At 45.1% G+C, this 57671-nt stretch carries 46 protein-coding genes (1 of these 46 cut by a window edge); 39 read left to right on the forward strand and 7 right to left on the reverse strand.

Going from position 1 to position 57671, the window contains the following annotated elements; genetic code table 11:
* The first annotated feature begins 201 nt into the window (after positions 1 to 201).
* From C1I60_RS13085 to C1I60_RS13240, 30 genes are all read left to right on the forward strand, one after another.
* Complete coding sequence (locus C1I60_RS13085; RefSeq protein WP_137062090.1) at positions 202 to 1437, forward strand: PTS transporter subunit EIIC; 1236 nt, start codon at positions 202 to 204, stop codon at positions 1435 to 1437.
* A gap of 324 nt (positions 1438 to 1761) precedes the next feature.
* Complete coding sequence (gene licT / locus C1I60_RS13090; RefSeq protein WP_044644666.1) at positions 1762 to 2595, forward strand: BglG family transcription antiterminator LicT; 834 nt, start codon at positions 1762 to 1764, stop codon at positions 2593 to 2595.
* Between the two features lie 165 nt (positions 2596 to 2760).
* Complete coding sequence (locus tag C1I60_RS13095) at positions 2761 to 4665, forward strand: beta-glucoside-specific PTS transporter subunit IIABC (protein WP_137062091.1); 1905 nt, start codon at positions 2761 to 2763, stop codon at positions 4663 to 4665.
* Between the two features lie 236 nt (positions 4666 to 4901).
* On the forward strand, positions 4902 to 6299 hold the full coding sequence (locus C1I60_RS13100) for an L-cystine transporter (protein ID WP_137062092.1): 1398 nt from the start codon (positions 4902 to 4904) through the stop codon (positions 6297 to 6299).
* Between the two features lie 239 nt (positions 6300 to 6538).
* Positions 6539 to 7237 carry a queuosine precursor transporter gene (locus C1I60_RS13105; RefSeq protein ID WP_137062093.1) on the forward strand — a complete coding sequence of 233 codons (699 nt, stop codon included), beginning with the start codon at positions 6539 to 6541 and terminating at the stop codon, positions 7235 to 7237.
* Positions 7238 to 7806: 569 nt separating this feature from the next.
* A complete protein-coding gene (locus C1I60_RS13115) occupies positions 7807 to 8859 on the forward strand; it encodes a YomU family phage tail tube protein (RefSeq protein ID WP_137062095.1) in 1053 nt (350 codons plus the stop codon).
* A gap of 22 nt (positions 8860 to 8881) precedes the next feature.
* On the forward strand, positions 8882 to 9316 hold the full coding sequence (locus C1I60_RS13120; RefSeq protein WP_137062096.1) for a DNA polymerase III subunit gamma/tau: 435 nt from the start codon (positions 8882 to 8884) through the stop codon (positions 9314 to 9316).
* A 125-nt stretch (positions 9317 to 9441) separates the two neighbouring features.
* Positions 9442 to 9660: a hypothetical protein gene (locus tag C1I60_RS13125; RefSeq protein WP_137062097.1), complete on the forward strand. Its 219-nt coding sequence runs from the start codon at positions 9442 to 9444 to the stop codon at positions 9658 to 9660.
* A 65-nt stretch (positions 9661 to 9725) separates the two neighbouring features.
* Positions 9726 to 10400 (forward strand): hypothetical protein, encoded by a 675-nt coding sequence (locus C1I60_RS13130; RefSeq protein WP_137062272.1) that lies wholly within the window; start codon positions 9726 to 9728, stop codon positions 10398 to 10400.
* A 56-nt stretch (positions 10401 to 10456) separates the two neighbouring features.
* Positions 10457 to 11074, forward strand: a complete 618-nt coding sequence (locus C1I60_RS13135) for an S-layer homology domain-containing protein (RefSeq protein ID WP_137062098.1) — start codon at positions 10457 to 10459, stop codon at positions 11072 to 11074.
* A 1-nt stretch (position 11075) separates the two neighbouring features.
* Entirely contained in the window at positions 11076 to 12125 is a 1050-nt protein-coding gene (locus C1I60_RS13140) for a hypothetical protein (RefSeq protein ID WP_137062099.1), read from the forward strand.
* Between the two features lie 10 nt (positions 12126 to 12135).
* Complete coding sequence (locus C1I60_RS13145; RefSeq protein ID WP_137062100.1) at positions 12136 to 15588, forward strand: peptidoglycan DD-metalloendopeptidase family protein; 3453 nt, start codon at positions 12136 to 12138, stop codon at positions 15586 to 15588.
* A gap of 107 nt (positions 15589 to 15695) precedes the next feature.
* Complete coding sequence (locus C1I60_RS13150; RefSeq protein ID WP_137062101.1) at positions 15696 to 16115, forward strand: hypothetical protein; 420 nt, start codon at positions 15696 to 15698, stop codon at positions 16113 to 16115.
* A gap of 3 nt (positions 16116 to 16118) precedes the next feature.
* Positions 16119 to 16505 (forward strand): DUF8551 domain-containing protein, encoded by a 387-nt coding sequence (locus C1I60_RS13155; protein WP_137062102.1) that lies wholly within the window; start codon positions 16119 to 16121, stop codon positions 16503 to 16505.
* Positions 16506 to 16522: 17 nt separating this feature from the next.
* Positions 16523 to 18841: a PKD domain-containing protein gene (locus C1I60_RS13160; protein ID WP_137062103.1), complete on the forward strand. Its 2319-nt coding sequence runs from the start codon at positions 16523 to 16525 to the stop codon at positions 18839 to 18841.
* 40 nt (positions 18842 to 18881) lie between these two features.
* Positions 18882 to 20306, forward strand: a complete 1425-nt coding sequence (locus C1I60_RS13165) for a hypothetical protein (protein WP_137062104.1) — start codon at positions 18882 to 18884, stop codon at positions 20304 to 20306.
* 37 nt (positions 20307 to 20343) lie between these two features.
* On the forward strand, positions 20344 to 22179 hold the full coding sequence (locus C1I60_RS13170) for a hypothetical protein (protein ID WP_137062105.1): 1836 nt from the start codon (positions 20344 to 20346) through the stop codon (positions 22177 to 22179).
* Between the two features lie 30 nt (positions 22180 to 22209).
* Complete coding sequence (locus C1I60_RS13175; protein ID WP_137062106.1) at positions 22210 to 25665, forward strand: hypothetical protein; 3456 nt, start codon at positions 22210 to 22212, stop codon at positions 25663 to 25665.
* 14 nt (positions 25666 to 25679) lie between these two features.
* Positions 25680 to 26765: a cell adhesion protein gene (locus tag C1I60_RS13180; RefSeq protein WP_170970808.1), complete on the forward strand. Its 1086-nt coding sequence runs from the start codon at positions 25680 to 25682 to the stop codon at positions 26763 to 26765.
* A 14-nt stretch (positions 26766 to 26779) separates the two neighbouring features.
* A complete protein-coding gene (locus C1I60_RS13185) occupies positions 26780 to 27613 on the forward strand; it encodes a hypothetical protein (protein WP_137062107.1) in 834 nt (277 codons plus the stop codon).
* 144 nt (positions 27614 to 27757) lie between these two features.
* On the forward strand, positions 27758 to 28978 hold the full coding sequence (locus tag C1I60_RS13190; protein ID WP_137062108.1) for a hypothetical protein: 1221 nt from the start codon (positions 27758 to 27760) through the stop codon (positions 28976 to 28978).
* Between the two features lie 209 nt (positions 28979 to 29187).
* On the forward strand, positions 29188 to 29682 hold the full coding sequence (locus tag C1I60_RS13195) for a hypothetical protein (protein WP_137062109.1): 495 nt from the start codon (positions 29188 to 29190) through the stop codon (positions 29680 to 29682).
* 36 nt (positions 29683 to 29718) lie between these two features.
* Positions 29719 to 30336, forward strand: coding sequence for a hypothetical protein (locus C1I60_RS13200; protein ID WP_137062110.1), 618 nt, complete (start codon positions 29719 to 29721; stop codon positions 30334 to 30336).
* Positions 30321 to 33101, forward strand: a complete 2781-nt coding sequence (locus tag C1I60_RS13205) for a filamentous hemagglutinin (protein WP_137062111.1) — start codon at positions 30321 to 30323, stop codon at positions 33099 to 33101. Before C1I60_RS13200 ends, C1I60_RS13205 begins: the two co-directional genes overlap by 16 nt.
* A 36-nt stretch (positions 33102 to 33137) precedes the next feature.
* Positions 33138 to 37127, forward strand: a complete 3990-nt coding sequence (locus C1I60_RS13210) for a DNRLRE domain-containing protein (RefSeq protein ID WP_137062112.1) — start codon at positions 33138 to 33140, stop codon at positions 37125 to 37127.
* A 917-nt stretch (positions 37128 to 38044) separates the two neighbouring features.
* A complete protein-coding gene (locus tag C1I60_RS13220; RefSeq protein WP_137062114.1) occupies positions 38045 to 38581 on the forward strand; it encodes a sigma-70 family RNA polymerase sigma factor in 537 nt (178 codons plus the stop codon).
* A gap of 161 nt (positions 38582 to 38742) precedes the next feature.
* Complete coding sequence (locus tag C1I60_RS13225) at positions 38743 to 39159, forward strand: DUF8551 domain-containing protein (RefSeq protein ID WP_137062115.1); 417 nt, start codon at positions 38743 to 38745, stop codon at positions 39157 to 39159.
* A 76-nt stretch (positions 39160 to 39235) separates the two neighbouring features.
* Positions 39236 to 39553: a hypothetical protein gene (locus tag C1I60_RS13230; RefSeq protein ID WP_137062116.1), complete on the forward strand. Its 318-nt coding sequence runs from the start codon at positions 39236 to 39238 to the stop codon at positions 39551 to 39553.
* 17 nt (positions 39554 to 39570) lie between these two features.
* On the forward strand, positions 39571 to 39918 hold the full coding sequence (locus tag C1I60_RS13235) for a hypothetical protein (RefSeq protein ID WP_137062117.1): 348 nt from the start codon (positions 39571 to 39573) through the stop codon (positions 39916 to 39918).
* A gap of 43 nt (positions 39919 to 39961) precedes the next feature.
* Positions 39962 to 40966: a sigma-70 family RNA polymerase sigma factor gene (locus C1I60_RS13240; protein WP_252361696.1), complete on the forward strand. Its 1005-nt coding sequence runs from the start codon at positions 39962 to 39964 to the stop codon at positions 40964 to 40966.
* A gap of 110 nt (positions 40967 to 41076) precedes the next feature.
* Here the strand turns inward: C1I60_RS13240 and C1I60_RS13245 are convergent, their stop codons facing one another.
* On the reverse strand, positions 41077 to 42165 hold the full coding sequence (locus C1I60_RS13245) for a M24 family metallopeptidase (RefSeq protein WP_137062118.1): 1089 nt from the start codon (positions 42163 to 42165) through the stop codon (positions 41077 to 41079).
* 458 nt (positions 42166 to 42623) lie between these two features.
* Between C1I60_RS13245 and C1I60_RS13250 the strand changes: the two genes are divergently transcribed.
* Together C1I60_RS13250 and C1I60_RS13255 are read left to right on the forward strand one after the other, a co-directional pair.
* Complete coding sequence (locus C1I60_RS13250; RefSeq protein ID WP_170970795.1) at positions 42624 to 43073, forward strand: PLAT/LH2 domain-containing protein; 450 nt, start codon at positions 42624 to 42626, stop codon at positions 43071 to 43073.
* 320 nt (positions 43074 to 43393) lie between these two features.
* Entirely contained in the window at positions 43394 to 43915 is a 522-nt protein-coding gene (locus C1I60_RS13255; RefSeq protein WP_137062120.1) for a GNAT family N-acetyltransferase, read from the forward strand.
* A 132-nt stretch (positions 43916 to 44047) separates the two neighbouring features.
* Here the strand turns inward: C1I60_RS13255 and C1I60_RS13260 are convergent, their stop codons facing one another.
* The 3 genes from C1I60_RS13260 to C1I60_RS13270 all read right to left on the reverse strand — a co-directional run bounded on the left by C1I60_RS13260 (position 44048) and on the right by C1I60_RS13270 (position 46218).
* Positions 44048 to 44482, reverse strand: coding sequence for a threonine/serine exporter family protein (locus tag C1I60_RS13260; protein ID WP_137062121.1), 435 nt, complete (start codon positions 44480 to 44482; stop codon positions 44048 to 44050).
* Between the two features lie 20 nt (positions 44483 to 44502).
* The gene (locus C1I60_RS13265) at positions 44503 to 45258 is read right to left on the reverse strand and encodes a threonine/serine exporter family protein (RefSeq protein WP_137062122.1); all 756 of its coding nucleotides are present in this window, start codon (positions 45256 to 45258) and stop codon (positions 44503 to 44505) included.
* Positions 45259 to 45369: 111 nt separating this feature from the next.
* Positions 45370 to 46218 (reverse strand): hypothetical protein, encoded by an 849-nt coding sequence (locus tag C1I60_RS13270; protein ID WP_137062123.1) that lies wholly within the window; start codon positions 46216 to 46218, stop codon positions 45370 to 45372.
* 374 nt (positions 46219 to 46592) lie between these two features.
* Here C1I60_RS13270 and C1I60_RS13275 point away from each other — a divergent pair, with 374 nt between their 5' ends.
* Together C1I60_RS13275 and C1I60_RS13280 are read left to right on the forward strand one after the other, a co-directional pair.
* Positions 46593 to 47327 carry an HAD family hydrolase gene (locus C1I60_RS13275; protein WP_137062124.1) on the forward strand — a complete coding sequence of 245 codons (735 nt, stop codon included), beginning with the start codon at positions 46593 to 46595 and terminating at the stop codon, positions 47325 to 47327.
* A 42-nt stretch (positions 47328 to 47369) separates the two neighbouring features.
* Positions 47370 to 48050 (forward strand): protein kinase family protein, encoded by a 681-nt coding sequence (locus tag C1I60_RS13280; RefSeq protein WP_137062125.1) that lies wholly within the window; start codon positions 47370 to 47372, stop codon positions 48048 to 48050.
* 93 nt (positions 48051 to 48143) lie between these two features.
* Here the strand turns inward: C1I60_RS13280 and C1I60_RS13285 are convergent, their stop codons facing one another.
* Positions 48144 to 49562, reverse strand: a complete 1419-nt coding sequence (locus C1I60_RS13285) for an NAD-dependent malic enzyme (RefSeq protein WP_137062126.1) — start codon at positions 49560 to 49562, stop codon at positions 48144 to 48146.
* A 581-nt stretch (positions 49563 to 50143) separates the two neighbouring features.
* Between C1I60_RS13285 and C1I60_RS13290 the strand changes: the two genes are divergently transcribed.
* Positions 50144 to 50380 carry a helix-turn-helix domain-containing protein gene (locus C1I60_RS13290; RefSeq protein ID WP_137062127.1) on the forward strand — a complete coding sequence of 79 codons (237 nt, stop codon included), beginning with the start codon at positions 50144 to 50146 and terminating at the stop codon, positions 50378 to 50380.
* A gap of 273 nt (positions 50381 to 50653) precedes the next feature.
* A complete protein-coding gene (locus C1I60_RS13295; RefSeq protein ID WP_137062128.1) occupies positions 50654 to 51502 on the forward strand; it encodes a hypothetical protein in 849 nt (282 codons plus the stop codon).
* An 88-nt stretch (positions 51503 to 51590) separates the two neighbouring features.
* On the opposite strand, the gene C1I60_RS13300 is transcribed toward C1I60_RS13295, so the two are convergent.
* Positions 51591 to 52637, reverse strand: a complete 1047-nt coding sequence (locus C1I60_RS13300) for an RluA family pseudouridine synthase (RefSeq protein ID WP_137062129.1) — start codon at positions 52635 to 52637, stop codon at positions 51591 to 51593.
* 248 nt (positions 52638 to 52885) lie between these two features.
* On the opposite strand from C1I60_RS13300, the gene recQ reads away from it, so the two are divergent.
* From recQ to C1I60_RS13315, 3 genes are all read left to right on the forward strand, one after another.
* On the forward strand, positions 52886 to 54784 hold the full coding sequence (gene recQ, locus C1I60_RS13305) for a DNA helicase RecQ (protein ID WP_137062130.1): 1899 nt from the start codon (positions 52886 to 52888) through the stop codon (positions 54782 to 54784).
* 50 nt (positions 54785 to 54834) lie between these two features.
* Positions 54835 to 56661, forward strand: coding sequence for a B12-binding domain-containing radical SAM protein (locus C1I60_RS13310; protein WP_137062131.1), 1827 nt, complete (start codon positions 54835 to 54837; stop codon positions 56659 to 56661).
* A gap of 99 nt (positions 56662 to 56760) precedes the next feature.
* Complete coding sequence (locus tag C1I60_RS13315; protein ID WP_137062275.1) at positions 56761 to 57231, forward strand: NUDIX hydrolase; 471 nt, start codon at positions 56761 to 56763, stop codon at positions 57229 to 57231.
* A 306-nt stretch (positions 57232 to 57537) separates the two neighbouring features.
* Here the strand turns inward: C1I60_RS13315 and C1I60_RS13320 are convergent, their stop codons facing one another.
* Positions 57538 to 57671 carry the end of a DedA family protein gene (locus tag C1I60_RS13320; protein WP_137062132.1) on the reverse strand. 472 nt of this gene lie beyond the right edge of the window, so the window shows 134 of its 606 coding nt (coding positions 473–606); its start codon lies beyond the right edge, outside the window; it ends in the stop codon at positions 57538 to 57540.

A 57671-nucleotide genomic window follows, 5' to 3' on the forward strand; every position in this document is an offset into this window, starting at 1 on the left:
CGTAGGCTATTAGATGTAAGCTTGATGTAAAATCATCAGAGCATGAAAATGAATATCTCATTCCTTCTTTTAAGACTATTGTAAAAAAGAAGGAATGAAAGTAGTATAAGGAATGTCGCTTTCCATGTACTTCCTAATAAGTTGTTTATATTAAGTACAAATGTGGCCTTCAATATACATAAAAAAGGGGAAAAGGCTTTTATGAATCAGGATTTACTTTCCAAAGAAATGAGTTCGCAGGCAGGAGGAGAAAACAAACAGGAGCTTGCTTCCGGCAATGGGAAAGCTGGCACAGCAAGGAATCCGATAAGTCGACTATTTGATTTTATTTCGGGCGTATTTACTTCAATCCTGCCCGCACTGATCGGGGCGGGAATCATTCAGGTGATTGCTTCTGTCTTGTTGTATCTGGATCTTCATTCTAATTTTAAAATTTTTACAATTGTAATGTACATTGGCGGATTAGTATTTTATCTTTTACCCATTTTGGTAGCTGTAAGTGCAGCCAAAAAGCTTGGCAGCAATATATTCATTGCAGCGGTCATCGGGGGCTGCTCATTTTTTCCCGGCCTTACAGAAATGCTGAAGTCCGCTAAAGAGATCAGCTCGACCAGTTTACCAGTGGCGGAGCCGAGGTATATTTCTTCCTTTATACTAATCCTGATTGCTGTTTGGCTTGCAGCGAAGATTGAGCAAGGGTTGGGCAAATTTAATCGCTATGCCATAAAGCTGATTATTGTCCCCACGTTGACGCTCATGATTATCATGCCGTTATTGCTGTTTGTTTTCGGTCCTCTATGGACTAAACTTGCTCATACGTTGTCGGAAGAGTTTTCTTCAATGTTTTTTTTCAATGGGGAAGTTGTTGCAGGTTTGCTGTTTGGAGGCACGTTACCTCTGCTTCAATTTACGGGCATGCAATATATGATGATAAACGATATGTTGGAATCCATTGCTGCGATGGGATATGATTATATTGCTCCTGTCATAGTGGCGGCGGTTATGGCTCAAGCGGGGGCGGCGTTCGGCGTATGTATTAAATCCAAAAATGCCAAAGTCAAGGTGCTGGCCGCCTCTACAGGCCTTCTGGCTTTGCTGGGAATCCTTGAACCGGCCATGTATGGTGTGAATGTACGTTTCAAAAAGCCGTTTTTTGCCGCATTGATCGGCGGGGCTATTGGTGGTGCGTTTATGTGTTTTTTTGAAACAGCGCTCACAGCTTTGTCAGGCTTATTCGGACTAATGACTTTACCGTTGTATACTGATTCCACCCTTGTGTACGCCGTTTTGGGAATAGTAATTTCGTTTGTGACGGCTGGTGTAATTACGTATTTTATGGGCTTTGCGGATGAACAAGAGGAACACTCCAAAGGAGCAACTGCATCTGGCATTAGCACAGCTTCGGACTTGGTTGTGGAAAAGAGTGCAAACAGTTAGGAGACTTCAATTAAACCGTCGCAGGATGTGTCATTCCACACATTGGGCAAACATGTTTTCTAACTTCAAAAGCGGATACGCGGCAGCACCATCATGCTGATTAACGTAAGTGATTTGGTGTTGTAGCTCGCCTAGGTACCTTATGAAAGTGTTTACAAAAAAAACTTGTCAGCTCAATTCTTATATGATATTATGATGGCAGTTATTCAAAACTGCACATTCGTGGGTTGTTACTGAACATATCAGGCAAAACCATAAGCAGGCACTAAGTGTCAGTTTTGGTATTGCCTTTTTTTACTACTCCAAGCGGCCTAAGGTGATGGAATGAAGATAGCAAAGGTGCTGAATAACAATGTCGTAACGGTCATTGATGAGCAGCAGAAAGAATTAGTCATTATGGGAAGAGGCATTGCTTTTAAAAAAAGTGCAGGCGATGAGATTGATGAAGGGCATATCGAGAAAATCTTTAAGCTTGAAAGCACCGAGGTTTCCCGCAAACTGATGACCCTGATGTCTGATATCCCTATTGAATATGTTGAAATTTCTGATGAGATTATTCAATATGCCAAAACGATACTCGGTGTGGAATTGCATGACAGCATCTATATTTCGCTGACGGATCATATCCATTTTGCCATAGAGCGTTATCGTTTGGGGATGGATATAAAAAACGCCCTTTTCTGGGAAATCAAACGAATGTACCGCAAGGAGTTTTCGATTGGGACCAAGGCACTGCACATGATTCAGGACAAGCTGGGAGTTACGCTTCCGGATGATGAAGGAGCCTTCATTGCTCTGCATCTGGTGAATGCTCAGCTCAACAGCGAAATGCGCGAAACGATAGCCCTGACTAATATCGTCAAGGATATCATGAACATTGTAAGCCGCTTTTTTGTAATGGAGCTGGATGAAGAGTCGTTAAGCTACTACCGCTTTATTACACATCTCAAATTTTTTGCTCAACGGGTAATGAATGGGACCCCTGTACAAAATGCAGATAATTCCCTTCATGATATGGTTAAGGTGCAGTACAAGAATGCCTATGCCTGTGCTGAAAAAATAAGAGATTATACGACTAAAATCTATGGTCGGAGCTTGTCCCAGGATGAGATGCTATATCTCACCATTCATATCGAGCGTATCATTAAAAATCAATGATTTCATGGATGATCAGGGATTTAGGATTGCTACTTCCAAACCAGAAGGCAAAACCTGAATGCTGAAAGAAGATTGGCTTTTTATAAAGCTGTCTGCTTTCTGTATTCAGGTTTTTTTATTGCCAATTTACGCATTTTATACCTTAAAAGAAAAGAGGAAACCCTCATGGATCGAAATCAATTATCCAAAGAGATACTTACACTGGTCGGTGGTGAAGAGAATGTTGAGCAGGTAGTTCACTGCATGACTCGTCTGCGCTTCAATCTTCATGATGATAAGAAAGCTCAGAAGGAGCAGCTGCAAAAAACGGATGGCGTTATGGGAGTGATGGAGAGTGGTGGTCAGTTTCAGGTTATTATCGGTAATGATGTAGCTAACGTGTACAAATCGTTGGTGAGCAACATGTCCAAGGTACCACAAAGTGAAACAGGCGTAAGCAATGCATCCAAGAAAAAACAAAACCCGATCAGCAGTCTGTTTGACTTTATAGCGGGTATGTTTACACCTATTTTGCCGGCGATCACCGGTGCAGGTATGATCAAAGGGATCATTGCTCTATTAGTGGCAATGAACTGGATGTCCGATAAGAGCCAAACCTATACGATTTTAGCGGCCATAGGTGACGGAGCATTCTACTTCCTGCCGATTATTCTGGCTGTGAGTGCTGCTAGAAAACTGGGAAGTAACATGTTTATCGCGGCTGCGATAGGTGCCTCTATTTTGCATCCGACGATTACGGCATTGCTGGCATCCAATGTGAAGGTCAGCTTTATCGGTCTTCCGGTGACGGCGGCCACTTATTCTTCGACCGTTATTCCAATCGTTATTGCGATCTGGGTGGCGTCCTATGTTGAAAAATTTATTGATAAGTATACGCATGCATCACTGAAGCTGCTTGTTGTTCCGACACTGACTCTGTTGATTATTGTACCTTTGACGTTGATTGCTGTAGGGCCGTTGGGCTCGATTATTGGTAATGGCTTGTCTGGCGGTATCTCTTGGTTGTTTGAAAATACAGGTGCCCTTGCAGGCTTGCTGCTTGGCGGTACTTTCTCCCTGATCATCATGACAGGTATGCACTACGCGTTGGTTCCGATCATGATCGGTTCTATTGCAACGTTGGGCTTTGACTATATGATTCCGATTATGGGAGCAGCCAACCTGGCTCAGGCTGGTGCTGCACTGGGGGTATTCTTAAAATCCAAAAATGACAAAGTCAAGACAGTGGCTTTCTCCACGAGCTTGACAGCTATTATGGGTGTAACCGAGCCTGCAATGTATGGTGTAAACATGCGTTTTAAAAAACCATTTACGGCAGCGCTGATCGGGGGAGCCATCGGCGGGGGCTTCATGAGCTTGTTTGGCACAAAAGCGTATGTCATAGGTGGATTGGTTGGTTTGCCTGGTCTGGCGATGTTTATTGGACCGACTTTCTTGTACGCAATCCTTGGTCTCGTGATTGCTTTTGTGGCTGCTACAGTGATTACCTATTTCATGGGCTTTGAAGATGTGAAGGAAGAAGAAGTACCACAAGCATCTGCAGTAGCTGGCGGAGATACCTCTTCTGGGGAAGTAGGTCAATCTGCTGTGACCTCACTGCCAAAAGGTGAGAAAATCCCGGTATACAGCCCGATTATGGGTGAGGTTAAGCCGCTTAGTGAAGTCAATGACCCTGCTTTTTCTCAGGAAATCATGGGTAGAGGATGGGCTATTGAGCCATCTGAAGGTCGAGTTGTTTCTCCAGTTGTAGGTACCGTATTCTCCATTTCCAAAAGTGGACATGCCGTAGGTTTGGTGAGTGATGCCGGGCTTGAAATGCTCATACACGTTGGGATGGATACGGTTAAGCTGAAAGGCCTCTATTTTACCCCTCATGTGAAAGCAGGGGATCGAGTAAAGGTAGGCGATCTCTTGCTGGAGTTTGATCTGGCGGAAATTCGCAAGGCTGGTTACGAAACGATTACACCTGTTATTGTTACAAACGTAGCTCAGTTTAGTGAGCTGGAGCCTGCTGGAAATGAGCATAAAGTGGTTAAGGAACAGGAGCTTTTTTATACAGTAATCGTCTAACGACAATAAAAGATTTTACGTATAATCTAACATCAATCGTTGGATTCTAACCAAAGGCAAGTCTTCGAAACAGGAAGACTTGCCTTTTTGCGTTTTCAATGTAATCCCCCAAAGCTAAGCGGGCTTCAACCCATTTATTAAAACAAAACCTACAAAAATAGTTGGTATTGTGATATAGTAATTAACGGATTAAAGGGTCATTTTATAAAATATCATCTATCTGGAGGAGATAACATATGGATACCTTGTTTATTATTTTAAATGTGCTTGTGCTGCTTGCACTGCTCGGCGTGTTGGTCTGGATGCAGAAAAAGCACATTTCCTTTACAAAAAGGGTATTTGCCGGACTGGGCTTCGGGCTGATTTACGGGGCTATTCTTCAATACGCCTATGGTGCGGGCTCAGAGGTCATTACGAAATCAGTCGATTGGTTCAACCTCGCAGGCAATGGTTATGTTCGTTTGCTGCAAATGGTAGTTATCCCGCTCATCATGGTGTCGATTATTTCAGCCATTATGAATTTGAAGGGAAGGCAGAACCTTGGCAAAATAAGCGTGTCCATCATTGCTGTACTGCTGATTACAACGGCTATTGCCGCTTCGGTCAGTATTGTGACCAGCTTGTCGTTCGATCTTAAAGCGATTGAGATTCAAAATGGGGAGAAGGAACAAGCACAGGGCTTGAAGATGGAGGAGCGTCTTGGAACAGTTCAGGATATGACGATTCCACAGCAGGTGCTGGAATTTATTCCATCCAATCCTTTTGAGGATATGACGGGAGCTCGTCGTACTTCGACGCTGGCAGTAGTGATTTTCTCGGCTTTTATCGGGGTGGCCGTGCTTGGACTGGATCGTAAAAAGCCAGAGCAGGCGCAAACCTTCCGTAAAGTAATTGATGCCGTGTACGCTGTAGTGATGCGGATTGTGACGCTGGTGCTGAGATTGACGCCTTACGGTATTTTGGCGCTGATTACTAAAGTTGTAGCCACGACGAATCCGGATGAAATCTTGAAGCTGATCAAGTTTGTGCTCGCTTCTTATGTGGCCCTGTTGGTCATGTTCGTCATTCATCTTATTTTGCTGGCTCTGTTCGGCTATAACCCGGTAACGTATGTGAAAAAAGTATTGCCTACGCTGGTTTTTGCCTTTACATCCCGTTCCAGTGCGGCTACGATTCCGCTGAATGTTGAAACGCAAACGAAAAAGCTGGGTGTATCGGACGGCATCGCGAATCTGTCTGCCACCTTGGGAGCGACCATTGGACAAAACGGCTGTGCAGGTATATATCCGGCCATGCTGGCGGTCATGATTGCGCCAACCGTGGGCATAAATCCCACGAGCTGGGATTTTATCCTCACGCTCATTCTAGTCGTTACGGTCAGCTCCTTCGGCGTGGCGGGTGTAGGCGGTGGTGCCACCTTCGCTTCCTTGATCGTGCTTTCGACCATGAACTTGCCCGTAGCCTTGGCGGGATTGCTTATTTCGGTTGAGCCACTAATCGATATGGGACGCACAGCGCTGAATGTCAATGATTCCATTACAGCAGGACTCATTTCAGGCAAGGTGCTCAAGGAGAATGATCAGGACGTGTTCAACGACCACGGCATGGATTTGGATGCGGCGGCACGCTCCTGATTGGGATGATAGAAACTCTCCACGTAGTCTAGGGGCAGGTTTTAGAGGGAGAAGTATCTGCGTGCATATTAATGCTCAGAGTCGGCCATCAGGCCGGCTCTTTGTTTGGTTTCATCGCAATGTAATTATAGCTGTTCACAAATCCTGATCTGTGATACATTAAAATAATGTTTTTCCGGCTTACTCCGGATGAACCGCGGTTCGCAACCATCCCGCGCTATCAAAACTAGGAGGCTTTCATGTTTAATTTGCTATGGGGGGCAGTCTTTGTCCTCGTCAATTTTATGTTCTTTTTGTTATGTTATCGTTTGTTCGGTAAAAAAGGGCTGTACGCCTGGATTGGTGTGGCTACCGTACTTGCCAACATTCAGGTCACCAAAACCATTGATTTGCTCGGCATTACGACGACATTGGGAAATACAATGTATGTCTCTATGTATATGGCCAGCGATTTACTGAATGAGAAATACGGGCCTAAAGAGGCGCGTAAAGCGGTGTGGTTCGGATTTTTCACCTTAATCATGACGACGTTAACGATGCAGATGGCGCTGGTGTTTCAGCCTAATGCAACCGATTTTGCCCAGGCGCCCATGCAGCAATTATTCGGACTATTACCAAGACTTGCACTTGCCAGCCTGACGGCCTATGCGGTTAGCCAATTGCTGGACGTTCGTCTATACTCATGGATTCGCAAGTTTTTCCCGGAACGTCACCAACTCTGGATTCGCGGCAATGGCAGTACGATGATTAGCTCGTTTATGGATACGCTCATTTTTTGCAGCATCGCCTTTTACGGCTATGAATGGGGAATATGGCTGGAGCTACTGTTCACCACCTATATTTTAAAATTTGTACTAACTGCGGCGGGTACACCGATATTGTACATCGCACGCAACTTCCGCTTTGCAGAAGAGGAGGGGCAGACGCTCAAGCCGTAATTTGGCTTGGGGTTGCTCCTCCTTTTTTTGTATAACTAATGTAATTGTTCAATGAAGCTTACAGTTGCTTATATTGAAGTATAGAGATCGTCAGATGAAATGTAAGATTGGAGACTATGTAAGGAAAAAAACAAACCTTGTACTATAAAGGAGGCTACAGGAATGATGCAGTTTATCCCATGTATCCGGTGTAAAATTCGTTATGTGACACAAAGGGCTAGAGAAAATTTTATGGCAGAGAAAATGGTAGGAGAACCCTTGCTATGCCTGCATTGTATTAACGAACTCACAGGTAAAATAATAAATCAGTCCAGGAGCCTTGTTTATCCACATGAGGTTGAACAGTCTAATCGGCAGCAGCATATTCCGAGGTCGTCTATTGAGGGGTGTAGACCCTGTATGAAGAAACAAGGACGATGAAGAGATCAAGTACGTCGCTACAGTTAAAACATCCAATGCTTCACTTATATTGATATCGTCAGGAAGGTGGTTTGCTCCAAGGTCAAGTTGTCACGGATTCAAATCGCCATAATCGTTGGAATGGAATAATAAACTGGAGGTTTTTAAGAATGGGAATAACGAAAAACAAAAAAATGTTGATTAAAGGTGCGGGCAAGTTTATGGCTAAAATTCCGAATAGTGATGAACTCATCACGATTGGAACACTGAACAACATGCTTTTGGACATCCAACTGGATATGCAGGATATCGAGGGTGGAGATTCCAGTGTGCCCTTGGATGCATTGCTTCGTAAAAAAACGATTGATATTACAGCTCAAGATGCCAAATTTGACTTAAATCTGGTCCGTCTCGTCCTCGGTTCCAAGCTTCGTGAAGGTGTTAGCGGAGCGTCTTACCGACTGACAACGGAAACCGTGACGGTTCCAGGGGAATCCCCATACCAGGTGCTGCTCACAGAAGCCGCAGCGACAAGTCCTGCTATGAAGGCTTACGAGGATGTAATTACAGGCACAGATGTAACCACAGAAGTTACCGTGACAGGTAATAAGGTGGTGTTCGATGCAGCGTTGGCCGGGAAAAAAGTAGTGATTGTCTATCCTGTCGCTTTGAGTGAAATTCAGCAGGATGATGATGGATTTGTGTGGGAGCTGGAAGAGAAGCACGTTATTCAGGAAGTAAACGGGAAGTGTGAGGCAGAGCTTGCCTTTGGTACCTCGCTGCATACCACGCCTGAAATTTCGGTGCGTACGCTAACAGGAAACAAGCTGCTTAAACGGCTGCTCACTGGAACCCCTACAGAGGAGCAATTCCTTGTTGAAGGAGGCAAGCTGATTTTCAATGCAGCGTTGAAGGATGTAGCCATTTATGTAAACTACAAACGCAATGAAGTGGTGGATGTTCTGGATATTTCGAGCAGGGATTTACCGTTGACGGTTCACCTGGTTCATGATGGCCGTTTTGAGCAAAAGGACGGTTCTGTGCAAGGATACCAAACGGAATTGTATCAATGTCGTGTGAAATCCAATTTCACCATTGATGCTCAGCGCCAGCAGGCGTCTACGCATAGTGTAACCTTGACAGTCATTGACCCGGAACGCTTTGATCACAAGCTCGGCACGATCAAGCGTTATGAGATTGCAACAACATCTGCTAACAACTGATATGTAAGGATGTGTTTTCGGAATGAATGAAAGAGAGTTCACCGTTCCATCTAAAAATGAGCCTTCCAAGTCAGATACGGTGGTAGAAAGTACAAAGAAGGTTTTGACAGAAGAGGAAGCACAGATCAAAGAAAAAGCTTTCTTTGAAGAAGATGAAAAGGTGCGTCTCCGTGACGGTAAAACGTATTATTTGCCTCCGCTTGGGTTAAAGGATGCGCGTAAGCTGATTAAAAAGCTGAACGCTATTGATTCCGGCATTATTATTGCAAATCTGATTCCAGATGACCCGGAAGGTGCGGATCGTTATCATGAGCTGTTGGATGTGCTGATGATGGGCTTTAAACCTTACTATAGCTGGATGACTCCCGAGCACCTGGAAGAGTATGTTGATCTGGAAACGGCCAAGCAAATTATTGATGCCATGATTGGTCTGAATGGAATAAAAAAGTCCATGTAGCCACTGAGGATGAGGAACTGGAGTATGACCGGCAAGCTCCCATTGATTGGGCGAACGTCTTTTTTAAGCTGGCTCATTATTGTCACCTGGATAAGCATCAGGTTTGGGATCTTACGCTCCCCCAGTTGGGCTACTATCTGGAGCAGTGCCATGATCATATCGAATTTACCATTAAAGTTTCCTCTATGTCTGCCAGTGAATTATGGAGTGGGACTGGTGGAAAGGATCGTCCGGAGATCCGCCGTACAGACCGTAAACAAGTCGGGGAAGACGGATCATATATGAGCGGCTATAAAATAGCGGACGAAGAAGATATGGTATTTCTGGCTAATATGCTTGGATGAACAACACTCCTGCTCTGCTCCGTAAGGAGGAGCGGGAGTTTCATTTTATAAAAGGCGGTGAATGTATGGGCAATATAGAGGTTGATGTGCTTGTGGAGCTACAGGCATTTATTCAGACACTAAGGCAATCTTCTAATGTAGAGAAGCAGGGGCTGGTTTTACGCTTCGGGTGTTTGGAGGAACACAAGCACACATTAAGCACCTTATTGAATTGTAGGACAAGGTCCGAAGTAAACCAGCAAAAACCAGATCAGCTATCCGCAGATGAGAGTCAAAGTCTGCAACATGATATGAATGGTAAAACGAAGTCGCTGACCTTCCCCATGAATGAATATATGAGAAAGGTGCAGAGGGATCAAAGCAGGAAGACGCTAAACGCTGAAATAGCAGATATACGAACAGGCTCTATGGAGTATATCCGTATGCGCAAGCACCAAGCTCAGGACTTGCAAGGTGTACTCCGTCATCAGCGTACATTTCATATGCCAGAAGGCGTAACGGAGCTAACCAGAAATGAATATCTGACACGTGCAAACATGCATCCATCGTACACGATCAACTCCGGTGACGTCATCGTCCATATGACATTGCCTAAGGTCACGAATGACGTAAGTCCGACCCAACTGGAAGCGATCGGTAACAGACTGGGAAGAGGTCTTAAAAACGGTAGAGCCGGAAGCTTACGGGATCAGCTTCTTATGAATCCGACCACTGCTTATCGTAGTAGTACGTCATATTAATCCTTACTCTGTCGCACCGGAGCAAACATCATTTTTAATGACAGGAGGTATACATTTTGACTCAGCAAAGTTCCCATAAATCAGAAGATGTGTTCTACAAAAAGCGACTATTTTACGATAACGGAATTCGTTTTGTCGAGGTTAAGGCCAAACTAATCAGCGAATACAAGCCACCGGCTCCCCATCTGAAATCTCATGTTCATGAGACGTTTTCCTACTCAGCAGGCTTGGTCAACCGTGGAACCTCACATTATACAGCGAGCCTAACGCTGCTATTCTACAGTAAAAAGGAATACGCGGACTGGCTGTCTTTTATAGGCTCAGAGCACAAATACTATGATGAAAAAGGCACGATTTATCTGGGGATTGTGACAGGTAGACCGGATATTCAAACGGCAGAGCTGGAGACTAAATATATCATCCAAGTCCAAATGTCACTTATTCGCAAACAAGGTGATGAATACCGCTGTAAAAATCAATTCATCGACCTCAAGGGCCATTGGGCATCCAGCTATATTGAGGAAATGGATCAGCGTGGTATGGTTGCCGCCACAGCAGATGAAGGCGAGGTCAGCCCTTATTTTAGACCGGACGAGGGCTGTACTCGGGCAGAGGGAATCACCTTTTTGATGAGGTCCTACAGGTATGTGGACCGGATTCTAAGGGGGTATTGAGATGAAGCGCTGGATTGATATAGATCCGCTGGATAGGTTTTATCGAGATATGTTAGATATGGCACGTTTGGGTCTGGATGCCCACAACGAGCACAGCTTTATCGAGGGGATGCCCTACGACACTTTTGAACCAGGACATGAACGCATAATCAAGCGCTTTGTAACGTTCGATGGTCAGCAGGAATTTGCCATTCCCGGCTATCAAATGCATATTGAAAACCCGGTTTCTGTTTTCGTCGCTGGAGTTCAGGTACAGCCTGAAAGAGTGGAAAACGAAAAAATAACGATGTCCCATCCTTTATCCAGTGGACTTGAGGTGGTATGTATCGCTTATGGCAGACCCGCTTATCAGGAGGATGGCTGTGTTCATAGGCCTTATGTTGAGACGGATGAAAGTGCGATTTCCCTTCCTTCTGCGACCTTGTCCATGGCGGCTGATGATCAGGGCCAAACGAAAAATCAGCCGGAGACGGTCACAGTTCTGGGAACCAAGCTCAAGCGGTTGTCTGTGAAAATCCAATCGGAAGAAGATCCAAAGGAAGTGATTAAGAAAGCATTTGGCTTCAGACAGGATGTATTTGCGATCTACCGAGGAATTGTGTATCTCCCCTTCAACTATAACGGATTTCCCGTGCTTGTCGGATATAACTATCGGGAAGCCGGGAGTGTGCAATTCAAACAGGAGACCGTCGTTGTCAGCACTGACCACGCTCGTTATCATGATCGTTTCTTTCCGAATGTTCGTATGAAACGAGCACAGTTTCTTGTGCTTCTGCAACAGATGCGGGTGGATATCTATAACAGATTTACCGACCGTGGATTGGAGAGCAGTACGTATCCACCGAGAACCCTGCTGGACCGAAGCTCTTTCTCAGGCCAAGGGTATGAACAGGACGTTATGGACTTGGTGAGCGAGCAGTTTCTGGATGGAAGCTACGTATTTCCGCTCTATGAAAACAATATGCTGGAGCCGGAAAAATGTATTACACGTGCAGAAGCCGTCGTATTTTTAAACCGATTCATAGAATGGGCCCTAGAAAAATTCAGATAGGTGATGAAAAATGACTTTTGAATCCATGAATAAGCACGGACAGGCTCGGGGTCATCAGCCACGCGTCATTGTAGAGCTGGACAAAATGTCCTATGTCCATGGCTTGCGGCCAAACCAAGCCGTCGTTCAATATGTAAAAGATACAGCCGTTAAAGAATTTTTGTCCATTGATGGTATGACCCAGCTATCAAGTGAAAAGGAAGCGACAAAGGTTAGCGAGATAGCCCGTCTCGCCAATTTGCCTATGTCCATGCCTATTCTTTCAAGCTCAAAAATGCGTGAACATGTTACCGATTCCAATCACATCCAGGGCATGCTGGTCACAAGTCGCCACTGGTCAATGAATCCCAAGCGTCCTCTCCACAAGGGATTGGACCTGGATTGTAACAAGGGCGACACCATCCATGCCGTATGGGATGGAAGAATTACTGCCGCAGGTGCCGTAAAGGGTTACGGTCACGCGGTATATATCGATCACGGCAATGGCTGGACGTCCCGGTATGCTCATTTGAAACCCAATGCCATGAGGGTCAAGGCTGGAGATTGTGTGAAGGCTGGAGACCCGATTGCTACAGGCTGGAACTCGGGTCACAAGAGTAGCAGTGGGGGTGGGGATGGAGCACATCTTCATTTTGAGGTTCGCAAGGATGGCGAGGATTTGAATCCCGAAGCTTTCCTGCGCGGGGAAAAATCCATACAATTGCCCATTCGATTGCTGGATACGGCTGTTCAGAATAAAAGTATATCTATCCCAACGGTGGAAGCTAGCGTCGTCGAATCCTACACGGAATATAGTATGGAAGCATGGGCTTATTATGTGAATCCCGCAAACTCTGAGGGTATTACCAGAGGCGGAACAGATGTACGGCAGTGGGAGGATTACAAAATTATCGCTGTCGATCCTTCTGTCATCCCTTTGGGAAGTAAGGTTGAACTGCTGGTAGAAGGGAAAAATTGGGGCGAATATGTGGCTGATGATACGGCTGGCTCCACGAAGGGCAAGCGTATTGAGATTTTAATGGAAAATGCGGAGCAATGCCTTCAATTTGGGCGAAAACCTGTCATTGTGAAAATCAAGCAGTGGGGGGACGGAAGAACTCGCAGCGCAAATTCGGAAGTAGATCAATCCATTCCATCCTACCAGATCAACCGGACGACAGAAAAGGTATCGTATAGCAAGAATTTTACGGCCCATAAAACGAGTCTGGACCCTTTGAAATTTGTGGGTATCGTGGGTGCAACTCAATTTTTCACCAATGAAACGCCTAATCAGGTCCGTAATGTTTTAGGTTTTCAACGAACAGACGGGGCAGGTCAGGTGAAGAAATTCACGTTTGTGCATGACTGGTTCAAGCCGGGGTGTTTAAGCTGGGCCTATGTTTCGGATATGGATATCCAGGACAGAGTAGAGGTAAAGGTGGACGACCATGTGGTTGCCACCATTGAAGGGGTAAATGCCAAAAACGGATTGGCTTACCCTCCCTCTATTCCGGTGCCTGGTGGACACCACAAAATTGAATTTTCCATGTCGAATCCTTCCAAGGCGTCGAGAGGCAATTTCGGGATCACTTTTCTGAAAGCCAGAGAATTTGACGTGGAATCCCTCTCAGCCAAAACAGTCTGGACGTTCGAAGACCCGATGAGCACAACGAATGATTGGACTCCCGACCAGCAGGTAGTGGTGACAGATATGGGCAATCAGCAGAAAATATCCACTGCACGTGAAGAAGCTGGTATTGAACGGACAGGGAAGATCACGAAATTTCCATTTACAATGCAATTCCGAATCAAGGCCGATCAGGGAACACAAGGGAAAATCATGGTGTCCAATGGCTCCAAAGCCTTTGTGGTCAAGGTCACAGATCAAGGAATTTCTACGAATGTCGGCTCCTATAGCCATAAGCATGTGAGCGAGTACACCGACTATGTTGTAACCTGCCATAACGAAACAGATATGGATGTATATATTAAAAGTATACTTCCGGGCGGTATCGAACAATGGGAAAATACCCGTGTACGCGGCGTATCCGAAGATGATACGACGAACAGACTTCGATTTTCCGTATCCAGCGGTAGTCTGTATATTGCAGAGGTTAAATATGCTTTTCATGATTACGCTATTGAGCAGTTTGCCACTCATATCGCAGATACGTATAAAGAAAAATGGTATGACGTCGGCGGGTTTCAGTATGAGAATACCGCTTCACTGGAACGGGACGTGATGAACTGGGAGGTTCATTCTCACATGGACATGTCGTCGACTTCAGCCACCGTAACTTTAAATAATGCCAAAGGGATCTACTCCCCATCCTTGGAACGGTACGCTGCATTTTCGGATGGAAGGAAGCAGCCTCCTAACGAATTTACCTATTGGGAGGAGGGTGAGCGACGACATCTGATTAGTGAAGGAACTCCCATCCGTATTTATGCAGGTTATGGCGATGAGCTGGTACGTGTATTTACAGGCATGATCAAGGGTGAAATTGAGGAGGATGCCCAGAGAAGAACGCTTACGTTTCATTGTGTAGACCGTTATGACATGCTGGAGGAATTTATATTTTATAAGGATATAATCTACCCTCCGGAGGAAGCGTATGCTGGGGACGGTGGCGCCTTTGCCTGGATGAAATCCAGTATTGTAAAGGATATTGCAGTTGCAGCCGGGCTGGATTCGTGGCGTGTACACGGTGAAGACTGCCAATACCCCAATTTGGATATAGACGAAACGGTATATGTGGATGTGAAGAAGGACAAGCACGCCTACATGAGATTTGATCCCGAGACAGGGGAACTCCAGACGATTCCCAAGGATCAAAAATGTATGAAGACAACCGAAGGCTGGAAAACTCCTTTCGTAGCAACGGTATCCTTCAAGGCGGGGACAAGGGCATCAGATGCTATACAATTGCTCATACAGGATTTGCCCTATGATGTCAGATGCGATCGTTACGGAACGTTTACACTGAAACGATTGAATTTTTTGGATACCCCGGATTGGGACCAGGTAGCGCGCTCCAAATGGGAATTTACAGAGGATCATTTGCTTGAAATGACGTCTTCTACCGACTACTCGCGTGTTCGCAACCATCTGATGATTTCTGGTTCTGCGGGGTTAACAGAGCATTTTCTGGATAAAAGCCTGATTGTGGCCACCAAAGGGAATATGAGAACCGCTGGATTACAGCTACCATGGATTGAAGAACAGGGTGGAGCATCCATGCGTGATCTCAAGCAGCAGATAGCGAATAAAGTATTTTTTGATATGAAAAGACAAGCCCGCACCAAAAACATTGTCATTCGCGGCAACCCGCTCATAGAGCTTTTGGATGGGTGTTATGTGTATGACAACCATACCTGTAATGCAGGATATTATCTGATCAAGGGCAACCGGCTGGTCGGTGATGAATGCGGTATGGTCAACTATCTGGAGCTAACCTGGTCCGCTCTTCCTGCAACATCCTGATTTGACGCTATGATCTATAAATACAATCCAAGGAAATGGCATTACGCAGCCTGCGTTAATTGTCGTTTCCTTTTTCTTATATTGAAGGGGAAGGTGAGGTGTAAACTTTGGAGAACCAGAATTTTACGAACTCTAACGAGGTATTTCCGATTATTGATCTGATTCGACGTGAAGTACGTAAGGAAAGGATACATGCGGGTCAGACGGACGACTTGTTGGAAAAAAAGGCTCAGGAGGAGCCCAATGTCATTACCATCGATGTAGCCCGTGAAATGCTTCAATATCCTGCATTGGTAACGTCAGTGCTATACACCTATGATAATGGCTTGCTGGAACGGCTAACGCTGTACCGGGATGATCTGTTGCAAGTGACCGGATTTTTTATTGAATTTGAAGCCTCCACAACCCTGAATGCAGAAATGGAGGAAGAGGCTGACATTCCATTGTTAAACGCTATACGGGGAAGCATTATTCGTGAACATGGCTTGTTCAAAAATTTGACTCTTGATTATGTAAGGGCGGTGTAGTCGTTGTCCAGTGGTGCTAATTTTGCAAGCTATATGGTAGGTGGGCGTTTGGACCCGCCTTTTATGCCAACGAAGACCCAACCGTACATTGTGGGCAATCGGATTGAATCCAGAGGAATTGGCAAGGTAGAAAGCACAATGAAAGTCAGTCATGATTGCGAGCTGCTTGCGGTAGCTGTGGGAGCATCCTTTTATGAGTCCAGCGATTATTGGAATCTGTATGTGGGGGATAAGCTGGTATGCCAACGTATCTTCACGAAGGATCTGCCTGAAGGGATGTATTTTACAGCCGTTATTCCTTGTCCGACAGGGACTGAATTTCGTTTTGAGTTTTTTAATGAAGGCGGCAGGAACAAGGATATATGGGTGAATTATCAAATGCTCCAATAGAAAGGAGGTGAAACATCATGCCAGATGATAGTCCTTGGCTGGAAATGCTCGTTAACGAGGATCAGCTATTGAGCCAAATCGTTACCCTGTGCTCTCAAAATGGATGGGATATTGTGGATGAATTTCATAAGGTCGTCTATTCGAGCCGACTGTCCAAACCCACGATTCAGCGCTTCTCTCTTCCACTCGTCAATTCCTATGTAGATATTCCCAAGCTTGCGCATAAGGGTAACTACTTTGTGTATTTGGATGACGAGCTTATGCCTTCTTCCTATTATTCAGCAGAAGAGAAAAAGGATGGCGGACAACGTATTAGCTTTGCGCCAGAGGTTTCAGGAGAGGCGGCTGTTTATTATAGCGACCTGAACGGCTCAGAGGAGTTTGAATTTGTTGTAGCCAAGCACTATATTTTGCGAAATGTATCGGGGCATCTTTTTGGCATGGCTATGCTGGGCAGTGTGAAGGAAAAGCTGCACAATACAGGCTCAAAAATCCCGTTTGCTATTCGCAGGAACCATGCCGGCTGGGGAACACAGCTGGAGCCGCAATCTGACGGTATATTCTCTTGGGCTGTCCAGAAGATCGAAGAAGACAATCTGTATGGGCGTCATACGATGTATTTTTATCAATTGGAAAAGTTCGTGAATACCAGCAGAATGATTGTAGGCTGGGAACAACCTGCTGATTTTAAAAGGCTCGCTTTGGATGTGGAGATTCAATCCTCTATGTGGGGGCTGCACGATGAGACTCAAGCGCTTCAGTTGATGATCACGCATCAATTCCCTCAATTTTACCAATCTCCTTACGTCGCTTCGCGGACACGGATTCCGCAACTGGATCGCTATGAACAGGTAGCCTCCATGAATGTGAAATTTACGAACTGGTGGCAGGACAGCAAGGTCCAGCTTAGAGGCTATGTGGATGGAAAGTCTGCCATGCTGGTTTTGCTGGCAGATACAGCACCTGCCTGGGAGCGTAATGCAGTACCTTCGATCCCGATTTATATGGGCGATTTTGATATCAAGGGCAATACCCATTCGATAATGAACGAGAGTTGCGTTTTTGAATTGAATGGCGGTGAGGAATCTCGCAAAGCAACCTTTTTCTCGGATAGTCCAATGGTTCATATCGGATCGACGATGAAGGTATGGTTATCAGGAGATGTGGCTGCGGAATCAAACTATATTTCTCTACGTATTGCAGGTCAGGAGCTTGTAAAGCTACGAACCACGGAAGCCCACACCCCCGCCCATTCCAGAGATCAGGCAGAGTATCTTGGAGAGTTTTCTCTATACGGAATTGATGGTAAAAATGCATTGGATGTGGAAGTGTTCTCTTCTTCCGGTGTTGATGGTTTTAGCCCTGTTTCCGCAAGAGTCTGGGTGGAGCTTCAAATCTATACAGAAAACGCGGGTGCTACAGCCGCTCTATTCGCAGGAACTGCATTTGCAAAAGGCGGTCTAAGCTTAGAGAGTGCGCTCAGTCAATCGGCCCGGTTTGACTATGATGATGCCGATCCCAAACGTCATCAGGAAGTGCTTATGCCGATGTTAAAAGAATATCCTGCTCATCCGAGTAACGGTATTGATTCTGTCATGGTCAAGAGAACAAAGTATGGTGCGCGTTATCAATCCTACTATTTTGCCTGGACTGTTCCGTCGAACAGGATGCCTCCCTTGCGGGAGGACATAACTGGAGCCAAGCACATACGAGCCTGGAACAATAGCGATATGAGCAATGCCTATCATTATCAGTTTAATCCATCTCGATACACGGAGAAGGTACATTCTTCGAGAGCTTTATTAATCCATCCAGAAGATGGTACGCACGGAACACTACGAAATGTTATTTTACTGTCGCCCCTAACTATAATGAACGGGGATGAGCTGGAGGCCGTTGATGAATACTGCACCGATGGAGAGGGTCCTAAGCATCAGACGTATTCTTATTATCTGACAGAGGGCATATCACCATTGACCAAGCGGGCAGCGACACCTTATCGACCAGCGGGTATCGGTATTCTGAAGGCTGGAAATCTTCGAAGGCCAGAAAAACGGTTACCTATTTCGCCGCCTCCGCTCGTTGTATCCCTGACTCCGTCCCATATTTCTGTCCATGCTGGGGAGGGAGTGGAATTGATGTCTTCCTATAACAAGCATTCTCCGGTATTGATCTCCAACTGGTTTGCTTCAGGTGGTGCGAATCCAGAAGGCCATACGGTGAATAACGCCCGCTTTACTTTTCATAAAGAGGGGAAGTATACCGTAACCTTTACCTTAACGAATGAGCTGGGGCAGACAGGAACGGCGACAGCGGACATTACCGTAGTTAAGTAGTAAAGAACACAATCGTAGTTCAAAGAAAGGGGAGAAACAAATGTCATTCATTGATACGACAGCAGCAGCATTTACTCCAAAAGTAACGGAAGCGGACCTACAGCCCCGTTTGGGAGAGTTGCTGGCTACCGCAGGCTGGAAAGTTGCAGCCAATTATAAAAGGGTCATCTTTGACGCCAATATTACCCATCCTTCAGATGTAGTGAGGAATTATACAAATTTCCGGATTACGGTAGCCGAGCATTTTATATATTCCAATAAGGATAATCAAAGCTTCGGTATCGCTATCGCAGGAACATGGTACCCTCGATTGGCTGATTATGTGAAGCGTCCGGATAAAGACACCTACAAGCAGTTTGGGGAATGGGCAACAAATGAATTCCGCAAATACCGACTTTCCCATACTTTATACGTGTACATGCTGGAGGATTTGAAAGGATTGAAACCGGATGGTTCGGATGTTGTACTGGCCTGGAATGATAATTCTGAGGCTGGACAGCTTCGAGCAGCGTTAGATATTGAAGTAGAGGAATCAGCCTGGAAAACAACGGCTAGCGGTCCTATGTTTACGGTGACCAAAGCAGAGGGCGCTCGTATGCAGTCTCCGATTATGCAAGCAGGTCTGCGCTACAAGCTGATGGAGTCTTATTACAACAACTCTTTTAACTACCCTGTCCAAAACACAAATTGGTGGAGTGACTCTGAAATTTCCGTGAAAGGGACTCTTTCAGACACTAATTTCTTTTTTACCATTCAGTGTGATAATGTACCAGCTCCAGAAAACAATCTGGTTCCGATCATTCCACTCTATTTTGGCAAGCTGGACCCCGTCGAGGAAGGAGATAACGTTTACGCCTTATTCGCAGGAACGGTTCCAATTAGGGATACGGTGAATGGAGTTGCTACGTATGACTTTGACGATACCACCACCAGACAACCTCATATTATGCCTTTATTAAAATCATATCCCAACTTTCCAGCTAATGGTCTGGATAATATCATGGTTAATCGCGCCAAGCTGGGTGCGAGATATCAAGCCCATTATCTTTCCTGGAATTCGCCACCTAATCTCATGCCGCCAGCCAGAACCTCTGTTGACGGTAAGAAAGATTACCCGCGAGCCTGGAATCATGCCGAAAATCCTTTGTACAAATACACTTTCAATCCTTCTCGATACAGTGGGAAGGTGCATACTTCCAAAGTATACGTTATTCATCCCGAGGAGGGTGTGCGGGGCACGTTAAAAGATGCGATCTCCTTAGCTGCCTTTTCATTTAATGCCAACAAATTAAGAGTCAAGCGGGCCAACTGTCCTGATGAATTTGATGTATACCGTTACTTCTTGATAGAGGGAATTTCCCCACTGACCAAAAAACCGGGTACTCAATTCAGATCCGCGGGCATCGGCTTGTATGTGAACACTGTAGATGATGAAGGAAATGAAATAAAACCAACTACCCTGTAGTGTAGCTTGGAAAATCTAATCGTAGAGGTGATTGATTGTGTCGTGGTTTGATGGAGATGCTACTTTTCAACTGTTTCCGCAGGAATTGGAGAAACAATTCAATGCTCATGGCTGGAACACGTTTATTAAATACCGGGCCGTAACCGGGAACCCTAGAAATACGGCGACCAAATTCGCTGACGTCCGATTGTTCAGATCCACAGGCAGTGACGGTCAGATACGTAATTTCGGCATGGCTTTTGGTTACGGTGGAACGGTCAAACAGCCGGGAGAGATGGACTTTATCTCACAAAACTCCATGCTTGGAGAAGCACAGCGGATACAAGGCAGTGACACGCAATTGCAGGTCGTCGTACGTCCTGTAGAGGCGGACTCGGAGATGCTGTATAAGAATGGCGTATTCGTTCAGAAGACAGAATATACCTTTGAACCTTACAGTGGCGTGTTTAAGCTAAATAAAGCTGCACTGGCAAGCGATCAATTTACCGTATCCTATGCACCTGCTGCTAATGCTCCAAGTCTGCCCAAACGTTTATTTTTCTTTACCTTCGATGATGTACGCTCGGAAAAAATTGTAGAAGCTGTAAATAACGGAGTAAGGGTAGGCGATCCTGAATCCCTTCTTCCTGACGGAAATGGAACTCGTCGAGAGTTTAAAATACCTGCTGACACGACCATCAAGGCGGGAAGCGTCCGGTTATATATTAACCAGGTAGAGGTTTCTCCTACCGATTTTACAGTTGACTACGATACCAATACGATTAAAATCCCAACCACGGTTAAGGCGCCAGACGCTGGCAGTGAGCTTCACGCTTCTTATATCAGGGTATTGGCGGGTACGGGAACAGAAATGATTAATTTCGGGGATGTAACTACCCGGAATTTTGACCCGGATTCCGGAGCAAGCTTAATGGACGCTGTATATTCCTGCATATACTATATTTATCCTTCGTTGCCTACAGCGTTGTCCTTTACTTCACTGGATAATTATACTCGCGGCTGGCAGCGTGATTCCAGCATCTATTATTGGGGGAACTTCAACAAAGACCGCATTGTCATGTTTCTGCGTCCTGACCCTACCTCGGGCCCTGAGAACACATACTTTGCACCACTTTACATTGGCAAAATGACCACGCTGGGCAAATCGCCAAGAAAAAATCACGTGCTGATTTCCGGATGCCGGGAAAAGGACGAAGTGAAATGGAAAAAGGATATGAAGCTGGGTGCCACCTACGTAGACTATGGACTGAATACCTCGAACGGTAACAGTTCTGTACAGCTTCAACAGTCTATTGGCGGAACGTATTACCAGCAGCATTATCTCGCTTTTATTACACATGACAAGCAGGTGGACGCGGGTGAGTCCCGGTTCAATCCTTCGGTCTACAGCGGGAAATACCATATATCTCCTATGTATGTGGTTCATCCCAATGACGGCTTTGTCGGTAAGCTGGATGAGTGCTATGCTGTTCATCCGAAAAATATCTCTCAGCTCGATGAGCTGGAGGTCGTAGAAACGACAGATCATGAAATTCTGGGCACAGGTAATGGGAAAAATAAGGTGTTCCATTTATCTCATCAGCCTTCATTAAAAGATGATGGTACACCCTTCAATCTGGTGATCAAAGTCAATTGTGTCGAGGCCAAATTTGGCACGGATTACACATTGGATCTGGAAACCAAACAAATCTCATTTCTGGACGGTAAAGCACCGAAAGCGGATGAAGAGGTTCTGGCCACCTATGAGTACAAACAGATTTACCGTTATACCTTGGCGGATACACCTGTGAGTCCGTTTACACTGGCTACCATCAGTCCATTCGCTCCAATCGGCTTGGGTATTCTGAAGGAAACGCTTGTTAAGAACAGTTAACCTACAGGGTTAAAGGAGGTCGGCGGTGACATGCTGGACGGTAAAAAATCTTACCTGATCAGTATCACCGCCCTTTTTTCTAAAAAGGGCTATGAACTGGCATTTGGTACAGACATGATCTTGGATACACAGCGGGAAACGCGTTACCATCTGTCTGCTCCTGTGAATAGTACGTACCGAACGCTGAGGCAGGATACGTTAAAGAATGCATCCAAAGCTCCATATTCCGCTACAAGTTTATTCGGGAGAGATTGGAGAGAGGCAGCGATTGCTGGTGAATTCGAGGGTCAAGCCGTGGAAGCCGTTCACTCGACCATTGTATCTTACTTATCAGATATTCACAGGCATTTTAAAGGAGAACTCAGACAGAAAGCGCAGCAGCCTTCACGGTCTACAGCGTCAGATGTGCGTTGGAAAATGGGAAGCCAGATCCATTCCATGGAACATGCAGATTCTATACAGCAGGGATACAGGCAGGAGTCCATTCAGGCTGATTCTATTTTTAATGCGGTGCAGGAAGAAGACGCAGTTTTTGAAATAAGGCAGCAGGTAGAGGCTTCAAGTGATGCTTATGAATCCGGGAGGGCTTTCTCTATCTATGAGGGACTTCTTGATGCAAGCTCTGGATCTGAGCAGCGTCAGGGTGACGGATTTCCCTCTTCTGAATCTGCAATTCACGGAGAAACGGTGAAGCAGGGAGATACCGCTACACAACAGACGGTTATTCACCAGATATTTCAGGATCGAGAAGTAGTGGTAGAACAGCAAAACGCGGCAGAAAGCCTTGCGATGGAAACTTTCTTCCAGCCAGCAAGTGAGGCGTTGCGCTATCGAACCGATATCCGGGATGTTCTGATTGAGACATCAGAGTCTAGTGTGAAGGAACAGATGTTGGATTCGGACGAAATCAGTGTTTTAACAAAAACTGGGAATCTTAAACGGGTAGTCGGGACGATTCCCGATAATCTAATGGGTACAGAAGCTAAAGCCAAGGTTGATGATGCCCCTGTAGAAGCTCGTATGGCAAAGTCTGACAAAAGCGAGGATGCCATCATAGATAGACAGATGCCTGTCAAACAGAGCCAATATAAGGATTCCACCAACGAACATAGCACTGCTGTATCGATACGTTCTGGCACTAGTACAGAACATGAACGAATGGACTCAGCAGAGTTGAGTCATGACAAGTCCGTGATCATTCAAAAGTCTGCCACAGGTAATCATGTATATCTTCAAGATGCTACGGAGTCTCAAGGCATGCTGGCTAAAGAGATCCGCTCTATATATGGCGAACAAGCGATGGAACTGGTCGAAACGGGCATGGAAAATAACCTGCCAGAGGGCTTGCAGCAAGTTAATGTACCAGCCACACCAAGCTCGATTGAAAGTGTAGTTTATCGAATGGATGAGGCTGTGAACGGCGGCTCACTGGAGGGGGTTCAAGGTCATTCGATGACAGGAAGCATGGAATCATCTGATGGCACGTTAGGCGTGCAGACAGAAACGGTTACAAGCGGTTTCACATCCTCAGGCCGAGACAGTTTGAACGAGCCTGCGAGCGTGGCTAGCTACAATAATGAACAAGTCTATCCTACCAGTCTAAATCAGTATAGAGCAGCTTCTCCATACGATGACTCCAAAGCTCAGCCAGTGGAGCAGAGCAGTACAGCTTATATTCATGCCTCCACAGATGCTGACAATGAACAATTGAGTTCAGCATTATCTGAACATCACGCGACGTTAGACGAGCCTCAGCGTGGTGAGCGGATATATGTCAGTGAAGAAGCAGAGTTGGACGATCTTGGTTCTGCGCGATTAAATGGATTGGAGCTGGAGGGGCAGTATGGAGAGTTACTAGCAGCTGATGTTCTGATAGAAATGATTGCGGAATCTCCTGAAATTAGCAAAATGGCTCGAATGCTCCAGATTATGTACGGTGAGCAAGCGATGGAGCTGATTGAAGCAGGCATTGAAAATATTGTGGCAGAGGCTGTGAAGGAAGGTACAACGCAGACTTCGGTTGCTCTAATTACTGATAGCGTCATTCATCAGTTGGAAACATCATTGGCTAGTGGTTCGTTGGAAGCTATCCAGATTCGTTCGGATCAAGCTAATATCGAGCATACCGAAGGGACGCTACAAACAAGTGCCGAGCAGGGCAGCAAGTCTTCCACTGAAGAGGGACAGCTTACGAATTCCGAATCCGGTAACTCTTTCTCTTCCAAGGAAGGTGCGTATCATGTGATGGGACATGCAGAAAGACACATGTCTGCCGAAGCTGAAAACCAGGCATTGGGCAAGGCACTTATTAGCTCGGATTGTGCGAATGTCATGATGGAGGACATGGAAGTAGGCAGAACCTTCTCCAGTACTACAGGTGTCACAGATTCCATGGAACGGGGCACCATGATCCAATCGTTTACGGAAGGTGAATATAGTCATTTGGAAAGGGCAGCCGTGAGCACTGGGAACTTGGATACAACGGTGTCAGGACCACTCGAAAGCGCACAGTATATTGGCGAAATGGAAGCGGAGAAAGTCGCGCTGGTTCCGTCAGAGCGAATAAGCGTAGAAAGTTTGGAAGCAGAGAAAGTTACGCTGGTTCCATCGGAACGTGTAAGCATCGTGAGCGTGGAAGCCGATCGGCATGAGGTCAAAGCTGGCGAGCTTTTAGAACAGATGAAGGAAGCTGACGTGACTTCATCGGAGCACGCTTTGGTCTATCCGGATATTCAAGCAGGTGTTATCACTAGCGGCACTTGTGCAGACAGTCAAGAGAATAATCAGGTCTCTGATGCTGTTCTCGTTGACGGAGAGCAAGCAGCCTCTATGGAATCCGTTCAGGAGACGATTACAGGTGAGATCGATCAGGCGAACAGCATCATGAGGACGAATAAGGCTGTGATTGAGCAGGTGCATGGACAAGGTAACAACGTTGAAAATGTACTTGAAGCCCTATGGGTTCACGGGGAAGGCTCTAGTGGTGAGAAGCAGACCTACACCAGTGTCAGAGACGATCATGAAACAGCTACGCTAGGAGATATCAGCAGAATCGTGGATATGCAGAAGCTGGAACAAGGCCAAGCCAACGAACAAACGTTGGAAGCAGTAGTGCCTGCTCATACAAATGCAGAGCCTATTTTAAAAATAGAAGAAACCGACCTACATGCTATATCTGAAGGAACTCGCAAGAAGAAGGTCATGTCTACCAATATTGAGGATGAACACCAACAAGCTAGCAGAAAGAAAAAGGTAATAAAAACACAGATTACAGATGCAGAAGAGGGTACACGTTTGAAAAAAACAGCTACTGTTCGTATCGAAGCTCCAGAGTCGGCCAAGCGGCATAAAACCTTAAAGACGGTGATTGAGACTCCATCCGAAGCTACGAATCAATCGGTACCAGGCATGCCTAAACGAAAAATATGGATGATTATGGGCAAGATTGCTTCTTGGAACATCTGGAACTGGAAGAAGACAAGGTAGGTGATAGAAATCTCATGGGGATTTACAAGAAATGGAGTGGATTGATTTTTGATGACGCGTTCCAAAGTGGAGAAATCCATTCCCGCTACCAATTATCTCCGACAACGGCTTGTACCCTGGATACAGGTTTGCAGCAGTTATTCATGTCCCACACAGAACCGGAAACTATGCTTTTGTTTGATGCACCCAAGGATGAGCCTACCCTGCTGTTAGAAGTTACTGCTGACTATGTTCCTATTGCATACGGTGACGAAGGGGGAATTGTCATCTGGCAGGATGGCTACCATCGGCTGGAATTCCTGGAGAGTAAGGATACGACAACCCGGGAGTATAGCCGATGGCGGGCAGAGAAGAAGGGGAATCGATGGACCTTTTATGCTGATCGCGGATTGGGGTGGGAGCTATTTGACTCGGCTGATCTGGAGGCTGAAAAAATAGGTATCCTCTTAAAAAATCCACAGCGTGATGAATATGAAAAACTTGGTTTAGACAGGCTTGTGTTATGTAAAAGCAACAAAATAACAATGGGAAATTTGCCGGAGGGCTATTCCGTGTTTTTATGCGATCCCCACGGATATGCTATTGCTTCCTCTAAAGTAGAGCCCACGTGGACAGGGGTTCATCTGGAGCTTCCGACGATGCCCTTTAGCGGAATGCTGAGGGTTTATGATGAAAACGGAGTTCTTTTATCGAGCCTTGGGGCAATGGATATGTACGGTGGGGATCTGTATCTGTATGGTACCGATCTTCGTGTGCTGTGGAAGGATAAAGAGCTTAGTCTAAGCGGCGAAACTTATCTGGGCACGATGTATGACAATACCATTCAGGTGCAGATGGAGCTATATAATCCCTCGAAAAATAAGAAGGCCGAGCAAATCTCGATGGGTATCCTGAAATATCTGGAGGAATTTGGTTATGAATGGGCGGACTTGAGTCATGATGATGGATCAGATCATCCTCAAGGGGATTATATGCAGCGACTCCCTATGGGAACTCTGCCCCCCGACGGCAAGATGAAATTCTGGATGAAGATAGAGCGCAAAAATGAGCACTTTGCCATCAAGCCTCTACATTTTATTTTGGATATTACTCATATATAAGGAGGTGTTGGATTTTGGCTGGTACGAAGATGACGTTGCGCAGATATGGAAATGAACTAATCTATTGGAACGAGCAGGAGATTATTGTGGATCAGGCCTACCTGGACAAGCACAAAGACTTGTACATCCGTCTGGCACATCCTTATATATTGGGTACAAAGATGCTGGACGTATATCTAAATGGGCAGCATTTGCTGGTTCAGGGTGGATATGAGGAAGTGGACGAAAACACCATTCGTCTCGATTTGGGTACTTATCCGCTGGAGCATCCCTTGGCAGGAGAGCATATTCCTCTCGTAATTGGTGATGAAATATACATTCGTACCTGGAAGCCTGAGTATCGTCAAGGGAGTGGAAGCGGTATTGATGATCTCAGGTTCAAAAGGCTGGAGGAAGAGATTGTCTCGGCTCGTAAATATACGGAACGTGATGTTGAGTTCCACCGTCTGGATGACAGGCTGAATTATATTCAAGAGCGGGCAGAGGTCAAAACGATGGTATTCGTGCTGGATCGGATTCCGCTGGGTCCCTGTAAATATGAAATGAGATTCCCCTTCGAAGGTAAGATCAGGGAAATATATGCTTCTTGCGGAGTGCACGGTACGAGTAAAAGTGAGTTTTCCATTGAAAAATGTTCACAGCTCGACTATGAAACGTTGCCGAACTGGACTAATATTTTCAGCCGTAACCTGACCATTCATGCGGGTGAGAAAACCAGTAGTACAAGCAACTTACCCTATGTTCTGTCCGATCCTCTGATTCATAAAAATGATCATTTTCGTATTTACACTCATGTGGCAGGCGAAGGCTTAAGAGGCTTGACACTAGAAATTGTCGTTACGATATAAAATGGAAAATAAGATAAAAAATTGATGATTTACAACAAAATATGACTACAATATCGGATAAGAAGGTATCAAGCAAACTTATATTGCAATCGTAACAAAACATAAAAGAGGATTTTGCAAAATCCCGAAAAGGAGAGGTATGTTATGGCAGAAACAAGAGGTATTGCGAGATTTCGTGGTGAGCAGTTGAATAACAAGCTGTTAAGGAATCAACATTTTGACGAAGCGAACAAGATTGCAGAGAAGTACATTGACCTCCAGTTTCATAATCACCGTGAAATATTGGAAGACACCAAGATTGATGTATTTGTACAAGTTAACGAAAAAGCGGTTGCCGGCAGCACACAGCTGGATGTATCTGGCGATATCGGTACAAGAACCGTCTCGACCGGAGACAGAGTGGAAGGTGTTGTACTGACCGAGAAGGTGCAGCTTCGCGCCGCTGGCACAGACAGCCCCATCGGAGACAGCGATTCTGACGTGGTATACGGTCGTCTTGAAGAAAGTAAAGGCAGCTACCTTCTGAAATTTTATAGTGTAGAAGGGGGGAAAGAGCAGCCTTATACATTTGATGCAAAAGCGGGCAAAATTGATTATCGTTTCGTGATTCGCACGAATTTGTCTGTCATTCCTTCGGATGCGATCATTCAAGGCGGTAGCGGATTCGTGGAAGGGGCCACCGATGCGAAGGCCTATATGAACCTGATTCAATTGATGAAGGATGTATATGGTCCGACGGGTACGCTGGACAATGACGGTAATTCGAATCTGATAGTTTCAATTCAAGACCAGATTAGCCAGGAGGTACAAGATCGCCAAGATGCGGATCAGGCGATTCGGGATCAGTTGGCTTCTGCTACAGGCGCACAACTGATCGGGGTTGCAACAGATTCGAACTATAGCGGAGTGACTTTACAGCTGGCTCTCAGCAATTTAGCGAAGCGCTTGAAATCTTCTGAGGATTTAATGAATGGAATTAATGACCGAGATACAGATTCCGCAAACGGGTACTTCAAGGCAGGGGCTTTTGGTCATGCGGCAGGCCGTATTCTTGATTTGGAGAAGGCTGCAGATGCTGTGTTCAAAGCATTAAGTGTGAAAGTAGGCACGATCGAAGCGGCGGACGAAGAAGAGGTATTTGAAGCAGTTGGGGGAGAGACAGAATACACTCTAAAAAAAGGAAAAGCCAAAGACAAAACGGTACGTTTGGCCATTAATGGGCAGCTCCAAACACCAGGCATTAACTTTACCTATATCAAGGATGCCAGCGGATTGATCACAGGCTTTAGCTTTACGCCGGATACGTTGAAGGTTGTCGAAGATGTACCGGATGTGTTGTTCATTCAGTATAAAAAGGCTGAATAAGTAATAGCAGCACCCCTTAGAAGCGTTGAACGAGTGTGTGCTCATTCGGAGTAGCTAAGGGGTGTATTTATGTCCACCTCTAAAGAATTTTGTAGGCTTTATTTCCTCGGAATGTTAGTTTTTAATACTAGTTACTTATATTGAGTATGCCATGAAGAACGTGGCGAAGGGTTTTATTTTATCTTTTCTAAAATGAAGGAGGAAAAAACATGCCAGCACCAGCAGTATCATGGCTTAAAACAGACAACGTAACAACATTGTCAAAATGGGAGATCGGGACGATTGACGCAGGATCTTCTTCTCCAGCTCTGGGTGTACTTATTTGGAACAACCGGGGGAATGTAAATAACGATTTTTCGACAATGACCAATTGTACCATTACAACCAAGGATAGCTCAGGTGGAGATAATGGTGAGCTGGTCCTGAATACATGGATTCAGGTACGTGTGGATAGTATGGCAGAATCCAGCTTTACCCCCATTGGCGGGACAGCGACGAAGGTCATTCAGGCGGGCGGGAATACGGTCAATTCCAAGGGAACCTTTTCGCCGGGAAACAAGGAAATTCTGGGCGTTATCAACGATGGCTCTGTAGGCAATTCCAAAGGCAACTACACACAAGTGACACTACAAGCAAGCGTTCCGGCTACAGCTACGGCAGGTAATGTCAACTTTTTGACACGTGTGGCCTATCAATACGTCTAACAACTGATATCCAATACAATGGGAGGAAGAATATCTATGTTTGCACAATGTAACGGATATTCTCCTGTGTCACAGGATTTTATTTGGCTGGGTGAGTACACGGACGGTACTCACCTTTCTGAGTATGATTTTGTCACTCAGGCAGAAAACAGCTTTTACGCCATTCAAAGAGAAAAATTGGTCCGTTTTGGTATGGTTGGGCATGGCCAAACCTTTTTCTTTGAAAGTGACGGTATTTTCAAATTAGCTGGCAGGATGGTGGAGCTGGTATATTCAACGCCGGACAAAGACTATAACCTGACGGGTAATGTGTTTCAATCCTACAGAGACATTATTGCATATAAGGATGCGGAGGCATCTGGATTACCCAACTACAGTCCTGCTGCGGCTGGAGAAAAAGGCGTAATGAGCAGTACGATTACCCAATTTAATTTTGGATATAAGGCGGCACTTCTGATTGACCATGTTGAATTTCATGTCAAAGCGATCTGTAAGATTCCATTCAACGCACCCGTTCATATGGCATTGAGACTCGTATCTAATACGGAACTGAATGGTAAATTACGGGTCAAAGTAAACGGCTTGGTTACACAGGAATTCAGTGCTCCATTAAAACCCGATATCGGAGGTGAATTGAATTGGCTGGTTCAGTAATACGTAATTATACGATTGAAGTGGATAACATCAATAAAAAGTCAGTGTTCAGTATATTTCCTTATCCTGTAGAAGTGCTCACTCCAAATGGCTGGGAAAATATCCAGGAAGAATTTGAAGAGCTTCAGGAAAAAAAGCTGGATGGCAATGTTACATTAACATCTGATGAAGAGCAGATATATAAAGAATATAAGCAATTGGCTGATTCCTTTTACGAAAATAAAATAGCTTCCACGATTATTTTGGATACCGTCGATCCGGCGGGAATTGACATCGTGGGTAGAGATCGGGTGAAGCATGTATTGGATGCGGAAACCCGTGAACAGATTCCGTTTGGTCGTGAATTCGCTTATGTGCATGGAGCCTCCAACCTTAGCGGAACGATTATTTTACCCTATGACGATTATTCGGATGTATATGTCGTTAGCGATGCGGATGAAGACGGTGTTGCCGAGCTGACCTATGTGAAGACGAAGGAAGAGACGGATGGCGTAAGACCCTATTATGAAAAGATAGAGGGTCAGACCTATATTTATGTGGATCACTTCTCTGGTGGTGGTGGAACGCAGGCAGATCCTTATATTGTTTCTACCGAACAGGATTTGGATGATGTACGGAAGAAGCCTGGGGCCTGGTATATGCAGGATAGGGATATTGTCATGGGCAGCTTTCAGAGTGGAGAGGGGTTTACACCGATAGGTGATGATACTAACCCTCTTAGGTTTACAGGTGTTTATGATGGGAATGGTTACACTATAAAAAGCTTATTTATGAACCAGGATAGAAATTTTGTTGGCTTATTTGGTTATACCAGGTCTGCAACAATACGTAATTTAAGATTGATTGATCCTAGCATCACTAACAAAAAGGGGTATACTGGAGCTTTAATAGGTTATGGATTTAATACTTCAGTATATAACTGTAATGTTATTTCAGGAATAATAGAAGGTCAGGGTGGGTATGTTGGTGGATTAATAGGTTATCTGTATCAGGATGCCCGCACTTACCAAGGAAGCTCAATCATTAATTATTCGTATAATTATAAGTGTAACGTTCGATCCGCAAGCAATATTGCAGGAGGGTTCATTGGAAATGTAAATTATTACAGCGGCAGTTTCTCAATTGCATATTGTTACTCTACCGGTAAGGTTGAGGATATCACATTAGCTCGGGAAAGAAGCAATATTGGGGGCTTTATAGGCAGTAATAATACTTCTGCAATCACAAATTGTTACTGGGATATAGAAACCTCTGGAATTCCAACCAGTGCAGCAGGTGTTGGCAAATCCACATCCGAATTAAAGGTTACATCCACATTTGAAAACTGGGATTTTGCAAATTATTGGTACATGAGTCAGGATTACAATGGAGGATATCCTGAGCATCGACAGTTTATTCAATATCAGAACGGAACAGGAAAAAAAGAGGATCCTTTCATTATCCTGACGGAGTTTGATCTTTCCCAAATGCGTTGGTTCCGCAATGAATATTATTTCAAATTTGAAGATGATATCAAAATGACACAATTTCAGGCGAATGACGGATTTTACCCCATTGGTTTTAATCTTGTGGGTAAAGAATCGTATTTCAAAGGATATGTTGATGGTGGAGGTCGCTGTGTTGCCAACTTATTCATCTATCGTCCCAATGATTCATTTGTAAGTCTATTTGGCTACATGATGGACGGGTGGATCAAAAATCTGGATATTATTGATTGTAATGTCACGGGGCTTCATTATACAACAGCATTCGCAGGCCAGCTTTCCAAAGCTACCGTTAGCAATTGCCATGTCGATACATTTACTTATTGCAAAGTTACAAGCAAAGGAAGTCATGGAGCCGGATTGGTAGGACAAGTAACTACGGATGGAATTGTAGAGGATTGTAGTGTCAATACAACTGTCGTAGGAGTAGACTACACTGGAGTATTTGCAGGCTATTTAACAGGTAATGGAATTATACGCAGATGTTATGCTACTGGTAAAGGTGAGAGTACCGGTAATTATCTGGGGGGATTTTTAGGTTACGGTAATGGCTCTTCTGTATTGGAGGATTGCTGGACAGATGCGCAGTTAAATGGAGTGACAGTAGGTGGATTTGGTGGCAATACTGCTACCCTCACGATAAAACGGTGTCTCGCGTTAGGCAAGGCATTTGCTTCATCCGGTTTGAATGGATTTATTTATACAGGCAGTGGAGCCTTTTCAGATAATTACTTTGATAAGGAATTGTATAAGAATGCTTCCAGCACAGGAGGATCAGGCCTGACCACCCGTGAAATGAAGTACAGGGGAACCTACTCCAATACGGTCTGGAATTTTGACGATATATGGATCATGGATCCTAAATACAATGACGGTTATCCAGCTTTAAGGAAGCTCCTGCCTCTTGATCTACCGTTGCTCGGTTTCCGTAATGAATTTGGTAAATACTATACGGATAATGCAGGAGGGCGGCTGCGTTACCTGGAGTTTGGCACATTAGTCGCAAGCCAAACCTCTTCCCCCAAACCAGTATGGTTGCAAAATAATGCTGATTTCCCGGTGAATCAACTCAAAACATGGGTGGATAGTACAACGGTAGCTAAAGGGATGGAAATTGATTTAAGTATGTCGGATACCCCATTTTTGCCTGCTCAGGAATTAGCCTTTAACGGCACATTGGCCAGGGGGGGCGCGGAAAAGCTCTATGTAAGAATCAAGTCGGATATTGCAGTGAAGACGGGTGGAACGTTTGATCTAAGGGCGAAGGCAAGCCCCATGTAATGATGTTCCAATACAATGGAATAGGGCGTGATGTTCATGTTTAGTAAGAGAGGATTAATCCTTTCCCTTCACGCTTCCCTTGCCGATCAAGGTTTGGAGGTTGGCTCCAACTCAAAACCCACTTCGCAATGGCATGATTTGAGTGGTAAAGGAAATCACGGCATACTGGAAGGCTTCCATTTTACGAAAGATGATGGTTGGGGAGGCAGAAACACCCTCGCCGATCCCTATGCCCTGTTTTTTAACGGGTCGAGCCATTATATCCGATGTACAGGAGCGGATACCTCTAGGCCTGTCGCCAGTGTTACCTTTGAAGTGTGGATATATTATATCGGGGGCAACGTTGTTTTGTCTTCCGGGGGATGGTTGAACGATACCCAGGGCATTTTGGTCATGTTTAACCCTGTGGGGGAATTGGAGCTTCAGGTTGCGACCCATACGAGAAAAGCATATGCCAACTTAGGGAAGTTACCCAGAAACAAATGGTATCATATTGTTGGCGCATATGACGAAATTACAGGCAATCTATCTACCTTTCTGAATGGGGCTCCTCAAGGAAATGTGCAAGCTGAAGCCACTGAGCATATTAAACAGCCAGATGGACTTTTTATTGGTAAACACAGTACAGAGGCTAGTCATTGGTTTCGTGGATATATTCCTGTTGTACGGATGTACGATGCTGCGTTAACGATGGATGAAATCGTTGCAAACTATATGTCTGGTTACCTTTTGGGGATAAGTCATTCGGACATGCAGATTCATGCGAGAGTACCGGAAAGGCAGAATCTCACAGCATCCTTGCAAGTAGGAATTAGCGGGGGAGTTCAAGGGAAGCAGACTATTATTCCTTCGGACATGGCTGACATGTCTTCACATATAACGGTTAAAAAGCCTATGGATGTAGTCAGCAATATGCATATTAATACTCATGTTTCTGTAAAAGCGCACTATGCGGCCCACCCTGCGGATCATGATGATGTACAGAGTACTATTGAAGTTAAGGTAGCGGATCATCTTGCAGCCGTACTGGGTGTTAATACATCAGGTAAAGCAGCAGTAAAGGCTCGCTACGGTATCCTGCCTGCGGATAACAGCGATGTTCAAGGTAGGTTGGCAGTTAAGGTATCCGATCATCTCACTGCCGTGCTGAGTGTTAGTTCATCAGCTATAGCAGTAGCCACATACGATGTAAAGCGGCTTACGCCAAGTGATTTGCATTCCAGCCTGAATGTTGTGCAACAGGGATTACCTTCCCGTATATCGGTTCAAGCAAGTACTACCTTAGCCGCCAAATACGATATTCATGCTGCTCAGGAGCAAAACCTCAAAGCTGCAATAGAGGTCAAAAAGCCTAATGATATCGTCTGCAGCTTAAAGGTAAACACTCAGGCAAACAGCAATGGAAGATATCAGGTGCGGGGGATTGAGCCTGCTAACCTCAGCTCCAGCCTGCAAGTTAAATCTATTCATCAAATATATTCATCATTGTCTGTACGAGCCCATACTCGCCTGGGCGTGAAATATGGTATAGAGTCTCTTGGAGCCGAAGACTTAACCTCCTTCCTGACGGTACCAAGTATATCTGAACTGCACAGTAGCATTCTGGTAGGTACCCATACCCGAATCATGGGGCATTACCATATTCATAAAAGCCATGTTATAGATATATATGCTAGTCTGGAAATTAAGAAAACGGAGAATCTACCTTCATTCTTGTCTATTGCATCCTTTACCCAGTCTACCGGCAGATACCGGATAACTTCTCGGAGTTATGATGATCTTCCGTCTGCAATGACGGTTCGGGAAGTTTCGAATATGGCTTCATCCATAGGAGTTGCACCCTATACATGGATGAAAGGCAGATATGATGTTATCGAGCCTCCGACATACACGACGATTATGTATTCTAATAAAGATGCTTTTGTTCGTGAGTCTCAGCCCAGATTAAACTATGGCGTTGAGGAACAAATGTATGTTGGATATTCTGCCTCGGCTCAGGAGAGATACAGATCTTATGTTGGTTTTGATCTGGATACTGCTTCTATTCCCAAGAAAAATACGACAATTAAATCTGCCGAACTCAAAGTGTATCTTGACGGCCGTAACGTACCCTTGAAGGGGATACAGCTTATAGAAGCATCCAGGGAATGGACAGAATACGGAGTTACATGGCAAAATCAACCGTTTCCGTTTGGCTTTAGCAGCTCGACTTCAACCTATGATGGTATAAACATCGTTCAAGACGTAGGTGGAGATTCAGGATACATTTCTTTCGATGTGACTGATTCCATTCGTGCATGGTATGAAGGGAAAAGGCCGAATTTTGGATATATCTTTAAAGCTCTGGATGAATTTGAAAATGGAAGTATCCGTTTTTTTACCAAGGAGCAAAAATCGTACCGTCCTATATTAGACATTACCTACTATGATACTCGTATCTATAGTTTGGGCAGGAACAGTATCGAAGGTGGCCTTACCTCTCGTGTAAGTAAGGTATCTGATCTTGCAGCCTCGTTTCGTATTAAACAGTCTCATGGGGCAGCGGTTTGGAAGGGGAGCTTGTTTGTCCATAACCAAAGGGAGATCCTGGCCGATATTACAGTGACGGTACCTAACTTAACCAGTAAGATGTCCGTACGGCGCAAGGATAATCATTCTTTGGAAGCTCAGCTTGTTATTGCTGTTGCACGTGAGAATTCAATGGACAGTACCCTATGGGTGAATAGGAAAATAGTACCTTCGAATATGTATGTCTTTTACAGGGAGAACCTTGCTTCCGAACTGAGCGTTACCCGCTGGGCAGCTCCGTTTCCCGAGCTTCCGGCAATGATTCTTATCAATCGTAAGGAAACGCTTGGGTCGATCCGTGTAAGAAGGACAGAGCATCAGGATATCTCCTCCGGTGTGGAGCTGAATATCCCTAATATATTAGGGAGCATAACCGTTTTTCAGGGAGCAGTAAAGAAAAGCTCTATTTCAGTCCGTAGATCTCGTGAAGCGGATTTGATGGTGGAGGGGCGTATACTTGATAGGCAAGATATGCCTGCGGATATGAATATCCACAATCCTGATTTTTACGGCTGGCTTCAAATTGTGTTTAGTAATCAGCTCATATCCGGTTTGTCTGTAAGAGCCCAAGCGTATTCCAGGCTATCTTCAACGTTCACAATACCGCATTATACTTCTTTGAGATCAAGTATAGCGATCTGGCCGAAAAAAGATGTGCCTTCAAGTCTCACTGTACTTTCAGGGAATTTATGGGCCTCCATATCCATTCCGTACCATAAAAGAATGGATATGCAGTCACGAATTACAGTGCGGGCTAAGCTCGTTTCTGATCTGGAAATTGCAGTAGGAGTAAGATCCGGCAATCTGGGCTCTAACTTAAAGGTTCGAGTGGACAGCCATACGGATCAGTCTTCTCATCTGCGAATCAGACGTAGTCATTTGGACTCTGTCTCAAGTGAGCTTTACGTAAAAACTTGGGAGAAATCTGAACTTAAAGGCAGCATCAGTGCACGGAAAAGCCGTGAATCTGATAGATGGTCTCGAATCTCTGTGCGAATTTCCGATCAGCAGGATTGGGATACCGAACTATCGATTCGTGTTATGAAACACCATGATCTGAATTCTGAAGTGGGGATTAGGCGGGACGCAGCGTATGATAAATATGGTCGCGTTACCGTTCGACATTCAGAGCAAACAGAGCTTCCATCAGATTTGGAGATTCGGGAACATAGTCACATCACAGGCTATCTAACTGTGAAAAGGACAGCACAAATAAGCTTGCGAAGCGAAATGAGTGTGTGGGAGAAATCCATTGTCACTGGTTCAGTGGTGGTCAGACAGTATCGACAAAATGATCTTCATGGTTCCATGGATATTTGGAAAACATCTATATTAACAGGTCATATTTCGGTATGGCAGAAATCATTACTACCTGGGGCTATACAGGTTCAGGTGTATGATGAGATGGCTTCCAGCATAGATGTGGCTACAGAATACGGATACTGCTTTATCATGTAAACCTAACCCCTGCTATTCGTAGCAGGGGTTAAATTTTACTGATTTTTACTTATATTGAACCTGTCGGGAAGAAAATAGACAAAAGGCAGGTGATGTGGGCTGGACATAAATGTAATAACCGCAGTTATAGGAGTCATCGGTACAGCCATATCAGGAGTCATCGGCTACGCCAGCGGTCGTAGCAATAATAAGGTCACGGATCGAGAGCTATTGTCAAAAGATGAGCAGGCTTTCCGGGTTACCCTAATGGATGCATTGTCAAGTCATAAGGAGGAAATCCATAGGTTAAGTGAAGAGGTAGCTGTACTTCAAGCTGAAAATTTAAGCTTGCTCGCAGAAAACAGATCCTTGAATGCAAAGGTAGAGGCATTGGTATCCAGACTTGAAGGTGGATAGGAAATAGATTTATAGACGGAGCAAACGATCTTTTGAAATGAAGTACTAGTGGAGGCTATCGGGCAACTTCGACAGTCTCCAAAAGAATATTAAAATAGGTCTTAAGAAACATATTGAAATTGATTCAAAAGACTTGATTTTAAAGATGTATACACAAAAAAAATGGAACAATATAACCAGATGAAAATAACATCAATCAATGTTAGGAATTGACAAGGTTATATATACCTATTAGAATGGGAACATAGGTTCGTATTTTTGAAAAAGTGTAGATAAATTGCAACTCTTCTAATAGATATGACGACTATTAGAGTAGAATCCTAAAAATTATATATTTAATTAGGTAAATGGAACTGATTCAAATGTATTACGTATTAAAAAAAGAGTAGGGTAAGATAAAGAAAAAAGTGGAAACTAATTGTCGAAATCGGAAAGGAGTTGTGGTACAAGTTTTAAGGAGGGAACGGAGTGAACTGGAACCTATTGAATTAAAATAAACTATTTAAAATAGGAGAACCGCGATGATAACGACAAATGTTAGCTCATTTAACCCAGATACCTTAAATCATATTTTTAACTTTATACTTCGTGGTGTTAACGAGGAGGATCGGGAAGATGTAAAACAGGATTCAATCGTTCAAATTCTGACAGCAATCCACAAAGGCAATATAAAAAAGGATATATCTACTTTTTCACATACGGTTATTAAACGTTCTGTGGTTGACTATTATCGTAAAAAAAAACGTAAAATTACACAGTTCAGTACAACCGTTAACTTTTGCGATGGCACAGATGAAGAAGGCTCAATGGCCAATTATTACTCGGTTCAAGTGAATGATTACGGGTTTAATTTAGCAGACGTGAAAGTAGACTATTTAAGCAACCGTAACAGGTTCACAAAACAGGAGCAACGAATCATAAATTTCATGCTATTCACTGAAGAAGGAATGGATATGAAACCTGCAGAAATTGCCCATTATCTTGATATTCATAAATCCCATGCTTGTCGAGCCGTGAAAAAACTAAGAGATCTCTATAAAAATGAGATTGACAAATAAACATTCTGATATACCACTATCAGAACAAAATCAAAAGGAAATAGAAAGGCACTACGCACTGCCCCTTACTATACATTTTTAGTATACATATCTGGCCGAGGCATTGCAAGTGAATGATTCTGAAAATTTAATGAAAATTGTTAAAAAGGGAGGTAGTTTACATGCTGAGTCGCTATATAGTTGGTGGAAGATTAGATCCACCTTTCTATCCTACCAAAACAAGGCCGTGCATAGCAAGTCGCAGGGTTGATTTAGATGGTTTAAGAGCTTTAGAGGGTAAAAGGGCGGTAACGGACACTTTTAAGATATCTAATGATCTGGAGTTTTTCGCTATTTCCATAAAGGCGGATGTTATTACCCCTACCGATTATTGGTCCTTAGTGGTAGATGAAAATGTAATTGTTAACCACGTATATTGTAAAGATTATAGTGAAGGTCTCTATTTCCAGGTAGCTCATCCTGTAAAGGGCGGGCGAGATTTTTGTTTTGAATTTTACACGGAGAGCGCTGACCGCAAAAGAATAGAAGTATCCTATTATTTTTTGACAGACCCGAAGGTTACCCTTCGTTTAATATAACGAACCAAAAGCTATGATCCTAATTCTCTACCTGACCGAGTTTAAGGAACAGCACCTAGGGAGGAGGTTATAGAACATGATCGGTTATATGAATAAATGCCCCCACTGTGGGGCTGAATCTTCTTTTGTTCCTGAAGAGATGGAATGCGATCAATCCCTTGTTCTTTGGTGTAAGCACTGTGGGGATTATATCAATCAGACCCTAACAATGGAGTCCCTGAGGAAGTGGTGGGCGAGATACGACGCAGGGGAAGACACATGTAAGCCGCCTGTGAGCAAAGGCATGCTGCTTATGTTTGAAAGGCTGGAACAAACACTAGCAGATGAACCTGACTGTAACCTGAATCGGGTCGAAATACATCTTAAGGATTTTACTGACTATCGCTATAAATAAACTTTGGAGGAAAGGCTATGAACTATACGAACAACCACAGGTATCAGCAAGATGGGGAAGATTCTGATTCAGTAGAATTTATACAAATTATTAGCAAAATTCAGAGAGTTGTCAAAGAGAATAAGGAGCTTAAAAGGAAAAATCATCATCTGATTTCCCAAAATAGACAACTTGGGGCCCGTAATCAATTGCTCGAATTGCAAATGAATGAATATATGTCTTTGGTCCAGGAAATGGAGCAGCAGTTCTTTTCCCAGCATGAGTATGTGTTGGATTCGATGCAAGCTAATCAAACGCGTTCAAAGAATTTTTTATACTTGGATGATTCCGGCGATATGTATCGTATTAACTATTCGGATAAATAAATTCTAAAATGGTAGACCGACTACTAGAGTGTGAGCTTGATCAATGGAGAAGGAATTTCATTATGCTGGTATCGCCAGAAAATACGGGGTGAACGAATTGCTTAGTGATACGTATGTACAATTAAGAAAACCTGCTGTGAAGGATATGCATAATATAAAGCTGATCTGTGCGTGTAAAGAGGACAAAGACCTTCTTGGGGAGTTTCTTCAAGAGAATCGTAAATTTATGTTTTCGATTATTATGCGATATAAGGGAAGTATAGAAGATCTAAAAATGAAATTCAAGGTTACTGAGGATGACTTATACCAACATGCATGTATAGGATTACTAACGGCACTCAAGGATTTTGATATTCATCGAGGAATTAAATTTACTACGTATGTAGTAAGACCAATTTTATGGGAGGTTAACCAGTTATTATATAGCAACTCTCAAGAGGTAAGACTTAGTCGGGGAGCTATTGATATGATCCGAAGGATGGTAGAGATAGAAGATACACTAGGCTACAGGCCGAGTGAGCAAAAAATGGCGAAGCTCCTTCAAGTTCCTGTAGAGCGTTATAGAGAAGTTGCTCAATTCAGTGATGCAATGGAACATTTTGATTCAATAGATAACTTTGAAGCTACAGACAACTCACATCACAACATGGATGAACTTGTGATTAATAAGGTTTATGTTCAACAACTGTTATGTAGTACTCTGTTTACAGAACATGAAAAAACGGTAATGCACTTAATTATGAAAGGTGCAAATAACTCCCGGATATCCGAAATACTCCACGTATACCCCATGACAATCAGCAGGACGTTAGCACGCATCAGGAAAAAAATTGACAAACAAAAACAGGATACTGAGAATATCCCAATTGAAGCTCAATCAAAATACAGAGAAGAAATTAACTTAATTGTAGAGATGAGTAAAGAACATAAACAAGTCTTGAATGTTACAGACATAACAGATGTACTTAAAATATCCGGCTATGATATTTCAAAGTATTCAAAACGTGTTCTTTACTATATCCGTAAAAAAGCAAAACTAGCTATATAAAGTATAGCAAAGTTAAACGCAAATCACAACTGCTCTCGATCGATTTAGAATCATAAGGGTAAAAAAAGCCCACGCAGCTTTCATCATGAGCTTTAAAGTGAAAAAAGGACTTATCCTAGCACCGTCAGCTCTTTCGGAAAAGAGGTCAGGACTTTTACGCCGTCAGAGGTGACCAGAACGTCATCTTCAATCCGTACACCGCCGAGGCCTGGCACGTAGATACCGGGCTCTATCGTGAACACGAAGCCCTCATGAAGCAGGTCTTCATTGCTGCCATGCACAGACGGATATTCGTGAACGCTCATGCCAAGGCCATGTCCAACCCGATGGTTAAAGGCTGGGCCATACCCAGCAGCTTCTACAACTGCACGAGCTGCCTGATCTACCGACGCGCAGGATACACCCGGACGAATGGCGGCAATACCAGCCTCGTTTGAGCGGAGTACCGTCTGATAAATCGTCTCCAGCTCAGCCGTCAGCTTGCCAAAAGCAAAAGTGCGCGTAATGTCTGAGGCGTAACCATCTGAATATACGCCCATATCAAACATGAGCAGTTCGCCATGTTGCAGCTTGCGGGTGCCCGGAACACCATGAGGCAGCGCTGTTTTGGGTCCGGACAGCACCGTGGTGTCAAAGGACGGGCCATCTGCGCCGATTTTCTTCATCTGGTATTCAATTTCGGCAACCAGCTCGACTTCTGTCACGCCTTCACGCACGTGGGTCAGGCCGTGGCGGAGTGCGTCCTCCACCAACTGTGCGGCATGTTTCAGACGCCGTACTTCCTCAGGTGTTTTTCTTACGCGCATGTCCTGGAGCAGAGGGCCGAGATCCACATATTGGGCCGCATCAATGGCAGTATGTAGCTGTTCGTAGCGGAGTACGGAGACGTGCTCCTTTTCCAGCGCGAACACCTTCACTCCAGTACCTGTGCGCTGGCGCAGCAGATCATATGGATTGTCTGTATCTGTGTGAGTGGATATGCGAGTCACGGAAGAAGCGGCGTGGGCAGCCTCTGCATCCAATGCAGGCACGATCAGTTCAGGCTCCTCGTCCCGAAGCAGCACCAAGCCGAGAAATCGCTCATGCGGCTCACTGGCAAAGCCAGTCAGGTAGTAGATATGCTTGGGATCGGTGACGAGCAATCCGTCCCATGATTGTGACTTCAATTCATCATACAGCCGGGTTATTTTATCATTCATACAGATTCATTCCTTTCTATTCATGGATTCATTATAACGCTTATTGCACGAGTATACATAAATCCAAAGCGATTTTAAATCAGCACTATAATAGATCAAAACGGTTTAATTATCTTCCCCTGCTTCAGCAATAGCCTTACGCAATGATTCGTTGAAAATAAAATCTTAGACTGCCACTGCTGTTTCAGCCCGCTATTTCCACTATCGTTCTCCGTTCAATTAAATGTTATGACTATGCTCAATCTCTGGATGCTGCATAAACAATGGAAAGGTGGGGAAAAGTAGGGCTAGCCAGCGTCGTTAATAGATGGTAGAAGCTTATGCATTAGGTTAGCAGGTTTTGTCATTCCCTTAGTCTGATGCGATTAAATATCGAAATAACCCTTACTTGTGCCCCTTTAAGCATAATTTAAAAAGTAGTAACAAATACTAACCCAAAAAAGGAGATGTGCTTTAACATGTCACATAATTACTATGCAACCATTTACACATCGAATGTCAATAATGCTGGTACTGATGACGATGTCTATATCCAATTGATTGGAACTCAAGGAACCGAAGGAGATTGGTATCTCGATTATGATACCAATAATGATTTTGAACAGGGATACATTGATACTTACATCCTTGAAGCACAAAAATATATAGGACCAATAAAAGAAATTCTTCTTTATGTAAAACCAACTAACAAAAAATCGCCCGATTGGAGAGTAGATTTCATTGATATATTTACAATATATAATGGTGAGCTTAGCTCCCAGAGATTTAATGTAAATACCTGGATTAAATCTTCAGATGATAATGAAAACTATTATCTAATTGATCAATATTCCACAAAATCAAATAATAAAACAAAAGTATCATCTACTACTAAAGTAAACAAATATGGTCATGGATACAAGAGATAAACCTGGATTTCGAAAATTTACTCCTCTAAAAACATGAAAAGGGCAAAGAGTTCAGCAGCTGCCATATGATCTTGCAGCTAATGGACTCTTTTGTCATTTTCAAAATGGTTTGATCTGGATCAAGGACCTTCTTAAGAATTCCTGCGAATTCATGAGTCTGAGAGAGGAAGCTGAATCATTTCGAGGAGCTTAATAAATTGCAATGATTCTAACTCTTTATTTTTCGAGTCTAATCTGCAAAAAAACAACTTGATATGGCTGTTCAGGCGCTTGTCTTGTACAATGAAATAAATCAACAGAGCAGGAGGCGGGTACAAACGATGAATAGGGGCCAATCTTTTTCCATTGAATTTGCGCGCAGGGAGGATCTTCCGGCTATTGTGGGCATTTATAATTCCACCATTGCAGGACGAATGGCAACGGCAGATTTGGAGCCCGTGACAGTGGAGAGCCGTATCCCATGGTTTGAGGCTCATCAAGAAGACCATCGACCTTTGTGGGTTCTGAGACATAAAGAGACGATTGCAGGGTGGGCCAGCCTTCAGTCTTTTTACGGACGTCCAGCTTATAACGGTACGGCGGAAATCAGTATTTATGTCCATGAAGACTCTCGTGGAACTGGAGCAGGAAGCCGTATGGTGCAGCATGTACTGAATGAATGCCCTGGGCTTGGAATTACGACGCTGTTGGGGTTTGTATTCGGTCACAACAAGCCGAGTATCGCCTTGCTGCGGAAATTCGGTTTTGAACAATGGGGTTATTATCCGCGTATTGCGGTGCTGGACAGCATAGAGCGGGATCTGGCTATTCTGGGTAAACGAGTGGATGTTGAGGATAAATAGACGAACAAACATCATTTATAAGGTGAACATGAAAAAAGCTGCATCCAAAATGTTCTGTGCACTACAATTGTGCGTGGTTTTGGAAGCAGCCTTTTTATGTTGTGAAAAAAAGATGTTGTCTATCCCCGTCGTTCAACGGTGAGATTTAAAACGTATGTTGCGAAAAATCTGATTGAGCACCTCGGACAGTACCAAGCCGACAGCAATGGCACCTGCGATCATGAGTGTGCTCATAGCCAGCTCCAGCGCCTGAGGATAATTATGTTGTACAAACTGTCGCATCGCATTGTAGGCCATTCCCCCCGGGACGAGCGGAATCATGCCAGCCACGCTGAAAATAATAACAGGCATTTTGTACAGTCTGGCCAAACTCTGGCTGATGATTCCGATTAGAACCGTTGCCAACAGGCTGGCGCTCACGGGTCCCATGCTGTCTGAAGTCCAATAATAGACGAGCCAGCCCAACATCCCGACGAAGCCACATTGTAACAGTGAATGTCGGGGAGCGTGGAAAAGAATGCCGAATGCAGCGGTAGCAATAAAGCTTGTGAATAATTGTGCAAGCATAAACTTGGATCTCCTCCGAATCACATATACGAAATGATAACCGCAACGCCAGCTCCAATGCCAAAGGACGTCAAGCAAGCGTCAGCACCCTTGGATATGCCCGAAACGAGGTGTCCGGCCATCAAATCCCGAATGGCATTAGTAATTAATAAGCCTGGCACCAATGGCATAACGGAGCCAATAATGATTTTGTCCATCATCTGGCCCCAGCCTGCAACTGTCAGTAAGGCCGCCAGCAAGCCGATTAAAAAGGATGCAGAAAACTCCGAGAAAAACTTAACTTTAACGAGTCTGTGAAAATATTGCACAGCCGCGAAGCCAGCCCCGCCACAGAGAACGGCTGCAGGGAAGTCTCGCCAGACCCCGCCAAACATAATCATAAAGCAGCCGCTCGCCAATGCCGCAGCCATCAGCTGCACGCGATTGGAATAGCGGAGAGGACCACGTTCAATCTTGGACAGCTCCGTAACTGCTGCGCGGGGTGCCAGGTCACCCCGACTTATTTTACGTGAAATCGCGTTAACCTCTACTACCTTGTGCAAATCGGTGGTCCGCTCCACAATCCGGATCAGCTTGGCGGGCTCCGAGTCGTTAATGGCAAAAAAAATCCCGGTCGGTGTCACATAGCTATGGGACTGGGATATGCCGTAGGCTAAGGCAATGCGGGACATCGTATCTTCGACACGATAGGTTTCGGCTCCATTTTGCATCATGAGCTTGCCAGCCAGCAGACAAACCTCGATGATCTCAGGGGTAGGATGGGAATGATTATTCATGCTCGCTCTCTTTCATTCGTACCGGGCCGTTTGGCCGTATTATTTGTATATATTGTAGCACAAATAACCGCCCTTTCAGAGGCGGTTGTGTGGGAGATAAGAAGGAAACCGTCAAGATTCCATCGTATCGGGAATAACTGTATAGTAGGACTCTTCCAAATGTGTTGCAGCCTCAGACAAGCCCATGGATCTAAGCTGTCCTGCTACAAAAACACGAAGGGCAGAATGGGTGAACAGATGGCGTGTTTGAGCATCCCGGATAAAGGCTAATCTCGCTTCACGCGAGGCGTTGCGGAACAAATCACGAACCGTTTCACCTTGTTTATCCCAATGAAAGGGCTCTGCCACGCTTAAAAGAGCACTCTTCATAGAGGAATGCTGTTTTGCGGAAGAAGGAAATGCCGGAATGCCCAAGCCGTTCAGTGTAGGGGCAGCTTCGTTTTGCTTACGCTCGGTTCGCAAACTGTCAATGTAGGCAGCCATATCCTGAATCGTTTGAACACCGAAGCGCTCCCGAAAGCATTCCCGCACAAACGCAGTGCGTTCATCTACGGCCTGAGGAGGCTGATGTCCTGTATAATCCTGTCCATTAGCATAGTAGCGCTTTAATGAACTGTTCTCTGTATAAACAACACTTAAAAAATCCTGCAAGTGGCGGGCAACCACCCATACACCTGTCCAGTCAACAGGGGATATGCATACAATGGGGGCCTGCGAAAGATCCTTTACAAGTCCAAAATCCGTTAAAAAGCCGTAATGTATTCCGTCCACGCCTGCGTGGGCAAAGGGAATCACATCCGGCGGTGTAGCCATATATCGTGGCGCGCGGCCATGCTCCATAATCAATCCCAAATCAAAACCCAGAGAGTGCCGGTTCGCTTCAAGCTCCTGTTCAAATTCTATAAGTGCCTCAATCAAAGGTGTAGCTGATCCGTAGGCAGGGTTAGAACCGGAATTCATCGTGTATGCCTCCTTATCCAAGTACATCCATAAAGCGTTCATCCCTAAAAGGTACGTGATTTTACACGAAATGTAAACCTGTATGCTGAATCTTTTCAAAAATGTGACCTTTTACCTGTGTTCTATGGAATAAACCGCTTTCGGGGCAAAACAGGACGTGATGCCTATATTTAGAACAGTACAGAAGTAAAGTGAGTATATGAAAAAGATGTCTTTTCAGTTTATGACCGCCACGGTGAAGTGTGAATGCGGGAATGGATACGAGCTATGGATGTCGAAGGAGTAAGGTGCAACGTATCGGGTCAGCGGGTATAATATCAGGACAAGGTGAGGATGGACGTCATCCAATGATTTTTACAGAAAGAAGTGGGTATATGAACTTGCACAAGAAGGCCGTTTTTTTTGATGTGGATGATACAATGTACGATCATTTGCACCCTACTCGCGATGCTTTGCGTACAGTATTAGGTTTGAGTGAGCGTTTTCCTTATGAAGAGGCCTATCATCGTATTCGCTATTACAGTGATGTGTTATCAGCAAAAGGAGGACTATTGGAGGGTAAAGCGGGGCAGGATGAGCTGGAGGATATGAGGGAAGGTCGTTTTGTTCTAGCTTTACAGGAATTTGGGGTGAATATTACCCGTGAGCAAGCAGTGGATATCCAAAAAGAGTACCTGGATCGCCAGTATCGGATTGAGCCTTTCGAGGGAGCTACATTATTAATGGACGAGTTGAACTCGGCTGGATATTTGGTTGGCTTGATTACGAACGGTCTCGAAGATCACCAGATGGGCAAAATACGGGCGATGGCGCTGGAAAATCATATTGCGGGAGAGCATATTTTTATATCTGGAACGGTTGGCTATGCCAAGCCTGATCCACGTATTTTCGAAGTAGTGAATGAACGGACAGGGACTCTGGCGGAGCATTGCTGCTATATTGGGGATTCCTGGCGTAATGACGTGGCGGGAGCTGTAGCGGCGAATTGGCGGGTCATCTGGTTCAATCACAGAAAGGTTGCCCCGGAGTCCGAGATAGCAGGAACCTATGAAGCAGCAGCAAGCTATTCAGAACTGAAAAAATTACTGCTGTATCCGACAGATGTCTAACTTCATTCCAATGGTTTAGAACAGAGAAGGAAGGGATCGCGCATGGTTGAACAATGGAGGCAGGCAGACGAAATTATAAGTCAAGTGACTGTTTACAGTACGGAGGATAATGATCCGGTAACAATTAAAACAGTCTCCCATGACGTCCGTTGTATTGGCATCGGGACGGATGCGGCCGTATTTACGCTCGATACGTTGCCCGGCTACGCGTTCAAGGTGTACTCAGACATGGCGATCGAGAAAAAGGATGCGGAGGCCGATGTATACGAGCGTTTGCGGGGCTCTGATTTTTTTCCACATTATTACGGGAAAGGTGACAAGTATATTGTCATAAGCTATGAATCAGGTATTACGCTGCTGGATTGTCTGCTGCAAGGCATTCCTGTGCCGGAGCAGGTCATTCTGGACGTGGAAGAGGCGAGGGAGTTTGTCCGATCCAAGGGGCTGAACCCGCGTGATATTCATCTCAAAAATGTACTGATGCAAGATGGACGCGCCAAGGTATTGGACGTATCCGAATACGTGAAGGAGGGCGATGACAAGCGCTGGGAGCATCTGGTGTGGGCGTATCATACGTTTTACTCAGGTATCTCGGAGGTTAAAGTTCCGTCATGGATTCTGGATACAATTAAAAAATGGTACTACAAGCTGGATAACTCTAGCTTTAATCTGGAGGAGTTCGCCCAACGCGCCAGCCAACTGTTTTCCAAATGGAAATCATAATGGCAGAAGATCTTGATCTTCTTATAAAAAAGGATTGCACCCGTATTAGGTAGGGGAGCAATCCTTTTTGGCACGTTACATGGTAGTTAACTTTTACCTGAAATCGCGAGGTACTCTTCTGGCGGTTCCGCTCTCAATCGCAGCCTGAATGACCTTCTCACGCACCCGCTGAACGGCATTCTCGTTAAATACGCCGGGAATGATATACAGCTTGTTTAATTCTTCGGGACGGATCGTACTCGCAATGGCTTCGGCTGCCGCAAGCTTCATCTCCTCGTTAATTTCACGGGCGCGACAGTCGAGCGCCGCACGGAATATGCCGGGAAAGCAAAGCACGTTGTTGATCTGGTTAGGGTAGTCTGAACGTCCGGTGGCAATGACACCTGCGATGTCTTCGATCTCCTCGGGTGCAATTTCGGGAACCGGGTTAGCCATGGTGAACAGCACGGGAGCCTCGTTCATGCGTTTTACGTCTTCCCGCTGGAGTAGTCCGCCTGCCGATAGACCGATAAACACGTCAGCGCCTTTCAGAACCTCGGACAGCGTGCCTGACAACCGTTCGGGGTTGGTATGCTGTGCGTACCAGTTCCACACCGGATGATCGTATGTTTCATCAGCTGTAATGGCTCCGTGGCGATCTACACCAATGATGTTAACGGCACCCGCAGACAGCAAAATTTTAGTGCAGGCTACTCCCGCAGCTCCGATACCGCAGACCACGATTTTGACCTCGGACAGTGCTTTGCCGACGACTTTAAGGGCGTTGATCAGTCCTGCATACAACACAACAGCGGTGCCATGCTGATCATCATGAAAAACAGGAATGTCTAGTTCCTGACGTAGCCGTTGCTCAATTTCAAAGCAGCGGGGCGATGAAATATCCTCCAGATTAATACCGCCGAAAGCTGGAGCGATTTGCTTGATCGCCTTGATGATTTCCTCAGTGTCCTGTGTGTCCAGACAAATCGGGAAAGCATCGACAGACCCAAGCTGCTTGAAGAGCATTGCTTTGCCTTCCATGACCGGCATAGCCGCGTAGGGGCCAATATTGCCCAAGCCGAGGACAGCGCTTCCGTCCGAGACGACTGCAACCGTGTTACGTTTGATCGTCAAACGGAAGGCTTTGTCCGGCTCTTCATGAATCGCCATACACACACGTGCTACATCTGGAGTGTACACCCGGGACAAGTCGTCGCGATTCTGAATCGGAACCTTGGGCTGCATTTCAATTTTACCTCCAAGGTGCAGCAGAAATGTCCGGTCAGAGATGGACAGTATCTTCACGCCTTGCGCTTTTTTAATCTGGGCAATCATTCGGTCGATTTCGGCCGGATCAGCAACGGTAACCGTAATATCCCGCACGGTGACCTTTTCAGAGGTGCGAATGACGTCAATTGCAATAACATCCCCGCCATGTTCGTTGACCAGCGTAATCAATTGACCAAATTGGATGTGCTCAGTGGAAATTTCCAGTCGTAAAATGATATTTTTACCGCCAATACCGCCTTGCATATAAATTCCTCCTTTAGTGTTCCATACAAAATAAGTAGGATCAAATGTTTGCGCTTACAATCGAAAGCGTGCCTAAGAGGTGAATTTAATATTTCAAATTAGTGGATTCTTTCCCTATCATAGTGAACAATCTCCCACTTGTACAGATAAAGCTGAATTAAATCTCACATTTGCATCAAAAAAGGACAAATTCCAGGCTCTGTTTCAGCTCCGAAGCTACGTTATATTTTTGCCGTAATAAATTTCATCCATTAACCTGGAAACAACATTCACGTACGCTCTTGATCAAATCCTCGTGAACGTCTTCATTAAAGATACAATGAATCTCCCGAACCATCGTTTTTCGCGGCACCCGCAGTCCACCGGATCGCATTGTCTATTTAAGAACCGCGCTGGCTTTCATATATCCGTGAAGTTCTGACAGAAGCAGACGGCTTGAGCGAGTCCACACGCAAGGCTTTAAGGCTGCTGGACGCTATTACCTGAGCGAGCTTTGTTTTGACATGCCGAAACATCATACGCATATACTTTAATTCACGTTTAGCTAATCTTTAGTAACAGGATTTATAATGACAAAGCAGATGATGAATAGAACGCTTTGTGGACATTTGGCGCACAGTCAGCAGGACAAGGAAAATGAAGGCCGTAAACGCCCATGTTCGGGGTTAAGTCTCGTGCAATTCACGAGGCGCTTTCAGACGGTGGTGGGCTTGACAGCCATCCGGTATGTAACCGCGCTGCGTCTTGAGAAGGCCTGGACTTTATTGCTGGAGACAGAATATAAGCTGGATGATATTGGGAAAAATGCGGATATCTGAACGGATTTTATTGTAGTCGATTTTTTTTCGTCAGAAAACACGTGTCACCTTCACAATATCGCAAGCTTAACCGAATATGATTATAGACTTGCAGGGAAAGTGACTTTGGGCATTGCGTAAAATGAGAAAAGAAACTTCAGCTAATAATAAGCGTATATTAAATAAACGTAAGAAGCTAAGAATTATGAAGTTAAAATGAATTTGATAGCAAAAAGAATTTCACAATCCCATCCCATGTTACACTGAAAGTAAAATGGTGAAAGGAGTTTCAAGATGCTGGCTTTGTCCGATCCGGCCTGGGCTTTGCTCCAAGGCCCCTATGGTTCCTCTCAATACGTCCCGGAAATGTTGAAGCAGCTCCAAGCCGGATATGACGGCGAAATGGCTGACACCTTGTATTGGGAGGAACTGTATCACCAAAATACGTTATATACTTGTACCTTCGCAGCTGTACCGTACCTGGTAGATATTGCGTTAAGCACTTCTGATATAAGTATTCGAGCGGATATTTATAATATTTGCGGAATATTCGAAGCCAAAAATGTTAATCCATTACATACAAAAGTTCCGTTGGAATTTGCAAGGGATCAGGTAGAATTGGATGCAGATTTGGCTGAATATATATATGAACAATACCAACAAGCCATTGTCCGGCTTACAGGATTAACCGAGGAAATAGTGCTGTATGCCAAGGACCACGAAGGAGATGTTGGCAAGCGTTATGTTTTGGCTGCGGGGGCTGCCTTTCAGGGTTATCGATGTGTAGCTTTTATGCTGCAAAGCTTTGATACTGGTGATGAATATACGCTGGATTGTCCGCATTGCGGAACTTCGCTCTATATTTGGCCTGCTGAACAAAGTGATGTTCTGGTGGTTTACGATAAAGATCCGGTAAACTCAAACAATCTGATTCCCTATTCGATCCAACCCGGCTCATTGGACCCTAAAGGCTCTAATCTACAATGGCTATATCAATATGCCCAAAAAATTGAAGAGAACAACCTTTTGGCCCATTTACCCTATTTAAACGGTCGGATGAATTGTCCCGTTTGCAATACACCGATCTCCATTTGGGACGAGCTGATGAAAACAGCTAATGGTGTCCGAAAGTACACCGCTTAATGAATAAAAAGGGGGCTGTATCATACAGCCCCCTGATTTTCCCGTAGATTTATTCCGCTCCAATTATTCCTGCTTGTCTTACATAAGTCTACTCCCGAAACGGATTTAGAAAGGTTTTAGGAATGTCGGATTCAAACCGCAGCAATACTCCAGTGACGGGATGAATAAACGACAACACCCGCGCATGGAGACCAAGGCGACCGATAGATTTGGCTTTGGAGCCGTATTTTTTATCTCCCACAATCGGATGGCCGATATCCTCCATATGAACGCGGATTTGGTTCTTGCGTCCGGTTTCCAAACGTACTTCCAGCAAAGAAAAATGCCGATTGGCCTGAAGCAGCTTGTAATGAGTAACCGCGTGCTGTCCGTCATTCGGATACGGGCTGGAATACATTTTCAGCGTCTTGCTTTCTTTCAGCCATGAGGTGATGGTACCCGCAGCTTTTTTAACCTGTCCTTCTACAAGAGCAATGTACGTTCGTTCATACACGACTTCCTTCCACGCTTGTTGCATTTCCTGCTGTATGGCTTCGCTTTTCGCAAACATCATAACTCCGGATGTATCACGGTCCAGACGATGCAGCACAAAAATACGATTGTATGGATGTTCTCGTCGCACATGTGCCGTAAGCTGACGATATGCTGTTACTTCCTGTTCCTGCGCAGAGGCGACGGACAGCAGCCCGGCATCCTTGTGGATAACAATAATGGCTTCATCCTCATGCAAAATACGCAGCCCGGTCAGCGGCACCTCGGGAGTGATTTTTTCCTTGGAGAGCGCTACAGTCTGACCCTGCTCAAGCGGAAAATTGTACACAGTCCGAGGAATGCCGTTCACGGACACCTGTCCACGGGCCAGCGCTGATTTAATGGAATTGCGGCCCATGCCAGACACATGCTCTACCAAAAAATTCAACAGCTCGGCAGGTTCCTGCACGATGTAAGTTTTTGCAACGTTTTTTTCTGGTTTACCGTGCTCTCGGGCAGCAGTTTTATCAAAAACCCCCGCTTTGCCCCGTGCATCGGGTCTATGTGAGCCGGATTTTCCGGCGGGTTTGTGGCTGCGTCTGGAGTTGCCTGTGTTTGGCGTGGATTTTGTATGATTTTTTCGATTGGGTTTACGATTGTTCATAGGTTCTTTCTCCTTCTTGATACCGTGTCTCATCATAAGTAATGGACAAACTTGCGGCACCGTGTCCACTATATCATGAGAAAACAGCGAACGCCATGGTAGAAAGGGTTCGATAAGAATTTCATTATACATCATGCCTATGGACTTCCAGCGGTTGAACATTACCCTGAACCCCGGTAAACTAAAGGTAACGAAAGATAAGCCGATATGCGTCGAGGGACGCCAGAAATATGAGGAGTTTTGAAACTATGAGTGTACAAGCACCAACATTGGAACGGGCGCAGGATTTACTGCAAAAATTTTATGGCTATCCCGATTTCCGGGAGGGTCAAAAGAAAATTGTCGCCAGTATGCTGGAGGGCAACGATACGTTGGGTATTATGCCAACAGGTGGAGGTAAATCCATATGCTACCAGATTCCTGCACTGCTGCATGATGGGCTGACGATTGTTGTGTCACCGCTGATCTCACTGATGAAGGATCAGGTGGATGCGCTGACCACGATGGGAATTGCGGCTGCCTATATCAATAGTACGCTGAGTGGCCGAGAAGTGAACGACCGCATACGTGCCGCACGGAATGGAGATTTGAAGCTGCTATATGTTGCACCGGAGCGGCTGGAGCTGGACTGGTTCCGCGATGAGATGGCGCAGCTACCGATTTCCTGCGTTGCGGTTGACGAGGCGCACTGTGTATCCCAGTGGGGACATGACTTTCGCACCAGCTATTTGGCGGTGGCTCCTTTTGTGGACGGGCTATACGAGCGCCCGATTGTAGCGGCATTCACGGCAACGGCGACACCGCAGGTCATGGACGACATCGTGCGGCTGCTTCGCTTGCGTGAGCCGGAGACATTCGTCACGGGACTGGGACGTCCGAATTTGGCGTTCAGCGTGCTGCGTGGGGAGGACAAGCGCAGCTTTCTGCTGAATTATGCGCGTGAGCATGACGGCGAATCGGGCATTATTTATGCGGCGACACGCAAGGACGTGGACGATCTGTACCAACGGCTGCGGGATGCGGGAATGGCGGCTGGGCGTTATCATGCCGGGATGACCGATCAGGAACGGGCAGACAGCCAGGAGGGCTTCCTGTACGACGATATTCGTGTCATTGTAGCGACCAACGCCTTCGGAATGGGAATCGACAAATCGAACGTGCGCTACGTCATTCACTACAATATGCCTAAAAATATGGAGGCTTACGTACAAGAGGCGGGACGCGCAGGACGTGACGGCGATCCGAGTCAATGTATTTTGCTGTTCGGACCGCAGGATATTGTGACCCAGAAATTCCTGATCGAGCAAAATCCGCAGGATGAGGACCGCAAGCGCAACGACTATCGTAAGCTCCAGCAGATGGTTGATTATTGCTACACGACTCGCTGCTTGCGTACGGCGCAGCTTGAGTATTTTGGTGAGGCAGAGGAGCATGAAGCTTGCGGCACATGCAGCTCATGTACAGATGAACGGGAACTGGTAGACATGACCATTGATGCGCAAAAGATTTTTTCATGTATTCATCGCATGCGGGAACGTTTTGGTGTTTCGATGGTAGCCTCGGTATTGAAAGGCTCGCGTAACAAAAAAGTGCTACAGTATGGCTTTGACAGCCTGCCAACCTATGGTGTAATGGGCAATCGGACGGAAAAAGAAATTTCTGAAATTATTAACGTCCTTGTATCGGAAGGCTATCTGCTGCTGTCTGAGGGACAATATCCGGTTGTCCGTTTGCAGCAACCTGCGGCTGAAGTGCTGAAGGGCCAGCGCGAAGTCATGCAGCGTGTGGTGCGACATGCCACAGCTTTTGCAGGTGGGACAGGCTCACGTGGACGACAGGGACGCGATGCGTACCCAGCGGCAGTCAACGAAACGGTGTTCGAGCAACTGCGCCTGATTCGCCGCGATTTGGCTGCGCAGGAGCATGTGCCGTCCTATATCATTTTTAACGATGCCACGCTGCGTGAGATGAGTGTAGCGAACCCGCAATCCGAGGCGGACATGCTGCGGATCAAGGGTGTTGGCGAAGTGAAGTTCCGCAAGTACGGCAAGCTATTCCTTGATTTTTTTCAAAATCAGGGGAATGCCGGAGGAACAGTGAACGAAGATGAGATTTATGCGGACGATGTGTATGAGGATTTTGAATAGCTATACTAAAGGATATGAGGCATCATGCAAACTATAAAAGGTTGTGACCTATGAAAGTCATTTTATCAACGTTAAACGCAAAATATATTCATACCTCGCTGGCGATTCGGTGTCTCAAAGCCTACAGTGAAAAGGACTTTGACATCGAGCTGGCGGAGTATACGATCAAGGACCCTGTGATGAACATCGTATCCGACCTGTTTCAGCGGGGAGCGGATGTCATCGGCTTTTCCTGTTACATTTGGAACATTGAAGAGACAATTAAAGTGATTGATGTATTGAAAAAAATTATGCCAAAGGTCAAAATCATTCTCGGTGGCCCGGAAGTTTCTTACGATACCGATCATTGGATGAAACGCCTGCCGAATGTGGATTTTATCGTTGTCGGTGAAGGGGAGGAAACCTTTCATCAATTGCTTCAGGAGATTGAGGGTACGCAAAAGTACCATTTTGTCTATGGATTGGCCTACCGCAAGGGAGAAGAGGTCATTCAGATGCCAGGTCGTCCAAAGGCGGACTTGAACGAGCTTCCGTCACCGTACCGCTTTGCAGAGGATATACCGGAATTAGGCAAGCGGGTTGTTTATTTTGAAACCAGTCGGGGTTGTCCGTTCAGTTGCCAGTTCTGTCTGTCCAGTATAGAGGTAGGGGTGCGTTATTACGATATTGAGCGTACAAAGTCGGATATTCTGTATCTGATCGACAACGGAGCCAACCTGATCAAGTTCGTGGATCGGACCTTTAACATTAAACGCGATTATGCGCTGGAAATGTTCAAGTTTCTCATTGAAAACCATCGTGGATGTGTCTTCCAGTTTGAGATTACAGCAGATATTATGCGTCCCGAGGTGTTGGATTATTTGGCAGAAAACGCGCCGCCGGGCGTATTCCGCTTTGAAATCGGCGTCCAATCGACGAACGATCCGACCAATGAATTGGTCAAGCGTCGCCAGAACTTTGCCAAGCTTTCCCGTACCGTTACGAAGGTCAAACAAAGCGGCAAGATCGACCAGCATCTCGATTTAATTGCAGGCCTACCTTTGGAGGATTACAATACGTTCCGTAAAACGTTTAATGATGTTTTTGCGCTCGGTCCGGAGGAGCTTCAGCTCGGCTTCCTCAAAATGCTGCGTGGCACTGGGCTGCGTATCGACGCAGATAAGTACAACTACACGTACATGGACGTTGCACCTTATGAAATGCTGAGCAATGACGTCCTTTCCTTTGCCGATATCGTTCGGCTCAAACGCTTGGAAGATGTGCTGGAGAAATACTGGAACTCCCATCGTATGGATCATACGGTGAACTATCTGATCGAGCGCGAATTTGCGTCTGCCTTCGATTTCTTTCAGGAGTTCGGAGACTATTGGGAGGGACAAGGCTGGCAAAAAATCGGCCACCAGCTCGAAGACCTGTTTACGCGTCTCCAGTCCTTTCTTGAATCACGCGGAACGAAGCGAATGGATATGGTGCTTGGGCTGATGAAGCTCGACTATTTCCTGAACCATAAATACAAGCCGCGTAAAATCTGGTGGGAACATGCCTTGGAGAAGGACGATTGGTCCAGCTATATGAAAATGGCTCTCCAGCACCCGGATGCGCTGTTGTCACCTGTGGTTGCAGACTCTGTGGCAGATCAGCCGCAGCCATACCGCGAGATCATTCCGACTTTCGCTTCCTTGAAGCTGGGTGAAAAGGAACTGCAAAAGCACGCTGTGCTGGATGTTCTTCCGTTCCGGTTGGATCATATGCTGAGTGGCGGCAGCCCTTTGACCGCAGAAGGCCGCACGCTGCTACTCGTAATCTACCAGCAAAACGAACAGCAAAAGCCGCTGTACTACACCATGCCGATTGGCAAGGAAATTGCAGCGATTTAAGAGGAATAAGGTACAAATGACATCTAAACATCAGAAGGCATCGTTCTTGACAACACAAGAGTCGGTGCCTTCTTTTGACGAATGAAAAGAGTGATCAGATTGGGCTATATGATGGACTTAAGAAAAGTGGTAGGTACCAGACCCTTAATCATGGCAGGCGCTTGCGTGCTATTACTTCATAAAAACAAATTACTGCTAGGACTTCGAGCAGATAATGGTTTGTGGGGATTGCCAGGCGGGTCACTGGAACCGGGAGAATCTATGGAAGAGGTCGCGGTAAGAGAATTAGCCGAGGAAACAGGGCTGAAAGCAGGTAGCCTTACTCTATTGGATGTATTCTCCGGGCCGCAATTATACTATAAATACCCGCATGGGGACGAAGTATACAATGTCGTTACAGCCTATATTTGCACCGAATATACGGGGGAGCTAAAGGAAGATCCAAATGAAGTCAAGGAATTAAGATTTTTTGATCTCGACCATCTTCCTGATGAAATTAGTCCCCCGGATATCCCGGTTATTCAACGGTTTTTACAAATAACCCTGCTTTCAAAAAATAACTTGGGATGAAATGCTGTCATCTGATATTTGAATAGAGTATGTTAGTGGGAAATCCTACATTTGGGTGCCTGAATAAAAGATTTTCCATATTGGCAATATGGTTTTTCCTGTGATAAACTATAGCCAAAAGGTATATACTAAAAAAGAGTAAGGATGCTACCAACACCCTCACTCTTTGACAACAGCCGCTTATAAGGGCGGTGGCTGTGTTAACAAAGGCGTTGAAGTAGACCGTTTACCTTTGCTGAGGGCGGTCTATTTCTTTTTTATGTAGATAAGTAACGCCAGAATGAACATGGCGAACATGATCAACCTTTACTCCTCAGTTGTTTTCTTCCCCCAAACATATTTCATTATAAAAAATAGTATTGCCAATACCATGAGAAGCAATGCGATCTGTAAGCCATAACGATGTATAAGTTCTCCTGCTGTTTGTACATGATCGCCGA

The sequence above is a fragment of the Paenibacillus terrae genome (assembly GCF_005217525.1).
Classification (GTDB): domain Bacteria; phylum Bacillota; class Bacilli; order Paenibacillales; family Paenibacillaceae; genus Paenibacillus; species Paenibacillus terrae_C.

Excerpts from the sequence above, each read along its gene's own strand:
- C1I60_RS13235 (WP_137062117.1), top strand. The coding sequence starts at position 39,571 with ATGAACTATACGAACAACCACAGGTATCAGCAAGATGGGGAAGATTCT.
- C1I60_RS13105 (WP_137062093.1), top strand. The coding sequence starts at position 6,539 with ATGTTTAATTTGCTATGGGGGGCAGTCTTTGTCCTCGTCAATTTTATG.
- recQ (WP_137062130.1), top strand. The coding sequence starts at position 52,886 with ATGAGTGTACAAGCACCAACATTGGAACGGGCGCAGGATTTACTGCAA.
- C1I60_RS13290 (WP_137062127.1), top strand. The coding sequence starts at position 50,144 with ATGATGAATAGAACGCTTTGTGGACATTTGGCGCACAGTCAGCAGGAC.
- C1I60_RS13245 (WP_137062118.1), bottom strand. The coding sequence starts at position 42,165 with ATGAATGATAAAATAACCCGGCTGTATGATGAATTGAAGTCACAATCA.
- C1I60_RS13300 (WP_137062129.1), bottom strand. The coding sequence starts at position 52,637 with ATGAACAATCGTAAACCCAATCGAAAAAATCATACAAAATCCACGCCA.
- licT (WP_044644666.1), top strand. The coding sequence starts at position 1,762 with ATGAAGATAGCAAAGGTGCTGAATAACAATGTCGTAACGGTCATTGAT.
- C1I60_RS13190 (WP_137062108.1), top strand. The coding sequence starts at position 27,758 with ATGGCAGAAACAAGAGGTATTGCGAGATTTCGTGGTGAGCAGTTGAAT.
- C1I60_RS13285 (WP_137062126.1), bottom strand. The coding sequence starts at position 49,562 with ATGCAAGGCGGTATTGGCGGTAAAAATATCATTTTACGACTGGAAATT.
- C1I60_RS13260 (WP_137062121.1), bottom strand. The coding sequence starts at position 44,482 with ATGCTTGCACAATTATTCACAAGCTTTATTGCTACCGCTGCATTCGGC.
- C1I60_RS13270 (WP_137062123.1), bottom strand. The coding sequence starts at position 46,218 with ATGAATTCCGGTTCTAACCCTGCCTACGGATCAGCTACACCTTTGATT.
- C1I60_RS13265 (WP_137062122.1), bottom strand. The coding sequence starts at position 45,258 with ATGAATAATCATTCCCATCCTACCCCTGAGATCATCGAGGTTTGTCTG.
- C1I60_RS13160 (WP_137062103.1), top strand. The coding sequence starts at position 16,523 with ATGCCAGATGATAGTCCTTGGCTGGAAATGCTCGTTAACGAGGATCAG.
- C1I60_RS13255 (WP_137062120.1), top strand. The coding sequence starts at position 43,394 with ATGAATAGGGGCCAATCTTTTTCCATTGAATTTGCGCGCAGGGAGGAT.
- C1I60_RS13225 (WP_137062115.1), top strand. The coding sequence starts at position 38,743 with ATGCTGAGTCGCTATATAGTTGGTGGAAGATTAGATCCACCTTTCTAT.
- C1I60_RS13310 (WP_137062131.1), top strand. The coding sequence starts at position 54,835 with ATGAAAGTCATTTTATCAACGTTAAACGCAAAATATATTCATACCTCG.
- C1I60_RS13180 (WP_170970808.1), top strand. The coding sequence starts at position 25,680 with ATGGGGATTTACAAGAAATGGAGTGGATTGATTTTTGATGACGCGTTC.
- C1I60_RS13100 (WP_137062092.1), top strand. The coding sequence starts at position 4,902 with ATGGATACCTTGTTTATTATTTTAAATGTGCTTGTGCTGCTTGCACTG.
- C1I60_RS13130 (WP_137062272.1), top strand. The coding sequence starts at position 9,726 with ATGGGCAATATAGAGGTTGATGTGCTTGTGGAGCTACAGGCATTTATT.
- C1I60_RS13120 (WP_137062096.1), top strand. The coding sequence starts at position 8,882 with ATGAATGAAAGAGAGTTCACCGTTCCATCTAAAAATGAGCCTTCCAAG.
- C1I60_RS13085 (WP_137062090.1), top strand. The coding sequence starts at position 202 with ATGAATCAGGATTTACTTTCCAAAGAAATGAGTTCGCAGGCAGGAGGA.
- C1I60_RS13145 (WP_137062100.1), top strand. The coding sequence starts at position 12,136 with ATGACTTTTGAATCCATGAATAAGCACGGACAGGCTCGGGGTCATCAG.
- C1I60_RS13115 (WP_137062095.1), top strand. The coding sequence starts at position 7,807 with ATGGGAATAACGAAAAACAAAAAAATGTTGATTAAAGGTGCGGGCAAG.
- C1I60_RS13200 (WP_137062110.1), top strand. The coding sequence starts at position 29,719 with ATGTTTGCACAATGTAACGGATATTCTCCTGTGTCACAGGATTTTATT.
- C1I60_RS13140 (WP_137062099.1), top strand. The coding sequence starts at position 11,076 with ATGAAGCGCTGGATTGATATAGATCCGCTGGATAGGTTTTATCGAGAT.
- C1I60_RS13275 (WP_137062124.1), top strand. The coding sequence starts at position 46,593 with ATGAACTTGCACAAGAAGGCCGTTTTTTTTGATGTGGATGATACAATG.
- C1I60_RS13095 (WP_137062091.1), top strand. The coding sequence starts at position 2,761 with ATGGATCGAAATCAATTATCCAAAGAGATACTTACACTGGTCGGTGGT.
- C1I60_RS13240 (WP_252361696.1), top strand. The coding sequence starts at position 39,962 with ATGGAGAAGGAATTTCATTATGCTGGTATCGCCAGAAAATACGGGGTG.
- C1I60_RS13230 (WP_137062116.1), top strand. The coding sequence starts at position 39,236 with ATGATCGGTTATATGAATAAATGCCCCCACTGTGGGGCTGAATCTTCT.
- C1I60_RS13210 (WP_137062112.1), top strand. The coding sequence starts at position 33,138 with ATGTTTAGTAAGAGAGGATTAATCCTTTCCCTTCACGCTTCCCTTGCC.
- C1I60_RS13195 (WP_137062109.1), top strand. The coding sequence starts at position 29,188 with ATGCCAGCACCAGCAGTATCATGGCTTAAAACAGACAACGTAACAACA.
- C1I60_RS13250 (WP_170970795.1), top strand. The coding sequence starts at position 42,624 with ATGTCACATAATTACTATGCAACCATTTACACATCGAATGTCAATAAT.
- C1I60_RS13220 (WP_137062114.1), top strand. The coding sequence starts at position 38,045 with ATGATAACGACAAATGTTAGCTCATTTAACCCAGATACCTTAAATCAT.
- C1I60_RS13295 (WP_137062128.1), top strand. The coding sequence starts at position 50,654 with ATGCTGGCTTTGTCCGATCCGGCCTGGGCTTTGCTCCAAGGCCCCTAT.
- C1I60_RS13280 (WP_137062125.1), top strand. The coding sequence starts at position 47,370 with ATGGTTGAACAATGGAGGCAGGCAGACGAAATTATAAGTCAAGTGACT.
- C1I60_RS13165 (WP_137062104.1), top strand. The coding sequence starts at position 18,882 with ATGTCATTCATTGATACGACAGCAGCAGCATTTACTCCAAAAGTAACG.
- C1I60_RS13175 (WP_137062106.1), top strand. The coding sequence starts at position 22,210 with ATGCTGGACGGTAAAAAATCTTACCTGATCAGTATCACCGCCCTTTTT.